At 74.0% G+C, this 57,671-nt stretch carries 23 protein-coding genes (2 of these 23 cut by a window edge); 14 read left to right on the forward strand and 9 right to left on the reverse strand.

Going from position 1 to position 57,671, the window contains the following annotated elements:
* The 4 genes from ACFQRF_RS03615 to ACFQRF_RS03630 form a co-directional block, all read left to right on the forward strand.
* Positions 1–1,638 carry the 3' portion of an asparagine synthase-related protein gene (locus ACFQRF_RS03615; RefSeq protein WP_379868740.1) on the forward strand. Its footprint begins 321 nt before the window's first position, so the window shows 1,638 of its 1,959 coding nt (coding positions 322–1,959); the start codon falls outside the window, past its left edge; its stop codon occupies positions 1,636–1,638.
* Positions 1,639–1,709: 71 nt separating this feature from the next.
* Entirely contained in the window at positions 1,710–1,967 is a 258-nt protein-coding gene (locus ACFQRF_RS03620; RefSeq protein WP_379868742.1) for a lasso peptide biosynthesis PqqD family chaperone, read from the forward strand.
* Positions 1,964–2,377 (forward strand): lasso peptide biosynthesis B2 protein, encoded by a 414-nt coding sequence (locus ACFQRF_RS03625; protein ID WP_379868744.1) that lies wholly within the window; start codon positions 1,964–1,966, stop codon positions 2,375–2,377. Before ACFQRF_RS03620 ends, ACFQRF_RS03625 begins: the two co-directional genes overlap by 4 nt.
* Positions 2,374–3,120, forward strand: a complete 747-nt coding sequence (locus tag ACFQRF_RS03630) for an ABC transporter ATP-binding protein (protein ID WP_379868746.1) — start codon at positions 2,374–2,376, stop codon at positions 3,118–3,120. The genes ACFQRF_RS03625 and ACFQRF_RS03630 overlap by 4 nt, the downstream gene beginning before the upstream one ends.
* A 1,794-nt stretch (positions 3,121–4,914) precedes the next feature.
* Here the strand turns inward: ACFQRF_RS03630 and ACFQRF_RS03635 are convergent.
* The gene (locus ACFQRF_RS03635) at positions 4,915–5,817 is read right to left on the reverse strand and encodes an SCO6745 family protein (RefSeq protein ID WP_379868748.1); all 903 of its coding nucleotides are present in this window, start codon (positions 5,815–5,817) and stop codon (positions 4,915–4,917) included.
* Between the two features lie 544 nt (positions 5,818–6,361).
* On the opposite strand from ACFQRF_RS03635, the gene ACFQRF_RS03640 reads away from it, so the two are divergent.
* The 7 genes from ACFQRF_RS03640 (at position 6,362) to ACFQRF_RS03670 (ending at position 15,510) form a co-directional block, all read left to right on the forward strand.
* On the forward strand, positions 6,362–7,429 hold the full coding sequence (locus tag ACFQRF_RS03640) for a LacI family DNA-binding transcriptional regulator (protein WP_379868749.1): 1,068 nt from the start codon (positions 6,362–6,364) through the stop codon (positions 7,427–7,429).
* Between the two features lie 46 nt (positions 7,430–7,475).
* Entirely contained in the window at positions 7,476–9,104 is a 1,629-nt protein-coding gene (locus tag ACFQRF_RS03645; RefSeq protein WP_379868751.1) for an FAD-dependent oxidoreductase, read from the forward strand.
* A 480-nt stretch (positions 9,105–9,584) separates the two neighbouring features.
* Positions 9,585–11,723 carry a hydantoinase/oxoprolinase family protein gene (locus ACFQRF_RS03650; RefSeq protein ID WP_379868753.1) on the forward strand — a complete coding sequence of 713 codons (2,139 nt, stop codon included), beginning with the start codon at positions 9,585–9,587 and terminating at the stop codon, positions 11,721–11,723.
* Positions 11,724–11,767: 44 nt separating this feature from the next.
* Positions 11,768–12,436: a hypothetical protein gene (locus tag ACFQRF_RS03655; RefSeq protein ID WP_379868755.1), complete on the forward strand. Its 669-nt coding sequence runs from the start codon at positions 11,768–11,770 to the stop codon at positions 12,434–12,436.
* A 9-nt stretch (positions 12,437–12,445) separates the two neighbouring features.
* Entirely contained in the window at positions 12,446–13,744 is a 1,299-nt protein-coding gene (locus ACFQRF_RS03660) for a TRAP transporter large permease subunit (RefSeq protein WP_379868757.1), read from the forward strand.
* Positions 13,745–13,775: 31 nt separating this feature from the next.
* Positions 13,776–14,786 (forward strand): hypothetical protein, encoded by a 1,011-nt coding sequence (locus tag ACFQRF_RS03665; protein WP_379868759.1) that lies wholly within the window; start codon positions 13,776–13,778, stop codon positions 14,784–14,786.
* Positions 14,787–14,841: 55 nt separating this feature from the next.
* Positions 14,842–15,510 (forward strand): phosphoribosyltransferase, encoded by a 669-nt coding sequence (locus tag ACFQRF_RS03670; protein ID WP_379868761.1) that lies wholly within the window; start codon positions 14,842–14,844, stop codon positions 15,508–15,510.
* A gap of 200 nt (positions 15,511–15,710) precedes the next feature.
* Here the strand turns inward: ACFQRF_RS03670 and ACFQRF_RS03675 are convergent, their stop codons facing one another.
* Entirely contained in the window at positions 15,711–16,367 is a 657-nt protein-coding gene (locus ACFQRF_RS03675; RefSeq protein ID WP_379868763.1) for a dienelactone hydrolase family protein, read from the reverse strand.
* A 236-nt stretch (positions 16,368–16,603) separates the two neighbouring features.
* On the opposite strand from ACFQRF_RS03675, the gene ACFQRF_RS03680 reads away from it, so the two are divergent.
* Positions 16,604–17,068 (forward strand): Hsp20/alpha crystallin family protein, encoded by a 465-nt coding sequence (locus tag ACFQRF_RS03680; protein WP_379868765.1) that lies wholly within the window; start codon positions 16,604–16,606, stop codon positions 17,066–17,068.
* 107 nt (positions 17,069–17,175) lie between these two features.
* On the opposite strand, the gene ACFQRF_RS03685 is transcribed toward ACFQRF_RS03680, so the two are convergent.
* Positions 17,176–18,054: a LysR family transcriptional regulator gene (locus tag ACFQRF_RS03685; protein ID WP_379868767.1), complete on the reverse strand. Its 879-nt coding sequence runs from the start codon at positions 18,052–18,054 to the stop codon at positions 17,176–17,178.
* Positions 18,055–18,154: 100 nt separating this feature from the next.
* Here ACFQRF_RS03685 and ACFQRF_RS03690 point away from each other — a divergent pair, with 100 nt between their 5' ends.
* Together ACFQRF_RS03690 and ACFQRF_RS03695 are read left to right on the forward strand one after the other, a co-directional pair.
* Positions 18,155–19,018 carry an aldo/keto reductase gene (locus ACFQRF_RS03690; protein WP_379868769.1) on the forward strand — a complete coding sequence of 288 codons (864 nt, stop codon included), beginning with the start codon at positions 18,155–18,157 and terminating at the stop codon, positions 19,016–19,018.
* 46 nt (positions 19,019–19,064) lie between these two features.
* Positions 19,065–20,000, forward strand: coding sequence for an aldo/keto reductase (locus ACFQRF_RS03695; protein ID WP_379868771.1), 936 nt, complete (start codon positions 19,065–19,067; stop codon positions 19,998–20,000).
* Here ACFQRF_RS03695 and ACFQRF_RS03700 read toward each other — a convergent pair.
* The 6 genes from ACFQRF_RS03700 to ACFQRF_RS03725 all read right to left on the reverse strand — a co-directional run.
* On the reverse strand, positions 19,997–20,380 hold the full coding sequence (locus ACFQRF_RS03700) for a 2Fe-2S iron-sulfur cluster-binding protein (RefSeq protein WP_379868773.1): 384 nt from the start codon (positions 20,378–20,380) through the stop codon (positions 19,997–19,999). The genes ACFQRF_RS03695 and ACFQRF_RS03700 overlap by 4 nt on opposite strands.
* Before the next feature lie 242 nt (positions 20,381–20,622).
* On the reverse strand, positions 20,623–21,552 hold the full coding sequence (locus ACFQRF_RS03705; protein WP_379868775.1) for a cation diffusion facilitator family transporter: 930 nt from the start codon (positions 21,550–21,552) through the stop codon (positions 20,623–20,625).
* 253 nt (positions 21,553–21,805) lie between these two features.
* On the reverse strand, positions 21,806–25,123 hold the full coding sequence (locus tag ACFQRF_RS03710; protein WP_379868777.1) for a right-handed parallel beta-helix repeat-containing protein: 3,318 nt from the start codon (positions 25,121–25,123) through the stop codon (positions 21,806–21,808).
* Between the two features lie 115 nt (positions 25,124–25,238).
* Positions 25,239–26,876, reverse strand: coding sequence for a hypothetical protein (locus ACFQRF_RS03715; RefSeq protein WP_379868778.1), 1,638 nt, complete (start codon positions 26,874–26,876; stop codon positions 25,239–25,241).
* 133 nt (positions 26,877–27,009) lie between these two features.
* Complete coding sequence (locus ACFQRF_RS03720) at positions 27,010–27,522, reverse strand: hypothetical protein (RefSeq protein WP_379868780.1); 513 nt, start codon at positions 27,520–27,522, stop codon at positions 27,010–27,012.
* Positions 27,523–27,572: 50 nt separating this feature from the next.
* A protein-coding gene (locus ACFQRF_RS03725; protein ID WP_379868782.1) for an ADP-ribosyltransferase crosses the window boundary here: on the reverse strand, positions 27,573–57,671 show its end. 36,990 nt of this gene lie beyond the right edge of the window; only the last 30,099 of its 67,089 coding nucleotides appear in the window; its start codon lies beyond the right edge, outside the window; the stop codon is at positions 27,573–27,575.

Consider the following 57,671-nt stretch of genomic DNA (forward strand, 5'->3'; position numbering starts at 1 on the left):
GCCGCGGAACTCGCCGCCCTCATCCGCGACACCCCCGACATCGGCCTGATCCAGCACCGGACCCGCACCCTGGCCGGCAGCTTCCACCTGGTGGCCTCCATCGCCGGAACGGTGTGGGCGCGGGGCGCCGCCTCCGGAACTCGCAGGCTCTTCCACGCCCGGATCCGCGGCGCCACCGTGGCCGCCGACCGCGCCGACGTCCTCGCCCGGCTCGGCGACGCCGCCATCGACGAGCGCGCGCTCGCCCTCCGGCTCGTCACCCCGGCGCCCGCGCCTCCCCTGGAGGAGCGCAGCGTATGGCGTGACGTGCACAGCGTCCCCCCTGACCACGCCCTCGTGCTGGCCCCCGGCGCGACCGTCCGCATGGCCCGCTGGTGGCGCGCTCCCGAGGCCGCGCTCTCCCTCGCCGAGGGCGCCGACCGGGTCGCCGACGCCCTCGGCGGAGCCGTCGCCACCTGCGCGGCCGACGGCGGAGTCGTCAGCGCCGACCTTTCGGGCGGGCTGGACTCCACCGCGCTGTGCTTCCTCGCCGCCCGCACCGGAGTCCGGCTCGTCACCCATCGCTGGGGCGCCGCCGACGCCGGCAACGACGACGCCGTGTGGGCGCGGCGGGCCCGCGCCGCGCTGGTCCGGGCCGAGCACCAGATCACCGGCACCCAGCGGCTGTCGCCGTGGTTCTCCGGCCTCGTGGAGCCGCGGCTTCCGCTCGATGAACCCTTCCGCTGGGTCCGCGGGATCGCCCGGGTGCCTGAGATCACCGCGTCCCTGGTCGAGGCCGGGTCTCGGCTGCACCTCAGCGGACTGGGCGCCGACGAACTGTTCACCGGCACCGCCCTGTACCTGCACGACCTGCTGCGCGTCCGCCCCTGGGCGGCCGTCCGCGCCGCGCGCGGCTTCCGCGCCCTGCACCGCTGGCCGCTGGACGCGACCGCCCGCGCCCTGGTCGGCCACGACTCCTACCGCGCCGCCTACGACCGCGCCGGCCGCGCCCTCACCGACCCCGTCCCGCGGCCGCACGACCCGCACCTCGGCTGGATCCTGCCGGCCCGCCTGCCCGCCTGGGCCACCGACGACGCCGCCGCCTTGGCCCGCGAGGCGGTCCGGGACGCCGCCGAGTCGGCCGCCCCGCTCGCCGCCACCCGGGGCCGGCACGCCACCCTGGCCGCCGTGCGCACCTCCGGGGTGACGCTGCGTTCGCTGGCCGTGCTGTACCGCGCGGCGGGGGTGTCGCTGGCCGCCCCCTATCTCGACGACACGGTGGTGCACGCCGTGCTGGCCGTGCGCCCGGAGGAGCAGTGCACGCCGTTCCGCTACAAGCCGCTGCTCGCCGAGGCCCTGCGCGGCGTCCTGCCGGACGGCCTGCTCGCCCGCCGCACCAAGGGGGACTTCAGCGCCGACGCCTTCGCCGGGCTCCGGTACAACCGGCCGGATCTCGTGGCGCTGACCGAGGATCTCCGGCTGGCCCGGCTCGGACTCGTCGATCCCGTGGGGCTGCGCGAGGCCATCACCGGCGTGCACCCGAGCGCCACGACGCTCAGCCAGATGGAGGCCACGCTCGGGGTGGAGGCGTGGCTGCGCTCGACGCAGGTCGACCCGGGCCGGTCCGTGCCGGCCCGCGTCCTGGGCGGGCGGCCATGACGGCCGTGGGCGGGCGGCGCCCGCCGGGCCGGGGCGGCCCGCCGCTGCCGGCCTCTGGAGGAAGGAAAGTCATGACACTGGCCCTGCGCGCCGATGTCTCGGCGGCGGACACCGGGGAGGGAATGGTGCTGCTCGACGAACGCACCGGACGCTACTACCAGCTCAACGGCACCGGCGCGGTGGTCACCCGGCTGCTCCTGGACGGTTGTACCGCCGAGGAGGCGGCGGACCGGCTGGCCGACCGTTATCCGGTGCACCCCGACCGCGCTGCGGTCGACGTGCGCCGGTTGCTCGCGTCGCTGCGGCGGGCCGGGCTGGTGGCGCCATGAGCGTCCCGTGCGCGATGCCACGCCGGCGGCGGCTGCCGTTCGGGCGCCGGATGTCCGGCCGGGTCGCGGTCGGCCTGGCGCACGTGCTCGCCACCCTGCCCCCGCGGCGCATCCGCTCGGTGCTGCGGCTGCTGCGGCGCGGCGCCCGGCCCGCCACCGCGGTGCAGGCGCGCCGCGCCCGCGAAACGGTCGTCGCCGTGAGCCTGTTCTGCGCGGGAGAGGGCTGCGTGCAGCGTTCCCTCGCCACCGTGCTGCTGTGCCGGATGCGCGGCGTGTGGCCCACCTGGTGCCTCGGGGTGCGCACCGAGCCGTTCCGCGCGCACGCGTGGGTCGAGGTCGACGGCGAGCCCATCGGTGAGCAGCAGCGGGCCGGATACTACCGCCCTCTGATCATGGTCCCCGAGCCGTGATCGCCGCCGGTGAAGCGGGCCGGTGGGACGCCGTCGGCGCCGGGACGGCGGCGATCCGGGCGCGCGGCCTGCGCAAGCACTTCGCGGGAGTGCGGGCGGTGCGCGGGGTGGACCTGACCGTCCACGCCGGCGAGTCCGTCGCGCTGCTGGGCCCGAAGGGCTCCGGCAAGTCCACGACCATCGCGATGCTGGGCGGACTGGTACCGCCCAGTGCGGGCCGCGCCGAGGTCGGCGGCCTCGACGTCACGGCGTTCCCCGAGCGGGTGCGGCGCGGCGTGGGCGTGGTCGGCGCGGCGGCGGGGGACCTGGACGAGCGGCTCACCGCGGTGGAGATCCTCTGGCGGCAGGCCCGCGACTGCGGGCTGTCGCGCAGCGCCTGCTGGGAACGGGCCGCTCGCATGCTGGAGGCCGTCGGGCTCACCGACCGCGTCCGCGGGCCGGTGCGCGGGTTCACCCGCGACATGCGGCGCCGGCTGGAGGTCGCCCGCGCGCTCGTGCACGACCCCGAGGTGCTGTTCCTCGACGAGCCCGGCGCCGGACTCGACCCGGGCAGCCGCGCCGAGATCTGGCGCTGCCTCGACCGCGCCCGCCGCCGACGCGGCGGCACCCTGGTCCTCGCCACCACCGAGTGGGCCGAGGCCGAACGCTGCGACCGGGTCGCCGTGCTGGTGCGCGGACGGGTGGTCGCCGAGGGACCACCGGACGCCCTGTGGCGCGATCCACCCCGCCGCCGCGCGTCCTGACGCCGATCCGGGGCGGCCAGCGCGCCCAACGGGCCGCCGGGCTGACGGCCGGGACGTGGACTCCGGCGGCGCCGAGGACCGCCTGTGGCCGTCCGAGGGTCGGACCGGGCCGGGCGGGGAGGTGCTCGGAGACCGGTGAGCCGGATGTGGGCGAACATGGACCCTTGCGCGGCCGTCAAGATGTTGCGGTGGTGCCATTTCTCGCGCTGCCGGTCGCTATCTGGGGGACGGCGTGTGCGGCCGATCACCGATGAGCGCCACGCAGCTCGGCGGTGGCCTAGCCGAGTGGTTCTTTTGTGGCTGGTGGTCGTAGGCGATCAAGGACCTGGTGACCGGTGCGCCGGTGTGGTGGTCGTGCCGGATCGCGGCGGTCATGGCCGGGATCGGCCGGCCGGCCCTGACCGCGGCACCGCTCGAAGGACCCGTCCGCCGTGGCGCTCCAGGCCGAGCCGGCCTTCGAGAGTGTCGTTGACCGGCTCGATCGACTGCCGCACCGCTGTGAGCGGGTGTTCGCCGGGGCGGGGCCTGTCCCGCTTGAAGGGAGGGCCGCAGCAAGCGTGATCCCCCGCGCGAGGCGTCCAGCCTGGACCTGCCGGGAGGCGAAGCCCTGGCCGGCGATCAGGATCGGCCCCTCCCCGCCGGGCGGCCGGGTGCGGTTCTGCTTCCCGCGTGGCCGCCAGGGCCGCGCGCTCGCCGGCTCTTCGGGCCGGCCGGGCGCCACGTGACGGGCAGGCGGTGCGGGGTGCGCGCCAGGAGCAGGCGCGGTCCCCGGTAGAGGCGCGAGTGGGACCGGCTGCGGTAGCCGTGTGCGGCCCCGTCCGGCCGGGCCGGAGCGTTGCACTGTGGGGCGGGAGCGACCGCACTGCACGGGGGCGGTGGTCCACACGGTGCCGTGCCGGAAGCCGGTGCCGGGGGCGGCCGGCCGGGTCGTCGATCTTGACGTGGAGTGCGGTGAGGAGGGTGTCCAGGTCTTGCGTCACGACTCGGTCTTGGACGCCCGCTCTGCATGCCCGGAGACCCACCGAACATCGGAACAACTTGTCCAGGTGAGCCGGATGTGGGCGAACGTGCAACCCTCGCGGGGCCGTTCGGGCCGTTCGGGCCGTTGCGGTCGTGCCACTTCTCGTGCTGCGGGCCGATATGTGCGGCCCGTCGCCGATGAGCACCCCGCCGCTCTGCGGTGGCCGAGGGGCGGGTGCGCCGCTCAGTGATCGCTTGACCGGGCCGCCGTTCAGTCAGCTGGATGGCGGCGTTGCGTGTGCGGAGCACCGGCAGGGGCGCGTCCGCAGTTCTTCGGGGGGCGTGGACCGCGCCGCTTCGGGCCGAGCCGGTCGTCCATGTCCGGATCACGGCCGCCTCGACGCGCGTCCCGGTGCAGCCTTTGCCGCCCGGACGGGGCCGGTCCCCGGTGCGGGCGTATCGCGTTGAGCAGGTGCACCGCCTGCTTGCGCTCGTCCAGTTCCTCGGGTCGGGGCAGGGACGCCGGCACGGTTCCGTCGGAGGTGGCCGGCAGCGGTTCGGCGCCTGGTCCCAGGCCTGTTCTTCCCTGCCGTGGCCGGTGACGCCGCCCGAACGCTGAGCGTTCCGTCGGCACCCGGGAGGCCCACGGCGCGGCGGACGCCGTCCAGCAGCCTGAGCTTCTCCCGGCAGGGGGACGAAACGGACCGGCCGCATGGCGGTTGCGCGCGGCAGGGGCGTCAGGGCGCGCGTCGGGGCCACCGCCGACCGGCCGGGCGACGTGGACGCGGCCGACGAACGCGGGGCATGGTGACGCCCCCCGGGCAGCGGCCGACTTCAGCCGGTGGGCGCCGGCCGAGCGGTTCCCGGCAGGATCCCGGAGTCCGTGACGGCCTGGGCGAGCGGCGCCGCGAGCCGCGCCAGCCGGGCGCAGCCCTCGGCGCCGAGGGAGGCGTAGGCGGGCGCGGCGAGCCGGTCGGTGTGCTCCTCGATCTCGGCCCGGGTCCGGCGGCCCAGCTCGGTGAGTTCGACCGGTCGGCCGTCGTCCCCGCCCGTGACCTGGCCGCGGTCGCGCAGCCGGTCGACCGCGGCGGCCCACGCCTCGGCCGGCCAGCCGCGCGAGGTCCGCAGCCTGTGCGCGTCGGCCCGTCCGGCGGCGGCGTAGCTGACGAGGGACTCCACCGGGTCGAGGCCGGCGGTGAGCAGCGCCGCGAGGTGCCCGTCGCCGCGGAACTCGCGCAGCAGCGTCTGCGCGTGCCAGAGCACCAGGTGCGGTTCGTCCGGCCAGTCCAGCGTGGCGTGCGCGGCGAACAGCGGACGGCCGTGCGGCTGCTCGATGGCGGAGAGCGCGGCCCGGCGCGCGAGCTCGGCCGCCTCGGCGATGCCGGGCGAGCGGAGGAGGTCCGTGGGGGCGACCGCGCGCAGGGCGGCGTCGGCACCGCGCAGCCGGGCGGCGGTGATCGCGGCCGGGGACACGGTCTCCCAGACGCGCGGAACCGAGGCGCGCACGAGTTCGGGGCTGAACGAGTAGAAGGCGGCGATCACCACGTCCGCGGCGACCGTTCCCAGCGGCGCCGACCGTGACGCGAAGTATCCGTCCTGGTACGTCGCGACCCCGAGCGCCTGGTACTCGGCCGTCGGTTCCGGCGCGAAGTACACCAGGGTGTGCACCCGCTCCACCGCCTGCCACGTGTCACGGACCTGCGCCAGGGAGACGGGGGAGAGGGTCGCGGAGGACATGGCGGCCTCTTTCGTTCTGCGGTTCCGGTGACCGGATCAGGGCGACCCAGGTTAGCCCGGCGGCTTCCATGATCGGTAGGAGCCGTTCGGCCGGACCCGGCCGGACCGGACGGCGCTCTTCCCCGCGATTCGCAACCGTTGACGGACCGCTCGCCCGGCCGTTGCGGGGAGTGGACCGGCGGCACGTCACCGGTCCGCACCGACGCGGAGGGACACCGGCCGGTTCGACGCGCTGGAGGAGTTCCGTCCACGACGCTCCCGTGGGAGAACCGCGGTCCCGCCCGGCCGAGTTCCGGACCCGGGCCGGCCGGGGCGGCCGACGCGCAGCGGCGACCACGTCCAGGCGCACCGCGACGACGACATCGCGATGGCTCCGGCGCATCGCCTGCCGCCGTTTCCAAAGCGCGGATATTAGCCGGATATTAGCCTGCGGCTGCTCTTGACGGTCCCCGTGACCCGAAGGCAGTGTGCTGGCTAATCCGCACCGGCACTCGGATAGCGCGCACAGCCGGGAGCTAATGCGTATTAGCGAAGGAGGTGGCGCATGGTCGAGAAGCGGCCCGCGAAGGTCCGGCGGGGGCGGCCGCGGCAGGCGGAAGTGGCCCGGCTGGCCGGAGTGTCGCAGACGACGGTGTCGCTGGTTCTCGGGGGCAACCGGCAGGGCATCGCGCTGCACCCCGACACCCGGGCCCGGGTGCTGGAGGCCGCCCGGGAGCTGGGGTACGTGCCCGACCCCGCCGCCCGCCGGCTGGCCGCCGCCCGCAACAACCTGCTCGGCGTCTTCAGCTTCACCGCGACGTTCCCGACCGCCGTGGAGCACTCCTACTATCCTTTTCTCGTCGGAGTCGAGCAGGAGGCCGCGGCCCACGGCTATGACCTGGTGCTCTTCACCGGGTCCAGCCCCGGCGGCGCACAGGCCGGCGCGCCCGGCGCACTGGAACGGGTCCGGCTCGCCGACGGATGCCTGTTCCTCGGCCGCCACATACCCACCGGCGAACTGCGCCGGCTCGTCGAACACGGCTACCCGGCCGTGCACATCGGCCGCCGCGACGAGCTGGACGGCCTGGCCTGGGTCGGCGCCGACTACGTCGACGCCAGCGCTGAGGTGGTACGGCACCTCGCCGGGCTCGGCCACCGCCGCGCCGTCCTGGTCCGGGAAGACGACGACGCGCCCGCCTCCACCGACCGCGAGCGCGGCTTCCGCGAAGCGCTCGCCGCCACCGGGCTCGACGGCCCCGACCCCGTGATGCGGGCCGCGGACCCGGCCGCCGAGATCACTCCCGCCTGGCTGCGGCGGCGGCGCGCCGAGGGTGTCACCGCGTTCGTCGCCGAGGAGACCGACACCGGCGCCGCCTGGCGGGCGCTGCTCGCGGCCGTCGAGGGCGCGGCGCTCGACGTTCCCACGGACGTCTCCCTCGTGCTGCTCGGCTCGCCGCCCGCCGACCTCGCGGGACGGCCCCGCCCAACGGGCTTCGACGTCCCCAGGGCCGAGCTCGGCGCCGCCGCCGTGCGCGCGCTCACGGCCCTGCTCACCGAGGGCGAGACCGAGTCGCCGCTGGTGGCCTGCGCCTTCCGGCACGGGGACACCACGGGCCCGGCGCCCGCCCAGTGACTCGCGACCCCGCCAGAACGAGGAACGAGTAAGGAGCACGCAGCACATGCCCACCCCCATCGCCACCCCCGCCGAGACCGACGTCCTCATCGTGGGCGGCGGCCTCGGCGGAGTGGCCGCCGCCCTCGCCGTCTGCCGGGCCGGGCGCACCGCTGTCCTGACCGAGGAGACCGACTGGATCGGCGGCCAGCTCACCGCCCAGGCCGTGCCCCCGGACGAGCACCCCTGGGTGGAGCAGTTCGGCGTCACCGCCACCTACCGGGCGCTCCGCGAGGGGATACGCGAGCACTACCGTCGCTGGTACCCGCTGCGCGCCGAGGCCCTCGCCCTGCCGCGGCTCAACCCCGGCGCCGGCCGGGTCAGCAAGCTCTGCCACGAGCCGCGGGTGGCGCTGGCGGTGCTGGAGGCGATGCTCGCACCGCACCGCGCCGCCGGCCGGCTCACCGTGCTCACCGAGCACCGCCCCGTCGCCGCCGAAGCCGACGGCGACACCGTGCGCGCCGTCACCGTGGAGGACGTCCGCGACGGCGCCCGCCACACCATCACGGCCCCGTACGTCATCGACGCCACCGAGACCGGCGAACTGCTCGAACTCGCCGGCGTCGAGTACGCCATCGGCGCCGAGGCCCGCGCCGAGTACGACGAGCCGCACGCCCCCGAGACCGCCGACCCGCTCAACCAGCAGGGCATCACCGTCTGCTTCGCCCTCTCCCACCACGAGGGCGAGGACCACACCGTCGACCGCCCGGACGGCTACGACTTCTGGCGCTCGTACCGTCCCGGCTTCTGGCCCGGGCCGCTGCTCGGCTTCCTCGCCCCCGACCCTCGCACGCTGGCGCCCGTCGAGCGCACCTTCGCACCCAACCCGGAGGTCGACCCGCTGAACGTCACCGCCGACCAGAGCGCCGACGCGGGCGACAAGGAGCTGTGGGGCTTCCGCCGCATCCTCGCCCGGAGGCTGCACCGTCCCGGCGCCTTCGACTCCGACGTCACCCTCGTCAACTGGCCGCTCAACGACTACTGGCTCAAGCCCCTGGTCGGCGCCGGGGACGAGACCGCCCGGCAGGCGCTCGCCGGGGCCCGGGAGCTGTCGCTGTCCGTCCTGTACTGGCTGCAGACCGAGGCCCCGCGCCCCGATGGCGGCACCGGCTTCCCCGGCCTGAAGCTTCGCCCCGACGTCACCGGCACCGCCGATGGACTGGCCAAGTCCGCGTACGTGCGCGAGGCCCGCCGCATCAAGGCGGTCACCACCGTCACCGAGCACGACGTGGCCATCGACATCGTGGGCCCGTACGGCGGCACCCGGCACCGCGACTCCGTCGGCGTCGGCGGCTACCGCATCGACCTGCACCCCTCCACCGGGGGCGACAACTACATCGACATCGGGTCGGTGCCCTTCGAGATCCCACTCGGCGCGCTCGTGCCGCGCCGGGTCCGCAACCTGCTGCCCGCCGGCAAGAACATCGGCACCACGCACATCACCAACGGCTGCTACCGCTTGCATCCCGTGGAGTGGAACGTCGGCGAGGTCGCCGGCGCGCTCGCCGCGCACTGTCTCGCCGAAGGCGTGCGGCCGCACCAGGTTCAGGAGGAGGACAAGAGGTTCGAGGAGTTCGCCCGCGTGCTCGACCGGGCCGGCGTGCAGCGCCACTGGCCTGACGTCCGCGGCTACTAGCGCCGTGAAGCATGAGCCGCCGAGCGTCCGGAGGCGCCGACGGCGCATGCCGGAGGCCCACCCCGTTGGCGGTGGAGGGGAGCGAGGTGGTGAGTGCGACCGGGGGCATGGAGCGGCGAACCGCCGAGCGTCCGGAGCCGCCGACGGCGCATGCCGGAGGCCCACCCCGTTGGCGGTGGAGGGGAGTGAGGCGGTGAGCGCGACCAGAAACACAAGGCGGCGAACCGCCGAGCGTCCGGAGGCGCCGACGCTCTCGCGCGTAGCGCCTTTCGCGTTGGCGGTGGAGGGGAGTGAGGCGGTGAGCGCGACCAGAAACACAGGGCGGCGAACCGCCGAGCGTCCGGAGCCGCCGACGGCGCATGCCGATGGCCATGTCTCGTGGGCGGGCGGAGCGGTGGCACGGCTCGCACCCGTCCCGTCGAAAAACCGGCCCGCACCGATCCGCTCGATCCGTGTACGACAGAGGAAGGTGTCCCCATCATGGCCCCGCACCGCATCCGCGTCGGCATCGACGTGGGCGGAACCTTCACCGACGCGGTGGCGATCGACTCCGCCACGCTGGAGCTCATCGCCCAGGTGAAGGTCCCGACCAGCCACCACCACGCCGACGGTGTCGCGCACGGCATCGTGACGGCACTGGACCGGCTGCTGAACGACGTCGGGTGCGCCCCGGATGACGTCGCGTTCCTCGCCCACGGCACCACCCAGGCGACCAACGCCCTGCTGGAGGGCGACGTGGCCCCCGTTGGCCTTATCGGCATCGGCACCGGCCCCGGATCCGTGCCGACCAGGCGCCTCGCCGGGCTCGCCAAGCTCGAACTCACCCCCGGCAAGCGGCTCCCGCTGCGCTACGCGCACGTCCGCGACCCCGGCGACGCGGCGGCCGTGCGCGCCGCCGTCGAGCAGGTCACCGCCGCCGGGGCGGAGGTGCTGGTGGCCAGCGAGCCGTTCAGTGTCGACCTGCCGGACGGCGAGGAGGCCGTGCTGGCGGCGGCCCGGCCGTGCGGGCTCCCGATGACCGCCGCGCACGAGATCACCTCGCTGTACGGACTGCGCAAGCGCACCCGGACCGCCGTCGTCAACGCCGCCATCATGCCGAAGATGCTGGCCACCGCCGACCTGGTGGACTCCAGCATCGCGGCGGCCGGGGTGAAGGCGCCGCTGATGGTGATGCGCTGCGACGGCGGCGTGATGTCGCTGGCCGAGATGCGGCGGAGGCCGCTGCTGACCGTGCTGTCCGGGCCCGCCGCCGGGGTGGCGGGGGCGCTGATGCAGGAGCGGGTCAGCGAGGGGGTGTTCCTGGAGACCGGCGGCACCTCCACCGACATCAGCGTCATCCGTCGCGGCAAGGTCGCCGTCCGGCACGCCACCATCCTCGGCAGGCCCTCCTACCTCTCCGCGCTGGACGTCCGCACGGTCGGCGTCGGCGGCGGCTCGATGGTGCGGATCGGCGGCGGGCAGCGGCCGGCCGTGCACGCCGTCGGGCCGCGCAGCGCGCACATCGCCGGCCTGCCCTACGCCTGCTACGCCGATGCGGAGGATCTGCGCGACGCGAAGCTCGCCACCGTGCGCCCGCTCGACGGCGACCCGGACGACTACGCGGTCCTCGACGCCGCCGGCGGCCGCTTCGCCATCACCATGACCTGCGCGGCCAACGCGCTCGGCCGGGTGCCGGACGGCGACTTCGCCGCCTGCGACCCGGTGGTGGCCCGGAGCGCGCTGACGCCGCTGGCGCAGGCGCTGGGCACCGACGTCGCGGGCGCCGCCGAGCAGATCCTCGACGCCGGGGTGAAGCGGGTGCGCGAGGTGGTGGACGCGATGATCCGCGACTACCGCCTCGACCGCGACTCCGCCGTCCTGGTCGGCGGCGGAGGAGGCGCCGCCGCCGTCACCCCGCACCTGGCGGCGGCCACCGGTCTCACCGGCCGGATCGCCGCGCACAACGAGGTCATCAGCCCGATCGGCGTCGCGCTCGCGCTGGTGCGCGAGCAGATCGAACGGATCATCCCGGGCGCCGCCCAGGAGCAGATCCTCGGCGTCCGCGCCGAGGCCGAGGCCGCGGTCGTCGCGCAGGGCGCGGCGCCCGGGGCGGTGGAGGTCGAGGTCACCGTCGACCCGCAGACCAACACCGTTCGCGCCGTCGCCACCGGGGCCACCGAGCTGCGCACCCAGGACCGTACCCATCGCGCCGACGCCGACGAGCGCCTCACCGCGGCGGCGACCAGCCTCAGGACCCACCCGTCGGCGGTCGAGATCCTCGCCGCCACCCCCGCCCACACCGTCTACGGCACCGAACGCCGCCGCCGCTTCCGCAAGCCCCGCAACCCGGTCCGGGTGCTCGACGCGGACGGCGTGGTGCGCCTCCACGCCGCCGACGCCCGCGTCGCGACCACCACGGCGGGCGAGGCCCCGGAGCTGCTGACCCGGCTGATCCGCGAGTCCACCACATACGGCGACGGTGGCGTCCGCGCCCCGGCCCTGCGGCTGCTGATCGGCACCCGCATAGCGGACCTCTCCGGCGTCCTCGACGCGGAGCCGCTGCTGGCGCTGGCCCGCAGCGAGCTGCGCTCGCGCGCGGCGGACGAGCCGGTGGTCGCGGTCCTGGAGGCCCGCTCATGAGGGCCGGGGCGAGGGGTGCACCGAGCCGGGCCGCCGCCGGCCGCGTGCCGGTGCCCGCGGCGGGCCCCCTCCTCGACCGGCTCGCCCCCACCCGCCGCGCCGAGCTGCGCGCGAAGTGCGCGCGGCTGGCGGAGCTGGACGACGCGGAGTTCGGCGTCCGCCTGCTGGCCAACACCCCGACGCACGAGGGGCGCGACCCCGCGCTGCTCCGCCGCTGGGCGGAGGCGGCGACCGCGTTCGGCGCCGGGCTCGCCGCCGACGGCGGTACGCACGGACCCGCCCCCGCCGCACGGGTCGTGGTGCGCGACGGCGGCATGGACCGGCTGCTGCTCGCCCGCTACGTCTCGCGCCCCACCCCCGCCGTCGAACTGTTCGCCGACACCCTCGCCTTGGGCGAGGAGCTCGCCGAGCTGCTCAGCTGGCGGAAGTGGTTTCCCGCCGGGGCGCTCCGCGCCGCAGCCGTCGCACATGAGCAGGCGCACTGCCTGCTGCACCGCGACACCGCCCTCCGCCGCGGCCTGCGCGACAGGACCGGGCACACCGCGCTGCGGCTCGGCCGGCTCCGGATCGCCGGACACGTCGCCGGGGCCGACGAACTCGCCGCGCACGGCTACGCGGCCGCCCGCTGCGGTCTCGGCCGCAGCCCCCTACTGCTCACCGCCGCGCTCGCGAGCGCGGCCGGTGCCCTTGAAGAGGCCTTCGGAGAGGACTGAGGCGCCGCCATGGGAATAGTGATTCTGCTGCTCATGCTCGTGGGCGTCGGGCTGATGCTCGCCCGCAAGCTGCCCACCGCCTTCGCCCTCGTGCTGCTGGCCGTGGCCGTCGCGATCGTCGTCGGCGCCCCGCTCACCGGCGAGAACAGCATCTTCGACACCGTGCTGCAGGAGGGCGCGGTGGCGCTGGCCGCCACGATGCTCGCCGTCCTCATCGGCTCCTGGCTCGGCAAGCTGATGGAGGAGACCGGCATCGCCGGCACCCTCGTCCGCAAGATCGTCGAGTTCGGCGGCGACCGCCCCACCGTGGTCGCGCTCGGCGTACTCGCGGTCTCCGCGCTCATCGGAACCGTCACCGGATCCGCGCCCGCGGCGATGATGGCGGGCATCATCGGCATCCCCGCGATGATCGCGGTCGGGGTGCCGAAGACCACCGCGGCCGGCACCATCCTCATGGGCATCGCGGCGGGCATGCCGTTCGAGCTGCCGGTGTGGCAGTTCTTCTCCACCGCGCTCGACCTCCCCATCGAGACGGTGCAGGGCTTCATGCTGAAGCTGTTCCCCTTCGCCGCCGTCTTCGCCGTCCTGTTCGTCCTCGTCGAGACCCGCCGCAGGGGCGTCGAGCACGCATGGTCGCTGGCCTCGATGGCCGAGCGGCCTGCGGGCGGCGGCCGGCGGCGCGACCGCGCCCGGCAACTGGGCGACGCGCCCTGGTACGCGCTCCTCGCCCCCGCCGTCCCTCTGGTGCTGGCGCTCGGCTTCGGCCTGGCCATCATCCCGTCAATGCTGGCCGGCGTGCTCTACACCCTGGTGACAACGACCCGGCCGCGCGAGATGAACAAGCGGCTGCTGCGCACCCTCTACGCCGGCTTCGAGGTCGCCGCCCCGCCCATCGCGCTGTTCGTCGCGATCGGCATCCTGCTGGCCGCCGTGCAACTGCCCGGTGCCATCGACGCGCTCAACCCGCTGGTCACGGCGCTCAGCCCGGCGAACCCCGTGGTCTTCGTCATCGTCTTCACGCTGCTGACGCCGTTGTGCCTGTACCGCGGCCCGCTCAACGTCTACGGACTCGGCGCCGGCATCGCCGGGGTGCTGATCTCCGCCGGCGTCTACCCGGCCGTCGCCGTGCTCGGGCTGACCGCCTCGTACAACCAGGTCTTCGGCGTCGCCGACCCGACCAGCACCCAGACCGTGTGGGCGGCGCAGTACTCCGGCGTCAGCCCGCAGCAGGTGATGCTGCGCACGCTGCCGTACGTGTGGTGCGTCGCACTCGGCGGCCTGATCGTCACCGCCGCCACCCAGCTCTGACCGATCCCCCATCGACGAAGGAGCCACCGCAATGACATTCGACCGCCGCCGCTTCCTGCACATCGCCACCGGCGCCACCGCCGCCACCGCGGGCGGCGTCCTGTTCGCCGCCGGCGAGCCGGGCGCGGCCCCCGCGCTCGCCGCTCCGGGCGGCTTCCCGGACTACCGCTACGTGCGCACCCTGCTGACCCCCGGCCGGCTCTCGTACAACCCCACCGGCGAGATCATCTTCCCCTGCGTGCGCGGCGTCTACGACCGGCTGCCCGCCCCCCGGCTCGGCCGCTACTACCTCTACTACGCCCCGCACGACGCCCCCGGCGGTATCTGCCTCGCCTACGGCGACTCGCTGGAGGGCCCGTTCACCGAGTACCCGGACAACCCGATCGTCGGGAGGACGTGGTCGCCGCACTACAGCGTCAGCCACGTCTCCTCCCCGCACGTGATGTGGAACGCGGAGCACCGCGAGATGTGGCTGTACTTCCACGGTGAGAACACCACGACCCGGCTCGCCCGGTCCAAGGACGGCGTCCACTTCACCTACGACCGGGCCGTGCTGACCACCGCGATGCTGCCACAGGGCACCACCGAGGCCTCCTACGCCCGCGTCTTCCGGCACGACATACCGTCCCGCGGCGCCCGCTACGTCATGGTGTTCATGCGCAACGACGCCACCGACCATCGCGACATCGGCTGGGGCTGGTCGGCGGACGGCCGCTCCTGGGAGTTCGCCCGCGAGCCGCTGATCGACCACGCCGACGTCGGCGCGGCCAACGTCTCCGGGCCGCACCTGCTGAAGCGGAACGGCCGCACCTTCGTCGTCTACCACACCGACAAGGGGAGCGGCGGCAACATCCTCATCACCGAGGTCGGCGCCGACTTCTCCCGCCGCGACCACCTGGGCGTCTTCTACGACTCGCGGTCGGCGGCCCCGGAGAACGGCCGCGCCGCCGCGCCGGCCTTCGGTACCGACCGCGGCGTGCCCTACATGATCTACGAGGCCGGGGAGCGGCTCTCCGGCGCCATCGCCATGGCCCGCGGCTGAGGCCCGGACGGCACCGGGCGGGTGAGGGCACCGCCGCGCCGGGTAGCGGGCCGGCATGAGGGGATTCCGAGATCGGACGCAGGCCGGGGAACTGCTGGCCGAACGGCTCACGGGGCTCGGGCTGGACCGGCCGTACGTCCTGGCGTTGCCGCGCGGCGGCGTGCAGGTGGCGGTCCCGGTGGCCCGGGCCCTGTCGGCTCCGCTGGACGTGCTGGTGGTCCGCAAGATCGGCGCGCCGGGCAACCCGGAGCTGGGGATCGGCGCGGTCACCGCGCACGGTCCGGTGCTGCTCGACACGGAACGGGCCGCCCGGCTCGGGGTCGACCGGCACGCCCTGCTGCACACCGTCGAACACGAGCGCGCCGAGGCCCGCCGTCGGCTGCTGATCTACCGTGAGGGCCGCGGCGAGCCGGAGGTCGGCGGACGGGACGTCATCGTCGTCGACGACGGACTGGCCACCGGGGTGACCGCCCGCGCCGCCCTGCGCGACCTCGCGGACCGCAACCCGGCCTCCACACGGCTCGCCGTCCCGGTGGGGTCGGCGGCGGCCCTGGCGGCGGCGCGCCACGGGTCCGACTGCGACGAGGTCGTGTGCCTGCTCGAACCGGAGGACTTCCACGCGGTCGGCCTGTGGTACGAGGACTTCCCACAGCTCAGCGACGACGAGGTGGTGCACGCCCTCCACGAGGCGAGCGGAGGTTCCGCGCCGCGGCCCCGCGGGTGACCCCCGCCGTGCGGGCGGCCGACGGCGCCGTCCGCCGCCGTCGGCGCCAGGGACATGTTCGGGGCCGCCGTCCGGATCACGGCCGAACACGCCCCGGGGACGGTCCAAGGAGCGGACGGCCGCTCCGCGCGCCGTCGCCTCCGGGGCGGGACGGCGCGGGCGGCGCGGCCGGGTGGGGCCGGAGGACCACCGGTGCGGCGTCAGGTACCCGGCTCGCGGAGGTAGCGCTCGAACCAGCCCGACGCGGTGTCGGCGACCTCGGCGAGCGCGCCCGGTTCCTCGAACAGGTGCGTCGCCCCCGGGACCACGTGCAGCTTGGTCACACAGTGCATCCGCCGGGCCGCGGTGTCGTTCAGGGCGAGCACGTCGTCGTCGGCGCCGCCGACGATCAGCAGCACGGGGGCCGTGACCTGCTCCAGCGCCGGCCCGGCGAGATCAGGCCGGCCGCCGCGTGAGACGACGGCCGCGACCTGGCGGGGCAGCGCCGCCGCGCACCCGAGCGCGGCGGCGGCGCCGGTGCTCGCGCCGAACAGGCCCACCGGCAGGTCGCGCACGTCCTCGCGCTCGGCCAACCACGTCACCGCGCCGTTCAGCCGTTCGGTGAGCAGCGGAATGTCGAACCGCACCCGGGCGGTGTCCCGGTCCTCGATCTCCTCCTCATCGGTCAGCAGATCGAACAGCAGCGTCGCGAACCGGGCCGAGTTCAGCGCCTGCGCCACGGCCCGGTTGCGCGGGCTGTACCGCGAGCTGCCGCTCCCGTGCGCGAACACGACCACGCCCCGCGCCTCCGGGAACAGCGTCAGGTCGCCGTTGAGCAGCGTCCCCGCGGCGTCCATCCGCACGGCCAGCACGGTCACGGGCGCTCCCCGCGCGGACGGTCCTCCCGGTGCGTGCACTCGCGCATGCCCGCTCTCCCTTCCTGGATTCGTGACGCCGGCGTGCCGCCGGCGGGACCGGGCCGTCTACCCGGGCGCCCGGCCTTCATGCGCCCGCACGGCCCCGCCAGGCGGCGGATCCCGGCCGCATATCCGCCGGTGCGCGTGGTAGGGGCTGATATAGGAACGTGCGCGACACATGGGGGAGGAGAAGCGTCATGGTGCTGCCAGTACGCCGTACGCGGGCCGTACCGGCCCAGTGGACGCCGTTCAGCGAGTTCGAGGACCTGTACGACCGCATGGGACGCCTGCTCGACGTCGCCTTCGGCGAGTCGGCGCGGCCGGACGTCTGGACGCCGTTCGCGGACGTGTCCGAGAACGAGGACGGCTATGTCGTCGAGGCCGAGGTGCCGGGGCTGCGCAAGGACGACATCGACATCCGCCTCGACGGCAACGAGCTGATCATCAGCGGTGAGGTCAGGGAGAGCGGCGAGCAGGCCGAGAAGGCCCGCCGGCTGCGGCACAGCACCCGCCGCTACGGGCGGTTCGAGTACCGCACCATGCTGCCCCATGACATCGACCCGGAGCGGGTGTCCGCCCGGCTCGACAACGGGGTGCTGAGCGTGTCCGTCGCCCGAAGCGAGCGTGCGAAGCCGCGCCAGATCTCCATCACCGCCGAGTAGGGCGCGGGCGGTCCCGGAGACCGGCGGGGTCGCCCCGCGGCCCCGCCGGGGACGTGTGCTTCCGGTTCGGGGCACGCCCGGCGGGCGCGGACCCCGGCGCCGCGCGTTCAGGCGGCGTCGGGGGTCCGGATGAGGTCGATCACGCGGCGCGTGGACGCCGTCGCCGCGGCCGAGGTGATCGCCGAGACGGTCCAGCCGGGTGCGTCGGGCGGCATCGATCGGATCGTCAGTCCGGCCGCCTGCGGCTTGGCGGCGACGTGGCGGGGGACGATGGCGGCGCCGAGGCCGCGGTGGGTGAGATCCAGCAGGGTGTGCACGTCGTTGACGGTGCAGCGCACACGGCGGGCGACCCCGTGGGCTTCGCCGGCCGCATCGTTCAGGGTGCGGATGGCCCAGGACTCGTGAAAATCGATGAAGTCCTGCCCCTCCAGCTCCGCCCACTCCACGGCGCGCTCCACGTTGAGGGGGTGGCCGGGCGGGGCGAGCAGGACGAGCGGCTGCCGGCCGAGTTCGATCCGTTCGAGCGTGCCGAGGCGGTCGGCGGTGGCGATGAACGCGACATCGAGGACGCCTTCCCGGACCCGCAGGGTGAGTTCGTGCGAACCGGCCTGCGTGAAGTGCAGATCGAGGAGGGGATGACGGCGGCGCACCCGTTCCAGCAGCGCGTTGACGTCGACGACGCCGAGGCACTGCTCCGCTCCTACACGGAGCCGCCCCAGCAACCGGCGTGAGGTGTGCTCGACGGCTTCCCGCGCGGCGGCCGCCTGGGCCAGCATGGTGCGGGCGTGCGGAAGGAGCGCGTGCCCGGCGTCGGTCGGCTCCACCTTGCGGGTCGTGCGGTGGAAGAGCCGGGTGCCGAGCTCCCGTTCCAGGCCGCGGATCGCCGCGGAGAGACCCGACTGTGAGACCCCGCAGATCGCGGCCGCGCGGGTGAACTGCTGTTCCGCGGCGAGGGTGACGAGGTACTCCATCTGCCGGAGATCCATTCAGTGCTCCTGGTACTGAATCGCATGAGTTTCAGTTGTTGGATTTCTAGTCGAGCGGTCCTTATCGTAAGAGCGCCATCCCCACGGGAAAGGACCACTCGTGCAACAGCGGACCCTGGGCCCCCGTACCGTCTCGGCGATCGGTCTCGGCGCCATGCCGATGTCGATCGAGGGCCGTCCGGACGAACAGCGCTCGATCGCGACGATCCACGCCGCGCTCGATGCCGGCGTGACGCTCATCGACACCGCCGACGCCTATCACCGCGACGCCGGTGAGGTCGGGCACAACGAGGAGCTCATCGCCCGCGCGCTGCGCACCTACGGCCGCGACACCTCGGACGTCATCGTGGCGACCAAGGGCGGGCACCTCCGCCCCGGCGACGGGTCATGGACGCTGAACGGCCGCCCCGAGTATCTGAAGGAGGCGGCGAAGGCCTCCGCCCGCCGGCTGGGCGTGGACGCCATCGGTCTCTACCAGTTCCACCGGCCCGACCCGGAGGTGCCGTACGCCGACTCGATCGGCGCCATCCGGGACCTCCTCGACGAGGGCGTCATCCGGCTCGCGGGCATCTCGAACGCGAACGTCGCGCAGATCGACCAGGCGAACGAGATCCTCGGAGGCCGCCTGGCGTCGGTGCAGAACCAGTTCTCGCCCGCGTTCCGTTCCAGCCTCGACGAGCTCCGGCACTGCGCGGCCCTCGGGGTCGCGTTCCTGCCGTGGTCGCCGCTCGGCGGCATCGCACGCGCCGGGGAGATCGGCTCCCATCACGCTGCGTTCCAGCGGGTCGCGGACGCCCGCGGCGTCAGCCCGCAGCGGATCGCGCTCGCCTGGGAACTCGCCCTCGCACCGGTCGTGATCCCCATCCCCGGCTCGTCCCGGCCGGAGAGCGTCCTCGACTCGGTCCAGGCCGCCGAGCTGACGCTCACCGACGACGAACTCACGCTCCTCTCGGCCGGCGCCTGACCGGCCGCGCCGCCATGCCCCCACCCATCGCAAGGGAGCGCCCTCGATGAAGACCGTTCCGCTCGGCCCCACCGGTCCGGCCGTCCCGAACGTCGTCGCCGGCATGATGCGGATCGCCGGCAAGACCGACGACGAGATCCGCACGCTGGTGTCGACGGCGCGCGAGGCGGGAATCGACTTCTTCGACCACGCCGACATCTACGGCCCGACGGAACACGAATGCGAGCGGCGCTTCGCCGACGCGCTCCGGCTGACCTCATCGCAGCGGGCGGAGATCACGCTGCAGACCAAGGCCGGAATCGTCCGGGACGGGCCGTACTTCGACTTCTCCTACGAGCACATCGTCACCTCGGTCGAGGGGTCGCTGCGCGCGCTGCGGACGGACTACCTCGACGTCCTGCTGCTCCACCGGCCCGACGCCCTCGTCGAGCCCGAGGAGGTCGCGCGCGCCTTCGACGACCTGGAGGCCGCGGGCAAGGTCCGCGCGTTCGGCGTGTCCAACCACACGCCACGCCAGATCGACCTGCTCAAGACCGCGGTGCGCCAGCCGATCGTCGCCGACCAGCTCCAGTTGTCGCTCACGCACGCGCCGATCGTCGCGCAGGGCGTCGCCATGAACATGGCGGGGCTCGACCAGTCCACGACCCTCGACGGCGGCGGCGTGCTCGACTACTGCCGCGTCAACCGCATCACCGTCCAGGCATGGTCGCCGTTCCAGTCCGGGTTCTTCACCGGATCCTTCCTGGGGGCGCCCGAATACGCGCGGCTGAACACGGTCATCGACCGTCTGGCGGCGGAATACGGCGTCCCGGCGATCGCGATCGCCACGGCCTGGATCACCCGGCACCCCGCACGGATGCAGGTCGTCCTCGGCACGACGACGCCGGACAGAGTCGCGGGCGCCGCTCAAGGCTCCGACATTCCCCTCACGCGCGCGCAATGGTACGAACTGGCCCGCGCCGCGGGACACCGCGTTCCCTAGCGGCCGACCTCGGACTGCGCACCGCGACCGGCGCACCGTCCGTGTGGGGCGCCCCACGGCCGGGGCGCCGGCTCCGGGCGGGGTGCCGGGATCGTCACCGCGGCGTCGTCCATCAGCGCGGCACGGGTACGGCACGCGGTGATCGGACGGCCCTCGGCGATGACCGTGCAGGCACCACAGCGGCCGTCGGGACAGCCGGGGACGGTGCCGGACGTGCCGGTGACCTCGCGGATCGTGTCGAGCAGGGACACGTGCGGCTCGATCCGGACCGTGTGCCGGACACCGTTGATCCGGAGCTGGATCGTCACCGCGGTTCCGCCCTGCGCGGCCGCGGAGCGGGAATCACCGTGACCGCCGTGGTTCTGGTCGTCCTTGATCACTCGGGGACCTCCGAAGCGCCCGGGTCGCGGCCCGGCAACGAGAACGGCGCCGTCCGGGACCGCGCCCGGTACGGCGGCCGGGCCCCGCGGCCGCGCGTCCGCTGGCCGTCCGGCCACGCGTCCGGGCCGGGTGAGCAGGCAGCGGCCAGTCTATGCGGCGGGTACGCCGCCGGCCGGGACCCGGCGCGCGGCACGCGTGTCGGAGGCCGTGCCCCGGCCGCGCGCCGCCGGACCGGGCGGTGTCAGACCGCGGGCCGGCTCGCGTGGCGGATGTCCGGCTCGATGTAGATCAGCCGGGCGATCGGCACGGCCTCCCGGATCCGGCGCTCGGCGGCGTTGATGGCGTGCGCGACCTCGGTGGCGCTGTCGCCGCGGTCGATCGCGATCTTGGCGGCGACCAGCAGTTCCTCCGGCCCCAGGTGCATGGTCCGCATGTGGATGAGGGCATCGCCCTCGGGGCCATCGGCGATCGCGCGTTCGATCAGCCGGACGTGTTCGTCGCTGGCGGACTCGCCGATGAGGAGGCTCTTCATCTCGACCGCGAGCAGCCCCGCGATGACCACGAGCAGCAGCCCGATCGCGCCGGTGCCGAGCCCGTCCCATACCCCGTTGCCGGTGGCCAGAGTCAGGCCCACTCCGGCGAGGGCGAACACCAGGCCGAGCAGCGCCCCGGTGTCCTCCAGCAGGATGACCGGGAGTTCCGGCGCCTTCGACCTGCGGACGAACCGCCACCAGCTCGTCCGGCCGCGGACCGCGTCGGCCTCCCGGACGGCGGTCCGCAGCGCGGACGCCTCCAGCGCCATCGCGACGAGCAGCACCACCACGGGCACCCACCGCCACTCCTCGATCGGGTGCGGGTCGCTGATCTTGTGCCACGCCTCGTACAGCGCGAACAGCCCGCCGAGGCTGAACAGCACGATCGACACCACGAAGGCGTACACGTACCGTTCGCGCCCGTAGCCGAACGGGTGCTCCGGGGTGGCCCGGCGCTGGGCGCGCCGCCCGCCGACCAGCAGGAGCACCTGGTTGCCGGAGTCGGCCACCGAGTGGATCGACTCCGCCAGCATCGACGATGATCCGGTCAGCAGGTAGGCCACGAACTTCGTGGCCGCGATGCCCAGATTGGCGCCCAGCGCCGTCACGACGGCCTTCGTGCTGCCCTCCGTGCTCACGGGCGGTTCATCTCCCTCGTACCTCCGCAGTGGTGTCCGCCGCCGCGGCCGTCCGGCGCCGCGGCCCGGGTGCCGCCCGCCGGGCTCCGGCCGCCCGGACAAGGTCGGACGTGCTCCTCCTGTTCTACTCCGGCGCGGGCACGGCGGCGTGGCCGGGTCCGGCGACGGGAGGCGGGGGCGACCGGGGCCGCCCCCGCCGAGCGCGGGTACGAGGTACGGCGGGACGACCCGGGTCAGGCCGCCGCGGCCCGCCTCACGCCGGGTCCGGAACGTCCGCCGGCAGCAGCGCGGTGAAGTCCTCCCGGCCGGCCGTCCCGGCCAGTTCGATGAGCCGGCCCGCCTGCCGGGTGATCATCCGCTCCAGCACCTGGCGGGCGTACCGCGCGTTACCGAAGGACGCGGTCCGCGGCACCGCGGCGAAGTGCTCCGCCAGCTTCTGCAGCGTCTCCGGACCGCACTCGTAACCCGAGGACGCCGCCATCTTGGCGACGATGGTCACCAGCTCCTCGTCGCTGTAGTTCGCGAACTCCACCTGGTGGGCGAAGCGGGAGGCCAGACCCGGGTTGGAGTCCAGGAACCGCTGCATCTCGTGGGTGTATCCGGCGACGATCACCACGACCTCATCGCGGTGGTCCTCCATCAGCTTCACCAGGGTGTCCACCGCCTCCTGCCCGAAGTCGTTGCCGCTGCCGCCCCGTGGGGTCAGGGTGTACGCCTCGTCGATGAACAGCACCCCGCCCTTCGCCCGCTCGAACACCTCGGCCGTCATCTGCGCGGTGTGCCCGACGTAGCGGCCCACGAGGTCGGAGCGCGCGGTCTCCACCACCTGGCCGGAAGGCAGCACACCGAGGGTCTTCAGCATCCGGCCGTACCACCGCGCCACCGTGGTCTTACCGGTACCGGGCGCGCCGGCGAAGACCAGGTGGTGGCTCATGGAGGCCACCGGGAGCCCGAGCGCCTTGCGCTGGTTGGACATGACGAGCAGGTTGGCGAGGTCGTTGACGGTCGACTTCACCCCCTCCAGGCCCACCATGTCCTGCAGCTCGGCGCGCAGCGCCGCCACCTCGTCGACCGGCTCACCGGCGTCGTCGGACGGCGCCTCCATGCCCAGGTCCACCGGCAGCAGCAACGTGAGATCGGCCGGGTTGTCCGGCGGCTCCCCGCCCAGCCGGTACGCCTGCCGGTCGACCATCTCCTCGAAGATCTTGCGCGCGTCGCGGCCGTTGCCGAAGGTCGCGCCCCGGTGCATCCCCTCGAACTTGGCCTGCAGGGCGGCCTTGGTCTCGTCCGCGAGCTGGTAGTGGTGGGTCTGGCACATCCCCTCCACGATCCGCACCAGCTCCTCGACCTCGTAGTTGGGGAACTCGATCGTGCGGCTGAACCGCGACGCCATGCCGGGGTTGGCGGCCAGGAAGCCCTCCATCTCCTCGGTGTATCCGGCGACGATCACCACGACCTCGTCGCGGTGGTCCTCCATCAGCTTCACCAGGGTGTCGATGGCCTCCTTCCCGAAGTCCGGACCGCTGCCGCCGTCCTGCTTGCCCGAGAGGGTGTAGGCCTCGTCGATGAAGAGCACCCCGCCCTTGGCGCGCTCGAACACCTCGGTGGTCTTGATCGCGGTGCCGCCGACGTACTGCGACACCAGGTCGGCGCGCGCCACCTCCACCACGTGGCCGTAGCGCAGCACGTCCAGTTCGGCCAGGATCCGGCCGTACAGCCGGGCCACCGTGGTCTTACCGGTACCGGGCGGCCCGCCGAACACCAGGTGCCGGCTCATCGGCGGCGTCGGCAGCCCCATCTCCGCACGGCGCTTGGCCATCTGGTTACGGTTGATGAGGGTCTTGACCTCGTGCTTGACGTTGGCCAGGCCCACCAGCGACTCCAGCTCCGCGAGCGGCCCATCGGCCTCGGACACCTCCTCGCCGGAGGGGTCCGCGCTCGGGAGACCCGGCAGCGGGGCCGCCTCGGGGAGGCTGCCGTCGGCGTCCGCCCCGTAGGTGTCGGGGGCGCCGTTGCCGCTGCTGAGCAGGTCGCTGGCGCGGACCCGCTCGCTGCGCACGGTCTGGCGCAGCCCGGCGCGGCCGTTGTCGCGCACCGAGCAGTCCTCCACGACGACGTCCTCGGTGCTGTGCACGAGCACGCCATCACCGGCGTTGCCGAAGACCTCGCTGCGGCGCAGGGTCGCCCGCGCTCCCGCGGCCACCAGCACGCCGTTGCGGCGGCCGTTGTACACGCGCGAGCGGAGCAGGGACGCCTCACCGCCGTTGTGCACCGCGATCCCGTCGCCCGTGCAGTCGGAGACGTCGCAGTCGCGCAGGTCCGCCCGCGCCTCCGCGCCCACCGCGATGCCGGCGTCCCGGCTCTCGCGCACCTGGACCCCGGACAGCAGCGGCCGGGACCGCTCGTCCACCTGCACCGCGCTCTTGGCGGTGCGCTCGATCGTCACGTTCTCCAGCCGGCCCTGGCCGCCCTTGCGGAACCGCACCCCCTGGCCCTTGGTGTCGGCGATCGTCACACCGCGCAGGAACGGGCTGCTCGCCTCGACCACGAACCCCGGGCCGTTCGCGCCGGTGACCAGCCCGCGATCGAACTCCACGGTGCTGCCGCCGCTCACGCTGACCCCGGTGCCGCCGCGCACCGTGAGCTCGATGAAGGAGGTCCCGGCACGGTCCTCGGCGCGCACCCCGTCGCCGCCGGCCTCCTCGACCTCGCAGTCGGTGAACGTGCCGCGCGCCTTGCCCCACACGTGCACGCCCACCCCCTTGGAACGGGCGACCACGACGCGGCGCAACTGCGGGTCGGAGCCGTTGTGCACGGCGACGCCGCGCCCGCCGACGCCGTCGAACCGGCAGTCCTCGACCTCGGTGCGCGCCCGGCTGGAGACCACCAGGCCGTCGTCGGCGGTGTCGTGCACCCGGATGTCGCGCAGGGCCGTGGAGGCGTCGTCCTCCAGCGCGATCGCCGGCTTGGAGCACCCCGAGATCTCGCAGTCCTCGATCAGCCCGGCCGCCTGCCCGCTGGCGAACACCCCGTTGCCGCGTACGTCGCGGAACACGCACGAGCGCACCTCGGGGTGCCCCCGGTCGCCGATGACCAGCGCGCTGGTCTCCACGTCCTCGATGACACAGTCCTCGATGATGCTGCGCTCGGGCGTCGTGATCACCACCCCGGCACCGCCCGAGCAGGTGACCCGGCTGCCCCGCATCGCGAGTGCGCCGGTGTCCCGTGCGACGACCGCGGTCCACGCCGAGCCGTCGACCTCGCAGTCGTCCATCTCGGCCTGCCCCGCGGCGATGTCCACGGCGGGACGCTGCTCGTCGCGGCCGCGCAGGACGAGACCGGACAGCTTGACGGCCTCCGCCGCCGAGACCACCGCGCTGCCGGACTCGGCGACGACTTCCACGCTGCCCCGGCCGTCACGCGCCATCAGCGTGACGACCTTCATCAGCACCAGACTCTCTTCGTAGCGACCGGGCGCGATGCTGATGAGCGCGCCGCTGTCGGCCGCGGCCAGCGCCGCCCCGATCGTCGGGTGCGCGTCCGGGGCTACCGTGAGAAGTTGCCTGGCCATCTCGTCTTCCCTCTTCTCCTCCGGCCCCCGTGCGCCGGGCGGGTTCCCGGACCCGGGCGGCCTGGTGCGTGGTCGGGCGGGGCGGCACGGCCGCCCCGCCCGGGTGCGCGCGTCGTCACGAGCACGTGGTCCGGATCACCGACGCGGCGACGTGCGCACGGTCCGTGCCCTGGCCCGCCAGCGGGTCGGCGCCGATGTTGGTGAGCTGGATCGTGAAGGTCTCGGCCGGCGCGGTGAATCCGGTCACCTGCACCCAGCCGCCGCGCACGCCGGCCTGCTCGATGCCGAACACGCCGATGGCGTCGCCCTCGGGGCGATCGCCCGAGAAGACCTGGTACCGGGCCTCCTGCTCGGCGATCCACAGCGGGCTCTCGTCCTGCGGGATGTGCACGAACAGCTCGCACTTGGCGCCGGCGCGGCCGGGCGAGAACGTCCAGTACGCGAACTCGCCGTTGCCCTCCTCCGGATTGCCGGAGACGGGGATCGCGTCGTAGTCGGCGTTGCAGTCCTCCTGCTGGTCGGCGCCCTGGCGAGTGGCCCACGACTTCCTGCCGTCGCCCTCCTGCCAGTGGCCCGTCCGGCCGTAGGAGGCGGCGGCGTCCGAGGGGCAGCCGGGGCCGACGACCTCGGAGAAGCTCCACGCGGCCGGAGACGGCTGGGCGGCCGGCTGCTCCTCTGCGGGCGGAGCGGGCTCCTCGGAGGGAGCCGGCGCGGGCGGCGGGGCGTCGGCGTTCTCCTCGTTCGCCGGCTGACGGTTCTGCTCGCCGTCCTCGGCCGTGCGCTCCTCGCCCCGGGGCGCCTCCTGCTCCTGTTCGGGTCGCTCCTCCCGCTCGCCGGCCGGTGCCGCTCCCGCCAGCGTGCTCGGGCCGTCGCCGTCGGCGCTCTGCTGCCCGGTGTCGGCGGACCGTTCCGTGCCGCCGCTCTCCTCGGCGTCCTCCGACCGCGAGGAACGCTCGCCGCCGGTGTCGTCCTCGGCCGGTGTGTCCTCGGAAGCGGAGCGCTGCGACCCCACCTCGGGCAGCGAGCCGATGATGCCGGGCGCGTCCTCGTCGGAGATGCGGGCCTCCGGCGCCTCGCCGGAGCCTCCCGACCGGTCCCCGCCGCCGCCGGTGGTGGACGTCTCCCCGGCGGGGCCGTCCGGGGCCGGCTCGTTCGGCTCCTCCTCACCGGTCCCGGCGGCGGCCGGGTCCGGCGTGGCCGCCCCGCCCGCGGGCCGCTCCTGCACCTCGGGCACGTAGCCGCCCGAGTCCTCCTCGGGCGCGTCGTTGACGCTGCCGGTCGTGGCGGGGGCCTCGGCCGTGCTGTCGCCCCCGGCGGCCGCCGTGCCCGCGGCGTTCTCGCCGGCCTCCCGGTCGCTGGTGCCGGCGATCAGGCTGCCGGAGGTGAGCGGCACCGTCTCCAGCGAGGTGTTCTGGGTGCTCGCGGACACCGCGAACGGCGCGGCGATGAGGATCAGCCCGGCGATCGCGGCGCCCGCCAGAACGGGCGGGCCGGGGCGGCCGAGCTGCGGGCCGGGCTCGACCGGCTCCAGGGGAGCGCGGGCCACGGCGCCCACCGCGTCGAACGCGCGGGGGTGGCCGGCCGCCGCCGCGGTGGCGGTCGCGGTCTCCGCCTGCCCGGCCGGGGACGTCGCACTGGACGCCTCGGGGACGTCGGCCCGGCCGTCGGCCGCCGGCGGGGTGGACGGGGGCTGGTCCGGCGAGGTGGCGGGGGACAGCGCTCTCTCCTGGCCGCCCTCGAACTTCTCGGTCATTGACGGTCCTTTCCACAACCCAGGGGGAATCGCCGGGCCGCGCTCGGCGCGCGGCGTGGACGGGGTGGCAGTACTCAGCAGACGGGGATCGGATCCATGGCGGCCGTCCGTGCCGGGCGGCGCCGCCGGGTGGTCACGGCCGGGGCTCCGGCGCGTCGGGTCGTTCGGCGCTCTGCGGGGCGCCCAGCTTGTAGGGGGCGTGCAGGTCCGGACGCAGCACACCCGCGGCCGGCTCGCCCCGCCCCTTGGCATCGCGCAGCGCGGCCCAGACGTGCGCTCCGGCTCGCACCCGGGCGGCCCCCTCCTCGAACCCGGCCGGGGGCGTGGCGGGCTCGCTCCATCCGGCCGCCTCGCGCCCGTCCGTCCACACCCAGCCGAGCTGGACGCCGTCCTCGTCCGCCAGCGCGGCGCGCAGCACCGGCGGCTGGTACCGCCAGGCGTACTGGTCGGGGACGCTGTCGACCCGGACGGTGGAGCCGTCGGGGTGCCATCTGGGGTGGCTGAACGGGCCGTCCGCCGCGGGTTCCGGCTCGGGGGCGGGTGCCGGCCGCGCCTCCGAGTCCGGCCGCGCCGCGGGTTCCGGTTCCGCGGCGGGTTTCGGCTCCGCCGCGGCCCGGGTAGCGGGCGGCTTCTGCTGCTCTGTCATCTTGGTGTCCGTTCTACCGGTCTTCAAGGGGCATGTGGTATGCGGCGCCGTCAGTTTCCACTGTTCCCGCCGTTCAGCGCCTGCGCAAAAATTTCCGCCATGCTCTTCGGCTCGGAGCTCGCGGGCTCGGAGCCGGACCCGGAGTATCCGCGGTCGGCGTCGCCGAGCGGGTGGGGGCGCCAGCCGGGGGGCGGCTCCCAGGACGTGGGGACGATCTCGGCCTCGATGAACCACGTCGGGGCGGTGCCGAGGCTGGACTCGGCCGGCCGCTGGTAGGCGGCGTGCACCACGGCCTTGAAACCGCGGGGCAGCAGGATCTCGCGCTCCAGAGGCCCGTAGCTGGAGATGCGCATGACGTTGAGGCCCGGGAACCCGCGCGGCACGCGGTAGACGATGTAGGCGTCGCGGTCGACCGCGGTACGCGTGCCCACCGAGGTGGACGCGTAACTGGCGTCCGCGAAGGTGGTGCCGACCAGGAGCGGCAGCAACTCGTCGACGGAGCGGTCGGAGCCGGGGAAGCGCTGCGCCACCATCCGCTCCAGGAACCCGGACTCGACACCGCGGTGCAGCAGGATCGGTTCCGGCATCCGCGAGTGCTCGATGGCCATGTCCATCCGGTCCACGTGGTCCAGCAGGTCCGCCTCGGCGCCGGGCTCCACGACGCCGTCGCGCAGCCCGTCCTTGAACCACTGGTACCTGCCCTCGGTGTACTCCGCCACGGTGTCCTGCAGTTCCGGGGGAAGCAGCTGCCACGGCAGGCCGTCGCGGACTCCTTCGGTCGGCAGGTTCTCGTCGGCCCACCTGACGGCGTCGTCGTCGCTGTCGAACCGGAGCGCGTCGCCCATGCCGGCGCCCGGCGACTCGCCGGGGTCCCCCTCCCAGTCGAACGGCGGCGGCACCGAGTCGCGAATGTCCGGCGTGGCCTGATCCGGCTCGCTGTCCGTGTCCCCGAGGCCGCCGAGGTCATCGCCCTGCTCCGCCGCGGGCTGGTGCGAGACGTCGGTGGGGTGCGGTCGCGCCCCCGATGATTCGGCCGGTGCCGTACTCCCGGCCGGATCGGTGACCGCCAGGTTCACCTGGACCTCGGGGGCGTTCCGCCACTCCCGCAGCAGGGCGTCGCCGGACCGCGTCGCGGCCGGAACGTCGCCGTCGCCGGTCCCGCTCGCGGGGCCCGCCGGGACCGCGGCCCGGTCGGCGGGAACGGCGGGGCCGTCCTGCCGGCGGTCGCCGCTCCCGGTGTCGGGGACGGCCGGGGCGGGGCGGACCGGGGTGCCGTCGGTGTCGTAGGTGCCGCCGTTCTGGGTGAAGCGTTCGCGGGCCTGGTCGAGGTGGGTGCGGGCGCGCTCGGCCTCGGCTTGGGCGCGGGCCATTTCCTCTCGCGCGGTTTCGGTGCCGATCCGGCTGCCGTGGGCGTCCTGCATGCGGGCTTGGGCGAGGTCGATCTCGGCTTGGGCGGCGGTGACGCGGCGCTGGGCGGCTTCCACGAGTCCGCCGAGGTAGGAGGGGTCGTCCTCGGTCAGGCCGAAGTTGGCGCGGGTGGTCTCCAGGTCGGTCTCGAACCGGACCACCTCGGCCTGGGCGCGGGCCACCTCGGCGCGGGCCTCGTCCACCGGGCGGTCGCCGCTGCCGGCACGGGTGCCGTCGGGCCCGCCGGGCATCGCGGGGCCGGTCGCCGGCACGTCGACGTGCGCCACGTTGACCTGGAGGTCGTGCTGCCCGTCCGCCATCTCCGCGTCGGCGTCCTCGCTCTCGACCCAGTACCCGCGGTCGGCGTCGCCGAGCGGGGCGGGGCGCCAGCCGGGGGGCGGCTCCCAGGAGGCGGGGACGACCTCGGCCTCGACGAACAGCCGCTCCGCGACCTCGTCGCTGCCCGGGAGCGGGACCCGCCTGGAGTAGGCGGCGTGGATCACGAACTTGGTCCCGCGCGGCAGCAGGATCTCGCGTTCGTCGATGCCGAGGGAGGTGATGTCCATCAGGTTGAGGGCGGGGTACCCCTTGGGCGCCCGGATCATGAAGTAGGCGCCCCGGTACATGGGGGAGTTGGGGCCCACGGACGTGGAGGAGTAGCTGTCGTCGGTGAACGTGGTGCCGACCAGGCTTCCGACGAGCTCGGGGAGGGCCGCGTCGAGGTCCGCGCCGGGGAAGCGGGCCCGTACCAGCCGTTCGAGATAGTCGACGAAGACGCCCCGATGCAGGATGACGGATTCGGGGAGCCGGGACCGGGAGATCGCGTCGTCCAGGTGCTGGACCAGCCCGGTGAGGTGCTTCTCGGCGTTGCCCTGTCCCTCCCTCAGCACCGTCCCGTCGCGCAGGGCGGCCTTGACGACCTCGTATCCGTCGCTGCCGTAGTCCTGGACCGCCCGGGTCGCCTCGGCCGGCAGGGCGGGCTTGGGCATGCTCTCCAGGCCCCAGGTGATGGCCTCCTCGTCACTGTCCATGCGGCGGGCGTGCGCCATGCCCATGCCGCCGGGCTCCTCGCCGTTGCCCTGCCAGGGCAGGGCGGGGGGAATCCGCATGGCCCACGGGACCGGCACTCCGTCGCCGGCCAGGACGTCGAGGGCGTTGTTCAGGGCGCCCGAGCGGTGCCACCGGTCCCACTGATCACGGATGATCCGTTCGACCTGCGCGGGTTCGAGGGTGGCGCTGCGGAAGCGGGCGACCACGTCCGGCATGGGCATACCGCGCTGGTGGGCCAGGTAGCCGCTGAACAGTGGCAGGGCGCCGTTGCGGTTGAGCCGTGGGGCGTTCCCCGGTTCGAGCCGCCGCAGTACTTCGCCGCTCAGGTGAGGGGGCACGTTCACCGGCGGGACGCCGCCGGTCCCGGACGATGCCGGCTGCGGGTCCGTGAACGTCAGGTTGACGGCGATGCCCGGATCGTTCAGCCACTCCCGTAGCACGGCGTCGTCGGACCCTCTGGAGGGGACGGTCCCGTTCCGCGGCGCGTCGTCCGTCTCGGCGCCGGTCGAGGACGCCGGCACCCGGCCGGTGGGTGTTTCGGGGCCGGGCCGCTGCCGGACGCCGGTCTCGATGTCGGGCCCGGCGGGGTCGGGGACGGCCGGGGCGGGGCGGACCGGGGTGCCGTCGGTGGTGAAGGTGCCGCCGTTCTGGGCGAAGCGGTCGCGGGCCTGGTCGAGGGCCGACCGGGCGTTGCCGAGTTCGGCCTGGGCGCGGGCCATTTCCTCCCGCGCGGTTTCGGTGCCGATCCGGCTGCCGGGGGCGTCGTCCAGGCGGGCCTGGGCGAGGTCGATCTCGGCCTGGGCGGCATCGACACGACGCTGGGCCGCCTCCACGAGCCCGCCGAGGTAGGAGGGGTCGTCCTCGGACAGGCCGAAGTTGCGGCGGGTGTCCTCCAGGTCGGACTCGAACCGCACCACCTCGGCCTGCGCGCGAGCCACCTCGGCGCGCGCCTCGTCCACCGGGCGGTCGCCGGACGCTGCGTCGATCCGGCCCGTCGCCGACGGAGCCTCGTCATGGACGCCCGGCCGCTCGCCCGGAGCGGGGTCAGTGAAGGCCATGTTGACGTAGTAGGAGTCGCCCATGGGCTGCGGGTAGCCGCGGTCGGCGTCGCCCAGGGGAGCGGGCCGCCAGCCGGCGGGGGGCCGCCAGCCGGTGGGCACGATCTCGACGTCGAGGAACCACGCCATGACGTCGCCCTCCGGCTCGCTGATCCGGCGCCGGTAGGCGCCGTGCACGACGAACGTGCTGCCGCGTGGCAGCAGGATCTCGCGCTCGATGTCCGCGTGCCTGGAGAGCGGCATGACGTTGAGGGCCGGATATCCCCGGGGAACGCGGTACATGAGGTAGGCGGGGCGATGCACCCCGGCGTTCGACCCGATGGACGTGGACGCGTAGCTGTCGTCGGTGAAGGTGCCGCCCACCAGGCCGGTCATCATCTCGTGGACGGTGAGGCCGTCGGCGTTGGGGAACCGCGCCGCCACCATCCGCGCGATGAAGTCGTCGTCGACGCCGCGGTGCAGGATGACCGCTTCGGGCGTCGCCGAGTGCTCGATGGCCATGTCCAGCCGGTCCACGAGGTTGAGGAACTCCGCCTCCGAGCCGGGCGGGATCGTGCCGTGCCGCAGCCCCTGCTTGAGGACGACGTAGGCGTCCTCGGTGTAGGCGATGACCGCGTCTTCGAGATCCTGGGGCAGGAGGTGCAGCGGCCGGCCGGCGTCGTCGAGTCCGATGACCGGCATGTTGCGCAGGGCCCACCTGATGCCGTCCGTGTCGCGGTCGAACCGGAGCGCGCCGCCCATGCCGGCGCCCGGAGGCTCCTCGGGGGACCAGTTCGAGACCGTCGGCGGTGGTACGTAGTCGCGGATGTCCCGTGGCCGCTGCGGCGCGGCCATGTTGACCTGGACGGTCGGGTCCCGTTGCCACTCCGCGAGCAGGGCGTCGGCCCGGGCGTCGGTCGCGGTGTGCTCCGGTCCGGCGTCAAGGGCCGAGGGCGCCGGAGCCTGCGGGGCGGACGTGGCGAGGGGGTCGCGGTCGCCGGTGCGGGTGTCGGGTTCGGCGGGGTCGGGGACGGCCGGGGCGGGGCGGACCGGGGTGCCGTCGGTGTCGTAGGTGCCGCCGTTCTGGGTGAAGCGTTCGCGGGCCTGGTCGAGGTGGGTGCGGGCGCGCTCGGCCTCGGCCTGGGCGCGGGCCACCTCGGCGCGCGCCTCGTCCACCCTGTTGACGTCCGGGCCGACGGGCTCCGGGGGCGGCTGGGTACCGGTGGCCGGCGGATTCTGCTGGTTCCCGGCGCCGGTGGCGTTCGCCAGTTCCTTCAGGGCGGTGCCTAGCGCGCCGCTGGCCCGCCAGTGGTCCCATGCCTGCCGGAGCCGGTCCCGCACCTCGTCCGGGGTGAGGCTCTGCAGCACGCCGTTGACCTGCCGCATGATCCGGCCCACGTTCTCGCCGACCTGCTCCATGCTGTGGCCGCGCACGTGGTGGTCGTGGTAGGCGGCGAGGAAGTCGACCGCCTGCTGGGCGCTGCCCGCCAGCTGGGGGGCGTCCTGGTGCAGCGGTGCGCCGATGCGGTCCCGGGCGTCGTCGGACAGGTCGGCGATGCGGACCGGAGTCTGATACGGCGTCGGCCCGCCGGAGCCGTGAGCGAGCCACGGCCGGATGAAGGCGCTGATCTGGTCGATGTGGTGCTCACGCGGCCCCACGAACGGCAGGTCCGTTCGCGCCATGATGTTCGTGGGAGCGGTATCCGCGCGGGAATGGTCGGGGCGCAGGCGGAAGACGCCCGGGTCCTGCTCCGTGCTGTTCTCCGCGTACTCGTCCGGGACCCCGAGCATGTGCAGGAACTCGTGGACCAGGACCGTTGGATCGGCGTCCACCGCCCACGAGTTCTGGTCGCTGCGCGGGATGACGTTGTTCACCGTCGGCAGCCAGACGACCTCCTGGTGGATCCGGCCGGTGACGCCCGGATCGTCGGCGTTCTCGAACGTGAAGTGCAGCTGGTCGCCGGGCGTGCCGTCGAGGTTGCGGACCCGGAACTTGCCGTTGAGCAGTTCGTCCACGCGCTGCCGGAAGGCGGCCAGACGCTGGTCGATCACCGCGGGGTCCGTCCCGTTGGCGTGGAACCTGGCGCGCAGGACCACCTCGGCGAGGTGCGTCGGCCCGCCCGGCGTGCGGTGCGCGTCGGGGATCGGGACCCGCCGGATGTCCATGTGGGGGCCCAGCTCGTACCGGCGGAAGTCGGTCGCGAGCACGTACTGCGGAACGTCGGGCGGGTTCCCCGGCACGTTGATGGCGTTGGGGTCCGTGAGTACGGTGCTGCGCCCCGGAACGGCCGTACGTTGGACCTCGTTACCCGGACCGCGCATCACACCGGAGGCGTCGTGCGGCGTCCCGATCGTGGTGAGCGGAGCCTGGGCCCGGGCGTTGTCCCGCTCCTCGGCGGACCACTGGCCGGGGGTGACCAGGCCCTCGTGGACCCGGGCCGGAGTGCTGGTGGACGCGGCGGTGATCCGGGAGATCCGGGACAGCGAGACGGCGGTCACCCGGGGCCGGTACGCCGACCGGTCCGGCGGTTGCATGCTCTCGCGCTCCGCGTCCATGACGCGCGACTCGGCCCGCATCGTCGTGACCGCCGCCCGCATGGCCTCGGCCTCCGCCCGCAGCGCCCGGGAGTCCGTGGACGTCGAAGGGGGCGGCGGCGCCGGCGGGAGCGGCACCCCCAGGTTGGCGAGGGCCTCGTCGTGGTCGGTCACGGCCGCCGCGTACTCGGCCTCCGCTTCGGCGTGCCGGATCCGGGCCTCCTCCAGCCGGGCCCGGGCCTGCTCCAGCAGGGAGTCCGCCCGCGTGCGGAGATTCTCGGCCTCGGCCCGCAGGTCCTGGGCGTCCGTCTGGAGAACGTCGGCCTCCGACCGCTTGGCCTGCGCCTCCGCGTGCCCGCCGTTGGCCTCCAGGTCGTCGGCCTGGGCGCGCAGGATCCGCTCTTCCGCCTGGTACGCCTGAGCCTGCAGCTCCTTCTCCTCGGCCCGCGCCCGCTCGGCGTCGCCCTCCGCGCGCAGGTCCTGGGACTCGATCCGCAGGTCCTTGGCGTCCGTCCGCAGGTCGTCGGCCTGCGTGCGCAGCAGCCGGGCCGACCACCACTTCGGTTCGTTCGGTTGCGGCTGCGCGCTGAGCTTGGCGAGGGTCTCGGCCCGCCGGCTCCTGATCTCGTCCCACCGGGTCCGCTCCTGGGGCTGCCGGACCTGCTCCTCCGCCCGCCGGGCCTGGGACTGGACCGACTCGGTGAGGCCGAACCAGGACAGCACCTCCGGGCCGGCCGTCGTGTGGCCGGGACGCCCGGTGGCACCGGCGGGCGACGGCGCCTCCCACTCCAGGCGGCCGTGGAAGGAGAAGGCGTCGGGCAGGTCCGCGAGGTCGCCCACCTCCACGCGCAGCCGCACCTCGGACCCGTCCCGCAGCGTGTACGGAACGCGCCGGGTGCCGCCCGTGCCATCGGGGATCTCACGTCCGTCGTTGATCACGGATTCCAGATCCGCCACCAGTCGGCGTTCGGCCCGGTCGATGGTGCCGGCGTCCACTCCGGGGGGCCGCTCGCCGCGCAGCAGCCGCACGATGACCTCGACGGACGTCCGGGTGACCTCCCTCGTCTCCTGGCGGACCTCCGTGGTCTCCTGTCCGTTCTCCGCGGTCTCCGTGACGACGATGTCCGTCGTCTCCCGGACGACCTCGGAGGTGCGGCGCCATTCGAAGCGGGGGTCAGGGTCCCCGCCGAGGAAGATCTCGCGCTGGCTGATCCGGGCGGGCAGCGTCGTCCCGTCGTCCGTCGTGACGGAGAACGCCCGTGACTGCCCCGGCCGGCTGCCGAACCGGTCGGACATCGCCTCGGACAGTGGCACGGCGTGCTTGACCGGGTTCACGACGCTCGCCCAGCCCTCCGGCGGCGCGGCGTACCCCTTGCTGCCGAGCCGCTCCAGCGCCTCCAGCAGGGCGCCGCTCTCCCGCCAGTAGGCGGTGACCTCGTGGAACCGCCGTTCGGTGACCTTGTCCCCTGGGAGGAGCACGTCGAGGCTGCGGCCCTTGACGTGGTGCTCGTAGTAGACGTCCAGCAGCTTCTCCGCCTGGTCGGGGCTGAGGCCGTCGCGTCCACCGATCACCGGCGTCTCGGCTTGCGTGGTCTGGGGGGCCGGGGCGGTGGGACCGGTCTGCTGGGTCGGCGTCCCGGCCGGCGCGAGCGGGGGTTCACCGGGCGCGTCCGTCCGTGGCGGGGCCGGGGTGCCGGTAGCGAGCGGACCCGGCCGCGATGCCGGGGCGGACGTGGTGCTGACACCATGCGCCGCGAGGTCCTCCAGGGCGGTCTTCAGCTTCCCGGCCGACCGCCACTGCTGCCACGTGTACAGCAGCAGGTCGCGGTGCTGGTCCGGGGGGAGGTCGCGGTAGCCGCCGGCGGGATCCGGCACCTCGATGGGCAACAGGTTGCCGATGACCCGGTCCAGGTCGTGGCCGCGCACGTGGTGGTCGATGTAGGCGGCCAGGAAGTCCAGCGCCATCTCGGTGTCGCGCACCATGTCCCCCGAGCCGGTCCGCAGCCGCCTGCCGATGGCCCACTTGACGTCCTCGGGCAGGTCGGTGACGCGGACGGGCGCCCGGTACGGGACGGGTCCGCCGGTGTCGCCGGTGGGGCGGTCGAGCGCGGGCCGGGTCAGCTCGCTGATCTGGTCGACGTGGTGCTGGCGGAGCCCGGCGAACGGCAGATCGGTCCGCGCCATGATGTTGGCGGCGGAGAGGTCGACCCGGGATTGGTCGGGGCGGTTCCGCAGGACTCCCGCGTCGTCACCGCGCTCTGCGTACTCGTCCAGGAGCCCGAACAGGTGCAGCGTCTCGTGGACGAGGCTCTTGAGGGGTCCGTTCGGCGCCCAGGAGTTCTGGGTGTTCTTGCCGGGCCGCCAGACGATCTCATCGTGGATCGGGCCGGTGACGCCCGGATCGTCGGCGTTCTCGACGGTGAAGTGCAGCTGGTCGCCGGGCGTGCCGTCGGGGTCGGTGGCCCGGTACCGGTCGTTCAGCGTCCGGTCCAGCTCCGCGCGGTACTCGGCGAGGCGTTGCGCGAGCTGGGCGGGGTCGACTTCGTCGGCGAGGAACCTGGGCTTGTTGGCGTGGAACCTGAGGCGGAGCGTGATCTCGCGGACGTGGGATGGACCGCCCGGCGTGCGCAGGTGTGCGGGGATCTCGATCCGGCGGACCTCGAAATGGCGGCGGGTCCGGAACGCGACGAAGTCCGCGCCGGCCGGGACGGCCCTGTTGAGCGCCTCGGCGTAGCTGAGGTCGATGCCGGACGTGTCGCGGCGGGAGCCGATCTGGGTGACCGGGGCCTCGGCGCGGGCCCGGGCCCACTGGCCGTCGGGCCACTGCCGGGGGTGGGCCAGCCCCTCGTGGACGCGGGCCGGAGCACTGGTGGACTCGGCGGTCAGATGGGAGATCCGGGACAGTGAGGTGGCGGTCACCCGGGGCGGGTGGAAGGAAGCGACGTCGTCCCGCAGGTCCGGGTCCCGCATGCCCATGTGCAGGGACTCGGCCACCACGGACGCGATCTCCGCCCGGATGGTCCGGGTCTCCGCCCGCAGTGCCTCGGCCTCCGCCTGCCGGACGTCGGCGCCCTCGGGGGGCGGTGACGGGAGCGCGTCGTGTCCGGCCTGGGCCTCCTGCTGCCTGGCCTGCGCCTCTTCCAGCGTCGCGTGGGCCTCGTCGAGCCGGGCCAGTGCGTTCTCGATGTCGCCCTGGTCCCGCAGGCGCTCGGACTCCGCCCGGAGGTTCGCCGCGTCGTTCCGCAGCTCCTCGGCCGCGACGCGGGTGTTCCAGAACTCCCGCCAGGCCGGGTCGTTCGTGGTCGGGGGCGCGCTCTGGCGGGCCTCCTTCTCCGCCCGGCGGGCCTGGCTCTCCGCCTGCACGGCGGCGTCCTCCGCCCGGTTGGTCCGTGCCACCTCCCGCTCGGTCTGGGACTCCGTGGACTCGGTGAGGCCGAACCAGGAGAGCACGTCGGGCACGGCGGTTCCGCGGTTGCGGACCGCGTCGGCGGTGGCCGGGCGCGTGTCCCACTCAAGGATGCCGTGGATCGAGTCGGAGCGCTGTCCCGGATCGGTCAGCTCCACGCGCAGCCGCAGCTCCGAGCCGTTGCGCAGCGTGGCGGGCATCCGCTCGGCGGTGCCGGGGATGCGGCGCCCGTCGTTGATCTCGGACTCCAGGTCCGCGACGAGCCGCCGCTCGGCCTCGGCGACGGACTCCGGGGTCATCCCGGCGGGCGGCCGGCCGCGCTCCAGCCGGAGCACGGCCTCGGTGGTGTCCCGGCCGTCCCGGGTCGTCCGGTGCCACTCGAACCGCGGGTGCTCGGGCAGACCGTCGGTGCGCGGTCGCTGGGTGATCCGCGCTGCCAGCGGCGAGCCGTCGCCGGTGCGGACGGGGACGTCGCGGGACTGCCCGGGCCGGCTGCCGAACAGTTCGGCGAGCCGGGACGGCACCGGCATGGTGCGCCGGGTGGGGGCGACGATGCTCTCCCAGCCGCCGTCCGGTGGCCGGAGTCCCGCCTCGCCGAGGTTGCGCAGCCCTTCAAGGAGGGCGCCGTTCTCCCGCCAGTAGCCGACGTGCTCCTGGAAGTCGCGCTCGGTCACGCGGTCCCCGAAGAGCCGGTCGAGGCTCACGTCGTTGACGTGGTGGTCGTAGTAGGCCAGCAGCATCTCCGCCGCCCGGTCCGCGCCGAGTCCGCCGGTCCCGGCGAGCAGCGGGGCGACGGCGCCGGAGGGCACCCCGCCGGCCGGGCGCGTCACCGGGGTGATGGCCGTGCCTCGGTCGGCGCCGGTGGCCCCCTCGTTCCCGGAGGGGGGCGAGGGTGCGTCGCGAGGGGCGTCGGACCGGCTCGGCCCCGCCTGTGCCTCGGGCATGAGGACGTTCCCCTTGACGTCCATGGTCGCGCCGTAGGGGGCGGGGGTCCAGTTGGCGGGTTTGGTCCAGCCGGGCGGCACGAGTTCGGCTTCGATGAGCCAGGACTTCATGCCGTAGGGGTCGGGGCGCTGAGTGACGGCGTGGATGATGAAACTGGAGCCGCGCTGGAGAAGGACTTCGAGTTCGTCCTGGCCGTTCGTGGCCGTCTTCTCCGCGTTCAGCGCCGAGAATCCGGCGGGCGCCCGGAACATGATGTAGATCTGGCGGCTGGCGTAGTCCGGGTGCGGGACGGCCGAGGTGGAGATGTACCCGGCCTCGGTGTGCACCTTGCCGACCAGGCTCTGCATGGATTCGGGGCTGCGCAGCAGGGCGCCCATGCGGCCGGCGAGGTCGGGGTTGGCGCCGTGGAAGAGCAGCACGGATTCGGGCAGCCGCGACTGCTGGATGGCGGTGTCGAGGTTGCTGACGGCGGCGCGCATGGAGTCGGTCAGCCGGTCGAAGTTCTGGCCGAGGTCGCGGTTGATGGTGGAGCTGCCGTGGGCCCGGTAGTAGCGCACGTAGGCGCGCTGGTCGTCGGTGAGCTGCGGTACCGGGAAGCGCCGGTCCAGCCAGGTGCGTGCCTCGTCGCGAGTGAACGGTGGGCGTCCCGCGCGCATCCCGGAGCCGCCGCTGTCCGGGACGGCCATGTTGACGCTGAGGACCGGGTCGCGCTGCCAGTCGCGCAGGTGGGCGTCCGCCCGTGCGTCAGAGATGGGGCGCCCGTCCCCGGTGGCCGCCTCGGTGACGGAAGGGGTGGGAGTCGCGGCGGCGGTGCCGGTCCTCGGGCGATCGCCGGTGCCGGCGTCGGGTCCGGCGGTGCCGGGCACCTCGGGGGCGGGGCGCACCGGGGTGCCGTCGTCGTTCCATGTGCCGCCGTGCTCGGTGAAACGGTCGCGGGTCCGGTCGAGGTGGGCGCGGGCGTTGTTGAGTTCGGTCCGGGCGCGCGCCATTTCGGCGCGGGCGTTCTGGGTGCCCATCCGGCTGCCGCGGGCGTCGTCGAGGCGGGTCTGGGCGAGGTCGATCTCGGCCTGGGCGGCGGTGACGCGGCGCTGGGCGGCCTCGACGAGTCCGCCGAGGTAGTAGGGGGCGTCGTCGGCGAGCCCGAAGTTGGTGCGGGCGTCCTCCAGGTCGGTCTCGAACCTGGCGACGTCGATCTGGGCGCGGGCGACCCGTTCGCGCGCCTCGTCCACCGGCCGGTCGCCGCGGCCGGTGTCCACCGGGCCGGTGCCCGGAGCGTCGACGTGCGCCACGTTGACCTGGAGGTTCGGGTCGCGCTGCCAGCCGTGCACGTCGGCGTCGCCGTGCGGCACGAAGTCGTCCACCATCGGGGACTCGTCCGCCGAGTCGGTCCCGGAGTCCGACCCGTCCTCGTCCTCGCGGCCACCGATCCGGTCCCAGTACCCGCGGTCGGCGTCGCCGAGCGGCGCGGGGCGCCAGCCGGGGGGCGGTTCCCAGCCGGTGGGGACGATCTCGGCCTCGACGAGCAGTATCTCCGTGATCTCGTCGCTGCCCGGGAACGGCATCCGCCGCGGGTAGACGGCGTGGATCACGAACTTCGTCCCGCGGGGCAGCAGGATCTCGCGTTCCTCGGTGCCGAGGGTGGAGAGGTCCATGAGGCTGAGGCCGGGGTACCCCTTGGGCGCGCGGATCATGAGGTAGTTGTCCCGCTGCATGGGGGAGTGGCTGCCGAGCGACGTGGAGGAGTAACCGTCGTCGGTGAACGTGGTGCCGACCAGGCGCTCGGCGAGGAAGGAGAAGCCCGATTCGAGGTCCGCGCCGGGGAAGCGGGCCGTCACGAGCCGTTCCAGGTAGTCGTCGCTGACGCCCCGGTGCAGGATGAGCGCCTCGGGCAGCCGTGACTGGGCGATCGCGTCGTCCAGGTGCTGGACCAGCCCGGTGAAGTAGTTCTCGGTGTCGGTCCGGTCCATCCCCATCTTCGGGATGTTCAGGTCCCTGTCGCGCAGGCCCTGCTTGACGACCTCGTAACCGTCGCGGGTGTACTCCTCGACCGCCGAGATGTGCTCGGGCTCCAGGCGAGGTCTGGGCATGGCCTCCAGCGCCCAGTCGATCGCCTCGTCGTCATCGTGGAAGCGGAGCGCGCGGGACATGCCCACTCCGCCGGGCTCCTCCCCGTTGCCCTGCCAGGGCAGGGCCGGGGGGACGCGCATGGACCAGGGGACGGGGACACCGTTCTCGGCCATGACGTCCAGCGCCTGGGTGAGGGCGTCCGAACGGTGCCAGCGGTCCCACTGCTCCCGGATGATCCGTTCGACCTGCGGCGGTTCCAGCGAGGTGCTCCGGAAGTGGGCGACGATCTCCGGTATCGGGACACCGCGCTGGTGGGCCAGGTAGGCCGTGAAGAGCGGCTGCACGCTGTTCGGGTTCAGCCGCGGGTGGACGGCCGACTCCAGCGGCCGCAGGACGTCGCCCCGGATCGGCGAGGGGACCCGGGCGGGCGCGTCGGGAGCGTCCGCCATGGCGGCGTCGGAACGGCTGTCCGGGGAGGCGGCCGACTCGGTGCCGGACTCGCCGTCGGTCTCGCTACCGGACTCACCGTCGCTCTCGTCCTGGTACCCCGCGTCGGCGTCCCCGAGCGGCGCGGGCCGCCAGCCGGGGGGCGGTTCCCAGCCGGTGGGGACGATCTCGACCTCCGCGAACCACACGTTCTCGCGGCGCCGGTCCTCGGTGAGGACCGCCTCCCGCTGGTAGACGGCGTGGAAGACGAAGCGGGATCCGCGGGGCAGGATGAGTTCGCGCTCGTCGTAGCCGTACTGCTGGGAGTACCGCATCGCGCTCAGCGCCGGGTAGCCCTGAGGAGCGCGGATCAAGAAGTACATGCTGCGATCGGTGGCCGCGTTCGCGCCGATGGACACCGAGGTGTAACCGTGGTCGGTGAAGGCGCGGCCCACGAGGGCGTGCATCGACGCGGGATCGTCCAGGTCCGCCCCGAGTGAGTCGATGAATCTATCCCCGACCGCGCGATGCAGGATGACCGGCTCCGGGAACGCCGACTCGGCGATCGCCGAGTCGAGGGCGGCGATCTGGCGGGCGAGCTCGTCCGCGTCGTCGGGGACCTCGTTGAACCGCAGCGCGTCGTTGATCGACTGGTATCCGTCACCGGTGTACTCCCCGATGACCTCGACCTGCTCGTCGGTGAAGCCGTCCGGCTCCAGATGCTCCATCGTCCAGGTGATGGCGTCCTGGTTGTCGGTGAAGCGGAGGGCGCCGGCCATGCCCGTGTGGCTCGGCTCGCCGTTCCAGCGCGGCGCCTCGGGGACGAGATCGTGCGTACGGTCTTCGGAGTCGACGGAGTCAGAGCCGTCTTCGGAGCCGGAGTCCTCGGAACCGGAGTCCTCGGGGGCGTCCGGCAGCTCCTCGTCGCCGGACCGGTGACCGTCGTCACCGGGCGCCGGGCGCTCCGGAACGGGCGCCGGCACGTCCTCGAACAGCCCCGGCGGCATGAGCTGCACCCAGGTGGCCGGCGGGACGGGCACGCCGTGCGCGACCAGGGTGTTGACCGCCCAGAACAGCGAGCCGGCCTGCTGCCACCGGCCCCACTGGTCCCGCATCGTCTGCGCGATCTGCTCGGGCGAGCGGCCATTGGCGAAGGGCGCGGCCACGTCCAGCATCGGCACGCCGTCCACGTGGTGGCGGAAGTACGCGACCAGCATCGGGAAGGCGGCCTGGGCGGGGACATCGGGGCGCAGGCCGACGCCGAGTTCCCGCACGATGTCGGCCCGGACCGGCTCCGGAACGTCCGTGGGACGCGGCGTGGCGAACGGCTGCTGCGTACCGGTGGCGGCCGACGGCCCCGCCTGCCCGCCCGAGGCGGCCGGGTGCGGCGGGCCGGTGAACGCCATGCCGACGTGGTAGGTGGGGTCGTTCTGCCACGCCTGCAGGTGGGCGTCGGCGCGCTCCTCGGCGCCGACGATGTCGGCGACCTGGGTGGTGGTCAGACCCGGGGTGGGATCGGCGTTCCAGTACCCGCGGTCGGCGTCGCCGAGCGGCGCGGGGCGCCAGCCGGGGGGCGGCTCCCAGCCGGTGGGGACGATCTCGGCCTCGAAGAACAACTGGTCCCGGATCTCGCTGGTCTGCGGGACCGGGGCCCGCCGCTGGTAGACGCCGTGGATCACGAACTTCGTCCCTCGCGGCAGCAGGATCTCCCGCTCGCCGGTCCGCAGGGCCGAGTCCAGCATGAGGTTGACGGCGGGGTACCCCTTGGGGGCGCGGATCATGAAGTAGGCGTCGCGCTGCAGGGGGGCGTGCGTGCCGATGGACGTGGAGGCGTAGCTGTCATCGGTGAACGTCATACCGACCAGGCCCTGGAGGACCCGGGGGTCGCGCGTGTCGACGTCGGAGCTGCCGTAGCGGTCCCGCATCAGACGTTCGACGTAGTCCGCGCTCACGCCCCGGTGCAGGATGACGGATTCCGGCAGTTCGGACTCGGCGATCCCGTTGTCGATGTTCAGGATGAGGTCGGTGAGGTGCTCCTCGGACTCCTGCCGGGACTCCCCATCCCGGAACGTCTCGACCTCACCGTCGCGCAGAGCCGCCTTGACGTTCTCGTATCCGTCCTGGCTGTACTCCCGGAGGGCGTCCGCAGAGGCTTCCATCTGCCGCGGGGGCCACATCTCGTCCCGGGCCCAGTCGATCGCCTCGTCGTCGCTCTCGAAGCGGCGGGCCGCGCCCATCCCGACGCCGCCGGGCTCCTCGCCGTTGCCCGTCCACGGCAGCACGGGGGCGATGCGCATGGTCCAGGGGATCTGGGCCCCGTCCTCCGCGAGGACGTCCAGGGCCTTGTTGAGGGCGTTGGAGCGGTACCACTGGTCCCACTGCTCGCGGATGACGTGCTCGACCTCGGTGGGGTCGAGAGTGCTGCTCCGGAAGTGAGCGACGATCTCCGGCATGGGGGCGCCGCGCTGGTGGGCGAGGTAGGCGGTGAACAGCGGCAGGGTGCTGTTCGCGTTGAGCCGCGGATGGGTGTCGAGTTCGAGCTGTTCCACGACCTCGTCGCGGAGCGGCGTGGGGACACGCGCGGGGCCCTGCGGCGCTGGCGCGTCCGCGCCCGCGTCGGGAGAGCCGCCGTCCGAGCGCTCCGGGGAGCCGGCGAAGAGGTCCGACGGCACCAGCTGCGCCCAGACCTCCGGGGTGACGGGCACGCCGTGGTTGACCAGCGTGGTGGTGGCCCAGAAGAGCGCGTCCGAACGCTGCCACCGGGCCCACTGGTCCCGCATGACCGCTTCGATGTCGTCGGGGGAGCGGCCGTTGGCGAACGGGGCCACCACGTCGGGCATCGGGACGCCGTTGACGTGGTGGTCGTAGTAGGCGACGAGGAGCGGGAACGCCGCCTGGCCGGGCAGGTCGGGGCGCAGGCCGAAGGTGAGTTCCCGCACGATGTCCGTCCGGGCCGCGTCAGGAATGTCCGTGGGACGCGGAGTGGTGGACGTCCCGCCGCTCGGACCGGCTCCCGGCTGGGGAGAGTCGGTGAACGCCATGTTGACGTGGACGTTGGGGTCGTTCTGCCACTCCTGGAGGGCCGCGTCGGCGCGCAGCCGGTCGAGGAAGTCCTCGGCCGCGCGGTCGCCGCCGTCTCGCGTGCCGTCGACCGTGTCGACGTCGGAGGTGTGTTCGGCCGACGCGTCCGAGACGCCGGACATGTCGTCATCCGCGGTCCAATATCCGCGCTCGGCGTCGCCCAGCGGCGCGGGGCGCCAGCCGGGAGGCGGCTCCCAGCCGGTGGGGACGACCTCGACCTCCAGGAAGATCGCGTCGGTGAGGTCCCCGGCCTCCGTGGCCGGCACCTGCCGCTGGTACGCGCCGTGGACGAGGTAGGTCGTGCCACGGGGCAGCACGAACTCGCGTTCGTCCGTTCCGTAATCCGAGAGCGGGATGAGGTTGAGGGCGGGGTGTCCCTTGGGCGCGCGGATCATGAGGTAGGCGTCCCGGATCACGCCCGCGCTGTCGCCGATGGACGTGGACGAGTAGCTGTCGTCGGTGAACGTGCTGCCGACCAGCATTTGCAGGTCCGCGGGATCGCGCGGGTCGACCGGCATGTAGGGGAACCGGGTCCGGAGCAGCCGTGCGAGGTAGTCCCAGTCGACGCCCCGGTGCAGGATCACCGGCTGGGGCAGCCGGGACCGCGCGATCGCCGCGTCCAGGTGCCGGACGTCGTTGGCGAAGGTGTGCTCGGCGAGCTGCTGGTCGGTGTCGTTGTCCAGCGGAGTGAGCACGCCGTCGCGCAGGGCCGCCTTGATGAGCCGGTACCCGTCACTGGTGTACTCCTGGGCCGACTCCCGTTCCTCGTCGGACAGGTCCGGAAGAGGCATCGCCTCCCGGGCCCAGGTGATGGCGTCCGCGTTGCGCTCGAAGCGCAGGGCTGGGCCCATGCCCACACCGCCGGGTTCCTCGCTGTCGCCGATCCACGGCAGCGGCGGCGGGACGTGCATGGACCAGTGAACGTCGGCGCCGCGGCTCTCCAGTACGTCCAGAGCGTCGGTGAGTGCGCCGGAGCGGTGCCACTGGTGCCACTGTTCGCGAATGACGCGCTCGACCTCCGCCGGCTCCAGGCGGGCGCTGTGGAAGTGAGCGACGATGTCCGGCATGCCCGTGCCGCGCTGGTGGGCGAGGTAGGCGGTGAACAGCGGGAGCGTGCTGCCGCGGTTGAGCCGCGGGTGGGTGGCCGTCTCCAGGCGCCGCGTGACGTCGTCGGCCAACGGCGTCGGCACCCGCGCGGGACCCCGGGACGCGGACGCGACGTCGGACTCCGCCGAGGTGCGGGTGCTGATGTCGTCCAGCGGCGCGGTGTCCCAGGTGGGGTGCGGCGACCAGCCGTCGGGAACGAGGTTCACCTCGGACGACGATGACGGGGCGTCGGTGGGGCCCGGCTGTGTCCAGGAGGGCCAGGACCGGCCGGCCGCCGGATCGGTGATCGCCAGGTTGACCTGGACCTCGGGGGCGTTCCGCCATTCCGCGAGGAGGTCGTCGGCCCGAGCGGTGGGCGTGGTGGTGGCGCTGTGCTCCCGGGTGCCGGTGGCGATCCGCTCACGGGGCACCGGCGCGGGTGGGGCGGTGTCGGGTGCCTCGGGGGTGGGACGGACCGGGGTGCCGTCGGTGGTGAAGGTGCCGCCGTTCCGGGTGAAGCGTTCGCGTGCCTGGTCGAGGTGGGTGCGGGCGCGCTCGGCCTCGGCCTGGGCGCGGGCCATCTCGTCCCGCGCGGTTTCGGTGCCCATGCGGCTGCCGTGGGCGTCATCGAGGCGGGCCTGGGCGAGGTCGATCTCGGCCTGAGCCGCGGTGACGCGGCGCTGGGCGGCTTCCACGAGCCCGCCGAGGTAGTAGGGGTCGTCCTCGGTCAGGCCGAAGTTGCTGCGGGTGTCCTCCAGGTCGGTCTCGAACCGGACGAGGTCGGCCTGGGCGCGGCCCACCTCGGCGCGCGCCTCGTCCACCGTGCGTCCGCTCCGGTCCGGGCCGGTGGACGAGGCGCTGTCATCCCGGTCGGCGTCCGGCCGCGCGCCGTTTCCGGAGTCCGGCGCGGCCGGGTCCGTGAACGCCATGTTGACGTGGAACGTGCCGTCCCACGGCGCGAACTGGCCCGGCGTCGCGTTGGGCCCGTACCCGCCCGACGGGCCGAGCCGGCCCGTCGGCCGGGGGTAACCGCGGTCGGCGTCGCCGAGCGGGGCGGGGCGCCAGTCCGCGGGCGGCTCCCAGTCCGTCGGAACGACCTCGGCCTCGATGAACCAGGCGTCCACGGTGCCCAGACCGCCGGGCAGGTCGATGCGGCGCTGGTAGACGCCGTGGATCACCGACTTCATGTTGCGGGGGAGCAGGATCTCCCGCTCGTCGGTCCCGTACTCCGACATCCGCATGACGTTGAGACCGGGGTGGTTCCTGGGCACGCGCAGCATCACGTAGGCGTCGCGGGCGACGGCGGAGTGCGAGCCGATGGAAGCCGACGTGTAACTGCGGTTGGTGAAGGTGGTGCCGACCAGGCTCTGGGCGATTTCCGGGGTCATCGGGCCCTGGTGGCCGGGCGCCACGGTCGCCACCAGCTGCCGGACCATGTCGTCGTTGATCCCCCAGTGCAGGTTCAGCGCGGAGAACAGCCGGCTCCGCTCGATCGCCGCGTCGAGGTCGGTGACGAGCCGGACGAACTTCGGTTCCCACCCGGACGGCACCGTCCCGTGCCGAAGCCCGCGCTTCAGCAGGTCGAAATCGTTGCCGGTGTAGTCCCGCACCGCCTGCTCCTGCTCGGGGGTGAGCAGCCGCCAGGGCGAGTCCGCGTCGTAGTGCCCCTCGGTCGGCATCCACTCGTTGGCCCACGCGATGGCGGCGGCATCGTCGTCGAACCGGGTGGCCGACATGCCGACGCCGCCGGGCTCGCGGCGGGTGGCCTGCCAGCGCGGTGCGGGCGGGAGCTGGTTGCGGATGTCCCCGGCCGGCCAGGTGCCGTTCGCGGGGTCGGGGTCGCCCACGACCATGTGCACCATGTTCACGTCGAGCGTGGGGTCGGCCTGCCATTCCCGGAGAGCGTCCTCGTCGGGGCGGCGGCCGGCCTCCGTGAACGGGAAGCCCGGAACGTCACCGGTGCGCGGCGCGGGGGCGGCGGTCGGTTCCGGAGCCGGCGCGGCCGGGACGTCGCCCGTCCGCGTGTCGGGTCCGGCGGTGCCGGGCACCTCGGGGGCGGGGCGCACCGGGGTGCCGTCGTCGTTCCACGTGCCGCCGTGCTCGGTGAAACGGTCGCGGGTCCGGTCGAGGTGGGCGCGGGCGTTGCCGAGTTCGGTCCGGGCGCGGTCCATGTCCACCCGGGCGGTCCGGGTGCCGGCGCGGTCGCCGCGGGCGTCGTCGAGGCGGGCTTGGGCGAGGTCGATCTCGGCCTGAGCCGCGGTGACGCGGCGCTGCGCGGCCTCCACGAGCCCGCCGAGGTAGTAGGGGTCGTCGTCGGACAGCCCGAAGTTGGTGCGGGCGTCCTCCAGATCGGTCTCGAACCGGACGAGATCGGCCTGGGCGCGGGCCACCTCGGCGCGCGCCTCGTCCACCGGACGGCCGCTGCGGCCGGTATCCGTGCCGCCGGTGTCCGGCGCGTCGCCGGTTCGGTCGCCGAGAGCGGTCCCCGAGTGCGGCGGGTCGGTGAACGCCACGTTGACCTGTACGGCGGCGTCGTTCGGGCGCGGCGGCGCGGTCGCCGGCTGGGTGGTCACGCTGCGCAGTTCTTTCAGGGCGGTGCGGAGGGCACCGCTCGCGCGCCAGCGGTCCCACGTCTCCCGGAGCCGGTTCGGAACCTGCGCCGGGTCGAGGGTCTGCCGGCCGCCGTTGACCTGCTCCGGAACGCGGCCGACGTTCGCACCGACCTGTTCGATGCCGTGGCCGCGCACGTGGTGGTCGTGGTAGGCGGCGAGGAACTCGATCGCCCGCTCGGGGCCGTCCACGAGATCGGGGGCGTCCTGGTGAAGGGGGACGCCGATACGGTCGCGTACGTCCCGGGGCAGGTCGGCGATGCGAACGGGCGCCCGGTACGGGACGGGTCCGCCGGTGTCGTCGGTGGGGCGGTCCAGCGCGGGGCGGATGAGGTCGCCGATCCGGTCGAGCTGGTGCTGGCGCAGTCCGACGAAGCCCAGACGGTCCCTCGGCGCCATGATGTTCGCGCCCAGCCGGTCGACCTGGCTCTGGTCGGCCCGCCTCCGCAGGGCACTGGGCAGGGGCTCCTCAGGATTCTCCTGGTAGTCGTCTCTGATCCCCAGCATGTGCATCGTCTCGTGGAGCCAGTCGGCGGGTTTGGCGTCCACGGCCCACATGCTCTGGTAGCTCCGGGGGACTCGGCCGTCGACCGTGGGCCCCCAGGTGACCTCGTGGTCGGCCGGCCCCGTTACACCGGGCCGGTCCACGTCCAGGAGCCGGATGTGGAGCTGGTCGCCGGGAGCGCCGTCCGTGTCCGGCACCCGGAACCGGTGGTTGAGCCTCCTCGTCAGCTCCGAGTGGTACGCGGCCATGTTCCGGTCGAGAACCGCGGGGTCGACGCCGTTCTTGTGGAACTTGACGCGCAAGGTCACCTCGGCGACGTGCGAGGGGCCGCCGGGCGTCCGGTGCTCCGCAGGGATGGGGATCCGGCGGACCTCCAATCGGGTGTTGCCGGAGCCGTACGCCCTCCTATTGGTCCGGAGGATCCGTTCCGGAACGCCGGGGGGATCGCCGGGGATCCGGATACCGGCGGGGTCGTTGACGCGGGCCGGGCGGGGCGGATTGGAGCTGATCCGCATTTCGTGGACGGCGTGGACCTGACCCGAGACGTCGAGACGTGAACTGATGATGGTGACCGGGGCCTGGCGACGGGCCTCCTCCCAGGCTCGGCGGGTCTCCTCCGATGCGCGGCCACCGGGGCCCTCCCAGTCGGCGACGGGGGCCAGCCCCTGGTGAACGCGGGCCGGGACGCTCGTGGACTCCGCCGTGAGCGCGGAGATCCGGGACAGGGAGGCGGCGGTCACCCGCGGCGGGAGCTCGGCCCGGACGGCCGCCTGTTCGGCGGGGTCGGCCACCCGGGAGGCCCGGATCTCGGCGTCCAGCGCACGCATCGCCGCCTGCAGCGCGACGGCCTCGGCCTGCATGGCCGCCGCCTCCGCCTGCCGGGCGCGGGCGTCCGGCGACGCCGGGACGGTGTTCGGGGCGCCGGCCTGGCGTGACGGCGGCGGCACCGGGTGCCTGGCCTGCGCCTCGGCCATCCGGGTCTGCGCCTCGGCGATCTTGGTCCGGGCTTCGGCCTGCTTGGCCAGCGCTCCGGCGACGTCGCCCTGGGTGCGCAGCTCCTGGGCATCCCGGCGCAGGCGGTTCGCCTCGCGCCTCAGGTCCCACGTCGCCCGGCGCAGGTCCTGCGACTCCTTCCAGCCGATGTCGTGCGTGGGCGGTGTCGTGCCCCGCCGGGCCGAGAACTCCTCCGACAGGGCGCGCCGCTGCGAGTCGATGACGCTCGCCTCCGCCTGCCGGGCGCTGCCCTCCACCCGTGCGGCCTGGGACGCGGAGGACTCGGTCAGCCCGAACCAGGACAGGATCTCGGGACCGACCGTGGTGTGGTCGGGCGGCGACGCCGTGGCGTCCCGGGAGACCGGAGCCTCCCAGTCGAGGCGGCCGTGCAGCGCGAGCGCGTCCGGAGCCTGGCCCGGATCGACGAGTTCGACCTTCAGCCGGAGTTCGCTGCCGTCGCGCAGGGTGTAGGGGACGCGTTCCCGGATGCCGCCCTGGCCGTCGGGGACGGGCCGTCCGTCGTTGATCTGGGACTCCAGCGCCTCGGCGAACCGCCGCTCGGCTTCGGCGACCGTGGCCGGATCCGTGTCCGCGGGCGGCCGTCCGCGCTCCAGCCGGACCACCGCCTGTGCGACGTCCCGGCCGTCCTGAGTGGACCGCGCAATGCGGTTCCACTCGAACCGCGGGTGCGGGGCGCCGTCCATGCGCTCGCGCTGGGTGACCCGGGCGGGCAGCACCGTGCCGTCATCGGTGGTGACGGAGAGGTCGCGATGCTGCCCGGGGACGCTGCCGAAGCGTTCGGCGGTCCGCGAGTCCAGCGCGACGGTGCGCCGGGTGGGGTCGACGATGCTCGCCCAGCCTTCGGCCGGCGGCGGGTACCCGAGGTGTTCGAGCTGGCGCAGGCCGTGTTCCAGGACCCCGTTCTCGCGCCACACCGCGGTGGTCGCCAGGAAGTCGTTCTCGAAGACGCGGGCGCCCGGGAAAACGGCGTCGAGGCTCTCGCCGTCGACGTGGTGGCGGTGGTAGTCGACGAGCATGCTCATCGCCCGCCGCGTGGTCATGCCGTCGAATCCGGAGAGCAGTGGCTCCACGTCCACGTTGGTGAAGTCGAGGGATTCGCCGGAGTCGCTGTCCGTCTCCGTGATGGACCCGGTGTCGTCTGAGTCCTCGGCGAGGGGTGCAGGCCGCTCGCTCATGGCGGAGTCGGCGCGGGACGGGCCGTCGGCCTCGCGGGCCGCGCGGTCGCCGGCGTCCCGCACGTCGTCGCCGGAATGCCGGGCGGACCGGTGGAACGCGCGCGGGTCCTCGTCGTCGGAGGTGTCCATGCGGGAGTCATCGCTGAGCCGCGCGGAGTCCTCGGCGTCGTCCGGTGACTGCTCCCGAGTGCCCGGCGTGGGCGAGGGCGGGGCGTTCAGCGCCGCCAGTTCCGCAAGGGCCGGGTCCAGGACCCCGGCCGCCCGCCAGGCGTCCCACGTCTGCTCCAGGAGCTCCCACTTCTCCTCCGAAGTGGAGGGACGGGTGCTGCCGTCGTCGAGCGTCTGCGTGTAGCGGCCCAGGTTCTCGGTCACCTGTTCCACGCTGTCGCCGCGCTGGTGGTCCTGGTAGGCGGCGAGGAATTCGAGCGCCTGCTCGGTGTCGCCCAGGATGTCGGGGGCCGCCTGCTGCAGCGGGGTGCCGATGCGCTCCGCCGCTTCCTCGGTGAGGTCCGCGATCCGGACCGGGGGCCGGTAGGGGGTGGGCCCGCCGGTGTCGCGGTCGAGCGCGGGGCGGGTGATCGCGGCGAGCTCGTCCAGGTGGTGCTCGCGCAGCCGGGCGAACGCGTGGTTCGACCAGGACATGAGGTTGGCGGGGGCCATGTCGACCCGGGAGAGGTCCGGGCGGATCCGGAAGATGCCGGGGTTGTCGCTCTCATGGTACTCGTCGACGAGCCCGAACATGTGCAGCGTCTCGTGGACGAGGGTGATCGGGTGCACGTCCACCGCCCAGTTGCGCGCGTTGCTCCGGGGCAGCTCGCCGTCCACGGACGGAACCCACGTGACCCTCCGGTAGACAGGGCCGGTGACGCCGGGGGCGCCGGCCTCCTCGACCGTGAAGTGCAGCTGGTCGCCGGGCGACCCGTCGTCGTTGGGAATCCGGTGCCGGTAGTTGAGCACCTCGTCCAGGGTCTCCTGGTACGCCCGCTTGCGCTGGGCGATCACGTCGGGGTCGATCCCGTTGGAGTCGAACTTGACGCGGGTGGTGAGTTCGAGGACATGGGTCGGACCGCCGGGCTGGCGGAGCGCTTCGGGGATCGGGACCCGGCGAGCCTCGAAGTGGGACAGCACGTTGTATCGGTGCATGTGGGCGGTGAGCACGCGTTCGGGCGCGCCGTCGGGGTCACCCGGTACGGACTTGCCGTCGGGATCGTCGGCCGCGGCGCGGCGGGCCGGAAGGGCGTGGGACTTGGCCTCCGCACCGCGCTGGGGGGCCACGCCGGAGGTGGCGTCGCGTGAGCCGATGATGGTGACGGGGACGTGCTCGCGGGCGTCCTTCCAGTGCTCGCGGGCGATCAGGCCCTCGTGAACGGGAGCGGGCGCGCTGGTGGGCTCCGCGGTGAGGGCGGAGATCCGGGACAGGGAGACGGCGGTGACCCGGGCGGGCGGGCGGTCCTGGGTGCCGAGCCGTCCGGCCTGGGATTCGGCGGACTCGGTGAGCCCGAACCAGGAGAGAACGTCGGGCACGGCCGTCGTGTGGTCGGGCTCCGGTCCGGTTCCGGCCAGGTAGGGCCGGCCCCAGCCGAGGTGGCCGTGCAGCCGGTACCGGTCGGCCTGACCGCGGTCGACGAGTTCCACGCGGAGACGGAGTTCGGCGCCGTTGCGCAGCGTGTAGGGGATCTGCTCGGCCGAGCCGTCCGGGTGCGTGACGGTGCGCCCGTTGTTGATCTGGGCTTCCATCGTCCGGACGAGTTCGTTCTCGGCCCGGACGAGGACGTCGGGACGCGGACCGGTGAAGCTCTGCAGCCGTTCGAGGCGCACCACGGCCTCGACGGTGTCCCGGCCGTCCGGGGTGGTCCGTGGAATCCGGTTCCACTCGAGCCGCGGGTGCGTGGAGCCGAGGAGCTCCCCGCGCTGGATGATGCGCGCGGGCAGCACGGCGCCGTTCCCCGTGGGGACGGCGAAGTCGCGCGTCTGCCCGGGGCGGCTGCCGAAGCGGTCGGCGGTCTGCTCGGTCAGCACGGCGGTGCGGAGGGGGGACTCGGCGACGCTCTCCCAGCCTCCCCGTGGCGGAGCGACGCCCGCGTCGCCCAGGTTGTGCAGGGCCTCCAGCAGGGCGCCGGTCTCCCGCCAGTACCTGGTGTTGTTGAGGTACTGCTCCTCCATGTCGGCGTCGTTCCCGAACGCGGAGTCGAGGCCGGTGCCGTTGACGTGGTGGTCGTAGTAGATGCGCAGCATCTCGGCGGCATCGTCCCGGTCGAGGTCGTCGAACCCCTCCAGCAGCGGGGTCATGTCCGCGTTGTCGAACGGGTCGTCGGAGGGCTCGACGTCCATGGCGTCGTCGGAGTCGCTGTCCATGTCCACGTCGGAGCCGGAGTCGTCCGATTCCGCGGAGACGGGCGCGCTCCGCCGGCTGAGCGGCTCCTCGGCCAGCGGGGTGGCGGACCGCTGCCCTTCCCCGGCCGGCGGCTGCGGCGCGTCGATGAACGCCACGTTGACGGCGGTACCGGCGGCGTGGTCGCCACGGCCCTGGGGGGCGGGGGTACCGTCCGCTTCCCGGGGCGTGGGCGCCGTGGGGGGAACGGAGGAGGTCCGGTCGACGGTGCCGCCGTTCTGGGTGAAGCGTTCGCGGGCCTGGTCGAGGTCGGCGTGGGCGCGGTCGAGTTCGGCCTGGGCCCGGGCCATCTCGTCCCGTGCCGTTTCGGTGCCGATCCGGCTGCCGCGGGCGTCGTCCAGGCGCGCCTGGGCGAGGTCGATCTCGGCTTCGGCGGCGGTGACGCGGCGCTGGGCGGCTTCCACGAGTCCGCCGAGGTAGTAGGGGTCGTCCTCGGTCAGGCCGAAGTTGGTCCGGGTGGTCTCCAGGTCGGTCTCGAACCGCACCACCTCGGCCTGGGCGCGGGCCACCTCGGCGCGCGCCTCGTCCACCGACGCCGGAGGCACCCGTCCGCCGCGGTTCCGCCCGGTGCCCTCGGATCCGGTCGCGGTGTCGTCACCGCGCCGCGAAGCGGACGGGGCGCCATCGCGGCCGTCGCCGTCCGTGAGCGCCGTGTAGACCTGGAAGTTCCCGGTGGTGTCCTGCCAGTGTGCCAGGACGGCCTCGCTGATCACCGGGGTGTTGGGGTGGTCGTCCGGAACCCGGTCCGCGTTCCAGTACCCACGGTCGGCGTCGCCGAGCGGCGCGGGGCGCCAGCCGGGGGGCGGCTCCCAGCCGGTGGGCACGACCTCGATCTCGAAGAAGAGCTGCGGCCGGATCTCATTGCTCTGCGGGAGCGGAGCCCGCCTCGGGTAGACGGCGTGGATCACGAACGTGGTTCCGCGGGGCAGCAGGATCTCCCGCTCGGCCGTCCCCACGTTGGAAATGCCCATGAGGTTGACGGCGGGGTGTCCCTTGGGCGCCCGGATCATGAAGTAGGCATCGCGCTGCATGGGGGAGTGCGTGCCGATGGACGTGGACGCGTAGCTGTCGTCGGTGAAGGTCGTGCCGACCAGGGTCTGGAGGACCCTGGGGTCCCTCGGGTTCGCACCCGTGCCGGGGTAGCGGTCCCGCACCAGCCGTTCGACGTAGTCCCAGTTGACCCCTCGGTGCAGGATGACGGATTCCGGCAACGTGGACTCGGCGATCCCGGTGTCGATGTTCAGGACCAGCTCGGTGAAGGACTGCTCGGCCTCCTGCCGGGACTGCCCCTCCTGGCTCGCCATGATCCGGCCCTCACGCAGGCCCGCCTTGACGACCTCGTATCCGTCGGCCGTGTACTTCGCGAGTCCGTCCCATGAGTCCTCCACCAGGATGGGGGACGGCATGGTGGACTGCGCCCAGGCGATGGCCTCCTCGTCGTTGTCGAAGCGGCGGGCGTGCCGCATGCCGACGCCGCCGGGCTCCTCGCCGTAGCCCCTCCACGGCAGCACGGGAGGAATGCGCATGGTCCACGGGACCTCGGCGCCGTTGTCCGAGAAGACGTCCAGGGCGTTGTTGAGGTTGTTGGACCGGTACCACAGGTCCCACTGCTCACGGATGATCCGCTCGACCTGGGCGGGTTCGAGGGTGGCGCTCCGGAAGCGGGCGAGGATCTCCGGCATGGGAACGCCGCGCTGGTGGGCGAGGTAGGCGGTGAACAGCGGCAGGGCGCTACTGGGGTTGAGCCGCGGGTGGGTGTCGTATTCGAGATGCTCCACGACCTCCTGCCGGAACGGCGTGGGGACACGGACGGGCCTCTGCGGTGCGGGCGCGTCGGAACCGGAGTCCGAGGACTCGTCCGAAAGGTCGCGGGCGTCGTCGAACAGGTTGTCGGGCAGGAGTTCCGCCCACGTCCCCCGAGGATCGGGCACGCCGTGGGCGACGAGGGTGTTGACCGCCCAGAAGAGCGAGCCGGCCTGCTGCCACCGGTTCCACTGGTCGCGCATGACCTGCGCGATCTGCTCGGGCGGACGGCCGTTGGCGAAGGGCGCGGCCACCTCGGTCATCGGCACGCCGTTGACGTGGTGGTCGTAGTAGGCGACGAGCAGCGGGAAGGCGGCGCGGCCGGGGATGTCGGGGCGCAGCCCGGCGGCCAGCTCCTGTGCGACGCCCGCCCGGACCTGCTCGGGGAGGTCGGTGGGACGGAGGCCGACGGGCGGCTGCTGCGCATCGGGGAACGTGGACGGCCCCGCCTGCCCGGCCGAGGCGCCCGGGGCCGGCGGGTCGGTGAACGCCAGGTTGACCTGGACGGTCGGGTCGCGCTGCCATTCGCGCAGCGCGGTGTCGTCGGACGGCGTTGTGGAGGGCGCGTCCCTGTCCGCTGTGCCGGTGGTGGTGGGCGACGGGGCCGGAGACGGCGCCGCCTGGCCGTCGCCCGTCCGGGCATCGGGTCCGGCGGGGTCGGGGACGGCCGGGGCCGGACGGACCGGGGTGCCGTCGGTGGTGTAGGTGCCGCCGTTCCGGGTGAAGCGGTCGCGGGCCTGGTCGAGGTCGGCGTGGGCGCGGTCGAGTTCGGCCTGGGCCCGGGCCATCTCGTCCCGTGCCGTTTCGGTGCCCATGCGGCTGCCGCGGGCGTCATCGAGGCGGGCCTGGGCGAGGTCGATCTCGGCTTCGGCGGCGGTGACGCGGCGCTGGGCGGCCTCCACGAGTCCGCCGAGGTAGGAGGGGTCGTCCTCGGTCAGGCCGAAGTTGGCGCGGGTGGTCTCCAGATCCGTCTCGAACCGCACCACCTCGGCCTGCGCGCGGGCCACCTCGGCGCGCGCCTCGTCCACCGGCCGTCCGCCGCGACCGAGGCCGCCGCCCGCCGAGCCGGTCGGGGCGTCGCCACCCCGGCGCGGCGTCGATGCGGCGCCGTCGCGGCCCTCGGCGTCCGGCCGCGTCCCGTTCATGGGGGCCGTCGTGCCGTCGGACCGGCCGTTCGGGGCGGAGTCGGTGCGCGCCGTGTACACCGCGAGCGTGTTGGGGAACGCCGGGCCCGCCATCGCGTGGCCGCCGGTGGACGGCCCCGCGTCGTCGTCGGAGTCGTCGTCCGAGAGGTCCCTGTCCAGGAGCGGGGTGGAGTCGAAGGACTCGGCGTCGGAGTCGTCGCTCTCGGAGAAGAGCGACGTGGCGTCGGTGTCGTTCTCCCCCTCGGCGTCGTCGGGGTCGAACAGGACGGTGGAGGCGGCGTCGCTGTCGGAGTCCTCGGAGTCGGCGTCGTCCAGGTGCGACGGGGCGGCGGACGCGTCGTCTCCGGCATCGGAGTCCGCAACGGGGGACGGCGGTGCGTCCTCGTGGACGACGTACTGCCCGGCCCCGTCGGACCCGGAGGACTCGTCCGTCGAGGAAGTATCGGAGGCGCCGTCGTCCTCGGCGCCGGACGGCGTTCCCCAGCCGGGTTCCGGCCCGAAGGCGTCCGCGCCGGTACCGTCCGCGACCGGTGTGGCCTGCGGCGCCGGGCCATCGGCCGTGGGCGCGGTCGCGGTGGTCTGCGGGAGCACGTACGGCGGCCACGTGGACGGCGCGGGCTCGCCCGTGGGGCGGGGGTAGCCGCGGTCGGCGTCGCCGAGCGGGGCGGGACGCCAGTCGGCGGGCGGCTCCCAGCCGGTGGGGACCACCTCGGCCTCGATGAACCAGGCGTCGCGGGTGCCGCCGTCGAGCGGGGCGTCGATACGGCGCTGGTAGACGGCGTGGATCACGTGGTCGGTGTTGCGCGGCAGCAGGATCCCACGTTCTTCGTCGCCGAAGATGGAGACCCGCATGACGTTGAGCCCGGGATGACCTTCGGGGACGCGCAGCATCAGGTAGACGTCCCGGCGTCCGGGGAAGTGGGAGCCGATGCCGGCGGAGAGGTAGCTGGGGTCGGTGAAGGTGCTGCCGACCAGGTTCTGGACGTTCTCCGCGTTGGGGACACCGTTGCTGTCGGGGTCGACGGTGGCGAGCAGCTGGCCGAGCAACGCGCGATCGGCGCCGGCGTGCAGGATGAGCGGCTCGGGCACCCTGGACCGGTCGATGGCCTGGTCGAGGTGGTCGACGAGCCGGACGAACTCCTGTTCGCGGTGGGAGGGCACGGCTCCGTCGCGCAGTCCGGCGTCCACCAGCTCGTACCCCACGCCGGTGTAGCTCTCCACCGCCCGCTGCTGCGGGAAGGTGAGCAGCCGCCACGGCAGTGTCCCGTTCATTCCGTCGGTGGGCATGTGCTGATTCGCCCACTGGACGGCGGCGCGGTCGTCATCGAACCGGGTGGCCCCGTCCATGCCGGTGCCGCCGGGCTCCTCCGCCGTGCCCTCCCAGCGCGGCGCGGGCGCGATGTAGGCGCGGATGTCGTCGGGCGGCCACTCCCCGTTCTGCGGGCGGGGGTAGCCGAGTTCGACGTGCGCCATGCCAACGCTGAGGACGGGGTCGTTCCGCCACTCCCGCAGGTGGGCGTCGGCGCGGGTCGCGGCGTCGTCGTCCACCGAGGAGGCGGCGTCCGCTTCGGCGTCCGGCCCGGTGCGGTTCTCGCCGCCGGAAACGGGGGCCTGGCGGTCCACGGTGAGCGGTACCGGCGATCGCGGTGCGTCCGCCTGCCGGCCCTCCCCGTCCGGAACCGCCGGCGTGTGGCGGACCGGGGTGCCGTCGGCGTTGAAGGTGCCGCCGTTCTGGGTGAAGCGGTCGCGGGCCTGGTCGAGGTGGCTGCGGGCGCGGTCGAGTTCGGCCTGGGCGCGGGCCATTTCCTCCCGCGCGGTTTCGGTGCCCATGCGGCTGCCGTGGGCGTCGTCGAGGCGGGCTTGGGCGAGGTCGATCTCGGCTTGGGCGGCGGTGACGCGGCGCTGGGCGGCCTCGACGAGCCCGCCGAGGTAGTACGGGTCGTCCTCGGACAGGGCGAAGTTAGTGCGGGTGTCCTCGAGGTCGGTCTCGAACCGGACGAGGTCGGCCTGGGCACGGGCCACCTCGGCGCGCGCCTCGTCCACGGATCGGCCGCCGTCCGGGCGCTCGGCGTCCCCGGCGCGCGCAACGGCGCCGTCCGCCGGCGCGTTCCCGTTGCCGGCCGCCGGGTCGGTGAGCACCGGGTACACGCGGTACGTGGGGGCGCCGCCACCCGGGGCGGGCGAGGAGTACCGGCCGAGTTCGCCGAGCACGGTCCGCAGGGCGCCGGTCGCGTTCCAGCGCCAGTCGAGCATCCGCAGGAAGTACTCCGGGCTGTACCCCTCGGGGACCACGTCGGCCGGAAGCCCGGCGGCCGCCTGGTCCAGCGGCACGTTGAGGACGCGGTGGTCGTAGACGGCGTCGAAGGCGCGCAGCAGCTTGTCCGAACCCAGTTCGGAAATGGCGTCGAACTCGTAGGACGGTCCGGCCGCGCCGTCGCGGAGCTCCGCGCGGATCGTCTCCCGCAC

It is taken from the genome of Marinactinospora rubrisoli (genome assembly GCF_042664915.1).
GTDB lineage: Bacteria > Actinomycetota > Actinomycetes > Streptosporangiales > Streptosporangiaceae > Marinitenerispora > Marinitenerispora rubrisoli.

Bases quoted from the DNA above. Each gene is read 5' to 3' on its own strand.
- ACFQRF_RS03620 (WP_379868742.1), top strand. From the start codon at position 1,710: ATGACACTGGCCCTGCGCGCCGATGTCTCGGCGGCGGACACCGGGGAG.
- ACFQRF_RS03665 (WP_379868759.1), top strand. From the start codon at position 13,776: ATGACATTCGACCGCCGCCGCTTCCTGCACATCGCCACCGGCGCCACC.
- ACFQRF_RS03720 (WP_379868780.1), bottom strand. From the start codon at position 27,522: ATGACAGAGCAGCAGAAGCCGCCCGCTACCCGGGCCGCGGCGGAGCCG.
- ACFQRF_RS03625 (WP_379868744.1), top strand. From the start codon at position 1,964: ATGAGCGTCCCGTGCGCGATGCCACGCCGGCGGCGGCTGCCGTTCGGG.
- ACFQRF_RS03710 (WP_379868777.1), bottom strand. From the start codon at position 25,123: ATGGCCAGGCAACTTCTCACGGTAGCCCCGGACGCGCACCCGACGATC.
- ACFQRF_RS03685 (WP_379868767.1), bottom strand. From the start codon at position 18,054: ATGGATCTCCGGCAGATGGAGTACCTCGTCACCCTCGCCGCGGAACAG.
- ACFQRF_RS03635 (WP_379868748.1), bottom strand. From the start codon at position 5,817: ATGTCCTCCGCGACCCTCTCCCCCGTCTCCCTGGCGCAGGTCCGTGAC.
- ACFQRF_RS03645 (WP_379868751.1), top strand. From the start codon at position 7,476: ATGCCCACCCCCATCGCCACCCCCGCCGAGACCGACGTCCTCATCGTG.
- ACFQRF_RS03650 (WP_379868753.1), top strand. From the start codon at position 9,585: ATGGCCCCGCACCGCATCCGCGTCGGCATCGACGTGGGCGGAACCTTC.
- ACFQRF_RS03640 (WP_379868749.1), top strand. From the start codon at position 6,362: ATGGTCGAGAAGCGGCCCGCGAAGGTCCGGCGGGGGCGGCCGCGGCAG.
- ACFQRF_RS03695 (WP_379868771.1), top strand. From the start codon at position 19,065: ATGAAGACCGTTCCGCTCGGCCCCACCGGTCCGGCCGTCCCGAACGTC.
- ACFQRF_RS03715 (WP_379868778.1), bottom strand. From the start codon at position 26,876: ATGACCGAGAAGTTCGAGGGCGGCCAGGAGAGAGCGCTGTCCCCCGCC.
- ACFQRF_RS03680 (WP_379868765.1), top strand. From the start codon at position 16,604: ATGGTGCTGCCAGTACGCCGTACGCGGGCCGTACCGGCCCAGTGGACG.
- ACFQRF_RS03660 (WP_379868757.1), top strand. From the start codon at position 12,446: ATGGGAATAGTGATTCTGCTGCTCATGCTCGTGGGCGTCGGGCTGATG.
- ACFQRF_RS03670 (WP_379868761.1), top strand. From the start codon at position 14,842: ATGAGGGGATTCCGAGATCGGACGCAGGCCGGGGAACTGCTGGCCGAA.